Source organism: Serratia sarumanii, from assembly GCF_029962605.1.
GTDB lineage: Bacteria > Pseudomonadota > Gammaproteobacteria > Enterobacterales > Enterobacteriaceae > Serratia > Serratia sarumanii.
The window spans coordinates 4,032,776-4,090,446 of the sequence record NZ_CP124750.1; the positions used below are offsets into that span (position 1 = coordinate 4,032,776).

Annotated in this window: 51 protein-coding genes and 1 tRNA gene (2 of these 52 running past the window's edge); 14 read left to right on the forward strand and 38 right to left on the reverse strand. The window is 58.4% G+C overall.

The window, feature by feature from the left end; translation table 11 throughout:
• A protein-coding gene (locus SSARUM_RS19135) for a hypothetical protein (protein WP_033635780.1) crosses the window boundary here: on the reverse strand, window positions 1–258 show its 5' portion. 450 nt of this gene lie to the left of the window's left edge; only the first 258 of its 708 coding nucleotides appear in the window; it begins with the start codon at window positions 256–258; its stop codon lies beyond the left edge, outside the window.
• Between the two features lie 205 nt (window positions 259–463).
• Between SSARUM_RS19135 and SSARUM_RS19140 the strand changes: the two genes are divergently transcribed.
• On the forward strand, window positions 464–2,191 hold the full coding sequence (locus SSARUM_RS19140) for an ABC transporter ATP-binding protein/permease (protein WP_043147971.1): 1,728 nt from the start codon (window positions 464–466) through the stop codon (window positions 2,189–2,191).
• A 36-nt stretch (window positions 2,192–2,227) separates the two neighbouring features.
• On the opposite strand, the gene agaF is transcribed toward SSARUM_RS19140, so the two are convergent.
• Genes agaF through agaR form a run of 6 tightly spaced genes read right to left on the reverse strand, consistent with a single transcriptional unit; the run spans window position 2,228 to window position 6,908 of the window.
• On the reverse strand, window positions 2,228–2,662 hold the full coding sequence (gene agaF, locus SSARUM_RS19145; protein ID WP_039567342.1) for a PTS galactosamine/N-acetylgalactosamine transporter subunit IIA: 435 nt from the start codon (window positions 2,660–2,662) through the stop codon (window positions 2,228–2,230).
• A 10-nt stretch (window positions 2,663–2,672) separates the two neighbouring features.
• Window positions 2,673–3,566 (reverse strand): PTS system mannose/fructose/sorbose family transporter subunit IID, encoded by an 894-nt coding sequence (locus tag SSARUM_RS19150; RefSeq protein ID WP_039567339.1) that lies wholly within the window; start codon window positions 3,564–3,566, stop codon window positions 2,673–2,675.
• Window positions 3,556–4,335 carry a PTS N-acetylgalactosamine transporter subunit IIC gene (gene agaW / locus SSARUM_RS19155; RefSeq protein ID WP_039567924.1) on the reverse strand — a complete coding sequence of 260 codons (780 nt, stop codon included), beginning with the start codon at window positions 4,333–4,335 and terminating at the stop codon, window positions 3,556–3,558. Before agaW ends, SSARUM_RS19150 begins: the two co-directional genes overlap by 11 nt.
• Before the next feature lie 14 nt (window positions 4,336–4,349).
• The gene (agaV, locus tag SSARUM_RS19160; protein WP_019455696.1) at window positions 4,350–4,826 is read right to left on the reverse strand and encodes a PTS N-acetylgalactosamine transporter subunit IIB; all 477 of its coding nucleotides are present in this window, start codon (window positions 4,824–4,826) and stop codon (window positions 4,350–4,352) included.
• A gap of 1 nt (window position 4,827) precedes the next feature.
• Window positions 4,828–6,111, reverse strand: a complete 1,284-nt coding sequence (locus tag SSARUM_RS19165; protein WP_039567337.1) for a D-tagatose-bisphosphate aldolase, class II, non-catalytic subunit — start codon at window positions 6,109–6,111, stop codon at window positions 4,828–4,830.
• A 23-nt stretch (window positions 6,112–6,134) separates the two neighbouring features.
• The gene (gene agaR, locus SSARUM_RS19170; RefSeq protein WP_033649488.1) at window positions 6,135–6,908 is read right to left on the reverse strand and encodes a transcriptional repressor AgaR; all 774 of its coding nucleotides are present in this window, start codon (window positions 6,906–6,908) and stop codon (window positions 6,135–6,137) included.
• A 503-nt stretch (window positions 6,909–7,411) separates the two neighbouring features.
• On the opposite strand from agaR, the gene SSARUM_RS19175 reads away from it, so the two are divergent.
• Complete coding sequence (locus SSARUM_RS19175; protein WP_039567332.1) at window positions 7,412–8,632, forward strand: CynX/NimT family MFS transporter; 1,221 nt, start codon at window positions 7,412–7,414, stop codon at window positions 8,630–8,632.
• Window positions 8,633–8,815: 183 nt separating this feature from the next.
• On the opposite strand, the gene SSARUM_RS19180 is transcribed toward SSARUM_RS19175, so the two are convergent.
• A complete protein-coding gene (locus tag SSARUM_RS19180) occupies window positions 8,816–8,929 on the reverse strand; it encodes a YmiA family putative membrane protein (protein ID WP_049232362.1) in 114 nt (37 codons plus the stop codon).
• Between the two features lie 388 nt (window positions 8,930–9,317).
• Window positions 9,318–10,970, reverse strand: a complete 1,653-nt coding sequence (locus SSARUM_RS19185; RefSeq protein ID WP_060431033.1) for a multidrug ABC transporter permease/ATP-binding protein — start codon at window positions 10,968–10,970, stop codon at window positions 9,318–9,320.
• A 366-nt stretch (window positions 10,971–11,336) separates the two neighbouring features.
• Here SSARUM_RS19185 and SSARUM_RS19190 point away from each other — a divergent pair, with 366 nt between their 5' ends.
• Window positions 11,337–11,888, forward strand: a complete 552-nt coding sequence (locus tag SSARUM_RS19190) for a tyrosine-type DNA invertase (RefSeq protein WP_060431035.1) — start codon at window positions 11,337–11,339, stop codon at window positions 11,886–11,888.
• 227 nt (window positions 11,889–12,115) lie between these two features.
• Here the strand turns inward: SSARUM_RS19190 and SSARUM_RS19195 are convergent, their stop codons facing one another.
• From SSARUM_RS19195 to SSARUM_RS19275, 17 genes are all read right to left on the reverse strand, one after another.
• The gene (locus SSARUM_RS19195; RefSeq protein ID WP_060431038.1) at window positions 12,116–12,799 is read right to left on the reverse strand and encodes a LuxR C-terminal-related transcriptional regulator; all 684 of its coding nucleotides are present in this window, start codon (window positions 12,797–12,799) and stop codon (window positions 12,116–12,118) included.
• A gap of 45 nt (window positions 12,800–12,844) precedes the next feature.
• On the reverse strand, window positions 12,845–13,540 hold the full coding sequence (locus SSARUM_RS19200; RefSeq protein ID WP_089185423.1) for a LuxR C-terminal-related transcriptional regulator: 696 nt from the start codon (window positions 13,538–13,540) through the stop codon (window positions 12,845–12,847).
• A 50-nt stretch (window positions 13,541–13,590) separates the two neighbouring features.
• Complete coding sequence (locus SSARUM_RS19205; RefSeq protein WP_033649482.1) at window positions 13,591–14,118, reverse strand: fimbrial protein; 528 nt, start codon at window positions 14,116–14,118, stop codon at window positions 13,591–13,593.
• 57 nt (window positions 14,119–14,175) lie between these two features.
• A complete protein-coding gene (locus tag SSARUM_RS19210; protein ID WP_080430362.1) occupies window positions 14,176–15,237 on the reverse strand; it encodes a fimbrial protein in 1,062 nt (353 codons plus the stop codon).
• Between the two features lie 7 nt (window positions 15,238–15,244).
• Window positions 15,245–17,794, reverse strand: a complete 2,550-nt coding sequence (locus SSARUM_RS19215; RefSeq protein WP_060424015.1) for a fimbria/pilus outer membrane usher protein — start codon at window positions 17,792–17,794, stop codon at window positions 15,245–15,247.
• A 105-nt stretch (window positions 17,795–17,899) separates the two neighbouring features.
• On the reverse strand, window positions 17,900–18,577 hold the full coding sequence (locus SSARUM_RS19220; protein ID WP_060431040.1) for a fimbrial biogenesis chaperone: 678 nt from the start codon (window positions 18,575–18,577) through the stop codon (window positions 17,900–17,902).
• Between the two features lie 97 nt (window positions 18,578–18,674).
• Window positions 18,675–19,196, reverse strand: a complete 522-nt coding sequence (locus SSARUM_RS19225) for a fimbrial protein (RefSeq protein WP_060431041.1) — start codon at window positions 19,194–19,196, stop codon at window positions 18,675–18,677.
• 481 nt (window positions 19,197–19,677) lie between these two features.
• Window positions 19,678–20,226 (reverse strand): tyrosine-type DNA invertase, encoded by a 549-nt coding sequence (locus tag SSARUM_RS19230; protein ID WP_033635795.1) that lies wholly within the window; start codon window positions 20,224–20,226, stop codon window positions 19,678–19,680.
• 550 nt (window positions 20,227–20,776) lie between these two features.
• Entirely contained in the window at window positions 20,777–21,019 is a 243-nt protein-coding gene (locus SSARUM_RS19235; protein ID WP_033649480.1) for an acyl carrier protein, read from the reverse strand.
• An 11-nt stretch (window positions 21,020–21,030) separates the two neighbouring features.
• Entirely contained in the window at window positions 21,031–22,284 is a 1,254-nt protein-coding gene (locus tag SSARUM_RS19240; RefSeq protein ID WP_060431044.1) for a beta-ketoacyl-[acyl-carrier-protein] synthase family protein, read from the reverse strand.
• Between the two features lie 2 nt (window positions 22,285–22,286).
• Window positions 22,287–23,666 carry an efflux transporter outer membrane subunit gene (locus tag SSARUM_RS19245; protein ID WP_060431046.1) on the reverse strand — a complete coding sequence of 460 codons (1,380 nt, stop codon included), beginning with the start codon at window positions 23,664–23,666 and terminating at the stop codon, window positions 22,287–22,289.
• On the reverse strand, window positions 23,663–25,615 hold the full coding sequence (locus SSARUM_RS19250; RefSeq protein WP_060431048.1) for an ABC transporter permease: 1,953 nt from the start codon (window positions 25,613–25,615) through the stop codon (window positions 23,663–23,665). Before SSARUM_RS19250 ends, SSARUM_RS19245 begins: the two co-directional genes overlap by 4 nt.
• Window positions 25,605–26,732, reverse strand: a complete 1,128-nt coding sequence (locus SSARUM_RS19255; protein ID WP_060422148.1) for an efflux RND transporter periplasmic adaptor subunit — start codon at window positions 26,730–26,732, stop codon at window positions 25,605–25,607. The genes SSARUM_RS19250 and SSARUM_RS19255 overlap by 11 nt, the downstream gene beginning before the upstream one ends.
• 40 nt (window positions 26,733–26,772) lie before the next feature.
• Window positions 26,773–28,896, reverse strand: coding sequence for a peptidase domain-containing ABC transporter (locus tag SSARUM_RS19260; protein ID WP_060431049.1), 2,124 nt, complete (start codon window positions 28,894–28,896; stop codon window positions 26,773–26,775).
• Window positions 28,897–28,915: 19 nt separating this feature from the next.
• On the reverse strand, window positions 28,916–29,860 hold the full coding sequence (locus SSARUM_RS19265; protein WP_060431051.1) for a lysophospholipid acyltransferase family protein: 945 nt from the start codon (window positions 29,858–29,860) through the stop codon (window positions 28,916–28,918).
• Entirely contained in the window at window positions 29,860–30,525 is a 666-nt protein-coding gene (locus SSARUM_RS19270) for a DsbA family protein (RefSeq protein ID WP_060431053.1), read from the reverse strand. The genes SSARUM_RS19265 and SSARUM_RS19270 overlap by 1 nt, the downstream gene beginning before the upstream one ends.
• A 175-nt stretch (window positions 30,526–30,700) precedes the next feature.
• A complete protein-coding gene (locus tag SSARUM_RS19275) occupies window positions 30,701–30,904 on the reverse strand; it encodes a DUF4762 family protein (protein WP_033635804.1) in 204 nt (67 codons plus the stop codon).
• A 427-nt stretch (window positions 30,905–31,331) separates the two neighbouring features.
• On the opposite strand from SSARUM_RS19275, the gene SSARUM_RS19280 reads away from it, so the two are divergent.
• From SSARUM_RS19280 to lldD, 3 genes are all read left to right on the forward strand, one after another.
• Window positions 31,332–32,252 carry a LysR family transcriptional regulator gene (locus tag SSARUM_RS19280; RefSeq protein WP_060431054.1) on the forward strand — a complete coding sequence of 307 codons (921 nt, stop codon included), beginning with the start codon at window positions 31,332–31,334 and terminating at the stop codon, window positions 32,250–32,252.
• Window positions 32,253–32,575: 323 nt separating this feature from the next.
• Complete coding sequence (locus SSARUM_RS19285; RefSeq protein WP_060431057.1) at window positions 32,576–34,159, forward strand: L-lactate permease; 1,584 nt, start codon at window positions 32,576–32,578, stop codon at window positions 34,157–34,159.
• A 42-nt stretch (window positions 34,160–34,201) separates the two neighbouring features.
• On the forward strand, window positions 34,202–35,341 hold the full coding sequence (lldD, locus tag SSARUM_RS19290; protein ID WP_033649469.1) for an FMN-dependent L-lactate dehydrogenase LldD: 1,140 nt from the start codon (window positions 34,202–34,204) through the stop codon (window positions 35,339–35,341).
• 1 nt (window position 35,342) lies between these two features.
• Here lldD and SSARUM_RS19295 read toward each other — a convergent pair whose 3' ends face one another.
• Together SSARUM_RS19295 and SSARUM_RS19300 are read right to left on the reverse strand one after the other, a co-directional pair.
• Entirely contained in the window at window positions 35,343–36,152 is an 810-nt protein-coding gene (locus tag SSARUM_RS19295) for a MoaF C-terminal domain-containing protein (protein ID WP_033649468.1), read from the reverse strand.
• 36 nt (window positions 36,153–36,188) lie between these two features.
• Window positions 36,189–37,454: an MFS transporter gene (locus SSARUM_RS19300; RefSeq protein WP_033649467.1), complete on the reverse strand. Its 1,266-nt coding sequence runs from the start codon at window positions 37,452–37,454 to the stop codon at window positions 36,189–36,191.
• Between the two features lie 654 nt (window positions 37,455–38,108).
• On the opposite strand from SSARUM_RS19300, the gene SSARUM_RS19305 reads away from it, so the two are divergent.
• On the forward strand, window positions 38,109–38,540 hold the full coding sequence (locus SSARUM_RS19305; RefSeq protein ID WP_033649466.1) for a VOC family protein: 432 nt from the start codon (window positions 38,109–38,111) through the stop codon (window positions 38,538–38,540).
• 6 nt (window positions 38,541–38,546) lie between these two features.
• Here SSARUM_RS19305 and SSARUM_RS19310 read toward each other — a convergent pair whose 3' ends face one another.
• On the reverse strand, window positions 38,547–40,091 hold the full coding sequence (locus SSARUM_RS19310; RefSeq protein WP_033654079.1) for a BCCT family transporter: 1,545 nt from the start codon (window positions 40,089–40,091) through the stop codon (window positions 38,547–38,549).
• Between the two features lie 158 nt (window positions 40,092–40,249).
• Here SSARUM_RS19310 and betI point away from each other — a divergent pair, with 158 nt between their 5' ends.
• A complete protein-coding gene (gene betI / locus SSARUM_RS19315; protein WP_033649464.1) occupies window positions 40,250–40,846 on the forward strand; it encodes a transcriptional regulator BetI in 597 nt (198 codons plus the stop codon).
• A gap of 9 nt (window positions 40,847–40,855) precedes the next feature.
• On the opposite strand, the gene SSARUM_RS19320 is transcribed toward betI, so the two are convergent.
• Complete coding sequence (locus SSARUM_RS19320; RefSeq protein WP_060431110.1) at window positions 40,856–42,625, reverse strand: ABCB family ABC transporter ATP-binding protein/permease; 1,770 nt, start codon at window positions 42,623–42,625, stop codon at window positions 40,856–40,858.
• 181 nt (window positions 42,626–42,806) lie between these two features.
• Between SSARUM_RS19320 and SSARUM_RS19325 the strand changes: the two genes are divergently transcribed.
• Window positions 42,807–43,664 carry an AraC family transcriptional regulator gene (locus tag SSARUM_RS19325; protein ID WP_060431059.1) on the forward strand — a complete coding sequence of 286 codons (858 nt, stop codon included), beginning with the start codon at window positions 42,807–42,809 and terminating at the stop codon, window positions 43,662–43,664.
• Window positions 43,665–43,698: 34 nt separating this feature from the next.
• On the opposite strand, the gene actS is transcribed toward SSARUM_RS19325, so the two are convergent.
• Window positions 43,699–44,451 carry an amidase activator ActS gene (gene actS, locus SSARUM_RS19330; RefSeq protein WP_033635813.1) on the reverse strand — a complete coding sequence of 251 codons (753 nt, stop codon included), beginning with the start codon at window positions 44,449–44,451 and terminating at the stop codon, window positions 43,699–43,701.
• Window positions 44,452–44,600: 149 nt separating this feature from the next.
• Here actS and SSARUM_RS19335 point away from each other — a divergent pair, with 149 nt between their 5' ends.
• Complete coding sequence (locus tag SSARUM_RS19335) at window positions 44,601–45,170, forward strand: HdeD family acid-resistance protein (RefSeq protein WP_060431060.1); 570 nt, start codon at window positions 44,601–44,603, stop codon at window positions 45,168–45,170.
• 58 nt (window positions 45,171–45,228) lie between these two features.
• Here SSARUM_RS19335 and SSARUM_RS19340 read toward each other — a convergent pair whose 3' ends face one another.
• Both SSARUM_RS19340 and SSARUM_RS19345 read right to left on the reverse strand, forming a co-directional pair.
• Window positions 45,229–46,488 (reverse strand): glycoside hydrolase family 75 protein, encoded by a 1,260-nt coding sequence (locus SSARUM_RS19340; protein WP_060388410.1) that lies wholly within the window; start codon window positions 46,486–46,488, stop codon window positions 45,229–45,231.
• Window positions 46,489–46,561: 73 nt separating this feature from the next.
• Window positions 46,562–46,900, reverse strand: a complete 339-nt coding sequence (locus SSARUM_RS19345; RefSeq protein ID WP_039567316.1) for a hypothetical protein — start codon at window positions 46,898–46,900, stop codon at window positions 46,562–46,564.
• 993 nt (window positions 46,901–47,893) lie between these two features.
• Between SSARUM_RS19345 and SSARUM_RS19350 the strand changes: the two genes are divergently transcribed.
• The 4 genes from SSARUM_RS19350 to SSARUM_RS19365 all read left to right on the forward strand — a co-directional run bounded on the left by SSARUM_RS19350 (window position 47,894) and on the right by SSARUM_RS19365 (window position 52,398).
• Window positions 47,894–48,508 (forward strand): 2OG-Fe dioxygenase family protein, encoded by a 615-nt coding sequence (locus SSARUM_RS19350; protein WP_223182037.1) that lies wholly within the window; start codon window positions 47,894–47,896, stop codon window positions 48,506–48,508.
• A complete protein-coding gene (locus SSARUM_RS19355) occupies window positions 48,505–49,737 on the forward strand; it encodes a cysteine desulfurase-like protein (RefSeq protein WP_060431062.1) in 1,233 nt (410 codons plus the stop codon). The genes SSARUM_RS19350 and SSARUM_RS19355 overlap by 4 nt, the downstream gene beginning before the upstream one ends.
• A gap of 160 nt (window positions 49,738–49,897) precedes the next feature.
• Window positions 49,898–50,245 (forward strand): hypothetical protein, encoded by a 348-nt coding sequence (locus tag SSARUM_RS19360; protein ID WP_049194800.1) that lies wholly within the window; start codon window positions 49,898–49,900, stop codon window positions 50,243–50,245.
• Between the two features lie 155 nt (window positions 50,246–50,400).
• Window positions 50,401–52,398 (forward strand): BCCT family transporter, encoded by a 1,998-nt coding sequence (locus tag SSARUM_RS19365; protein WP_033635821.1) that lies wholly within the window; start codon window positions 50,401–50,403, stop codon window positions 52,396–52,398.
• A gap of 166 nt (window positions 52,399–52,564) precedes the next feature.
• Here the strand turns inward: SSARUM_RS19365 and SSARUM_RS19370 are convergent.
• The 5 genes from SSARUM_RS19370 to dsbC all read right to left on the reverse strand — a co-directional run.
• Window positions 52,565–52,638 (reverse strand) — tRNA-Gly (locus SSARUM_RS19370).
• A gap of 146 nt (window positions 52,639–52,784) precedes the next feature.
• Window positions 52,785–54,302, reverse strand: coding sequence for a lysine--tRNA ligase (gene lysS / locus SSARUM_RS19375; RefSeq protein WP_033649459.1), 1,518 nt, complete (start codon window positions 54,300–54,302; stop codon window positions 52,785–52,787).
• A 9-nt stretch (window positions 54,303–54,311) separates the two neighbouring features.
• Window positions 54,312–55,410, reverse strand: a protein-coding gene (prfB, locus tag SSARUM_RS19380) for a peptide chain release factor 2 (RefSeq protein ID WP_096242572.1) whose coding sequence is annotated in 2 segments (ribosomal slippage) — window positions 54,312–55,334 and window positions 55,336–55,410 — 1,098 coding nt in all. Because the reading frame shifts where the segments join, the coding sequence is not laid out codon by codon here.
• Window positions 55,411–55,576: 166 nt separating this feature from the next.
• Entirely contained in the window at window positions 55,577–57,310 is a 1,734-nt protein-coding gene (gene recJ, locus SSARUM_RS19385; RefSeq protein WP_033635823.1) for a single-stranded-DNA-specific exonuclease RecJ, read from the reverse strand.
• A gap of 6 nt (window positions 57,311–57,316) precedes the next feature.
• Window positions 57,317–57,671: the 3' end of a bifunctional protein-disulfide isomerase/oxidoreductase DsbC gene (gene dsbC, locus SSARUM_RS19390; protein ID WP_041036552.1), read on the reverse strand. Its footprint extends 362 nt past the window's final position; 355 of the gene's 717 nt are visible here — the last part of the coding sequence; its start codon lies off the right edge, out of view — the gene reads right to left on this strand; it ends in the stop codon at window positions 57,317–57,319.

Here is a 57,671-nt window from a genome sequence, read left to right on the forward strand (position 1 = left end):
CAGCGACAGCGCCACGTTGTTGTAGGCCGTGGCGATGGCCTGCTCGCTCAGGCCGCAAAACTCGCTCCAGGCCGCCTGATCGCGAAAGATGTCGGCAGCTTTGGCGTAATCCTGCCGCTGATAGGCCTTTTTTCCCAGTTCGGCGTAGCTCGCCACCTTTTGGCAGTCGGCGGCGATGTCCGGCTCGTCAATGTGCGCCCAGGCCCGGGCGCCGGCGAAGACGCCGCAGGTCAGCAACAGGGGAAACCAAGCCTTCATCGTTTATCCTTTCTGCAAAAATTCGGCGCCAGTATAACCGCCCGGCGGTGGAGTGTATGCCGCAATTGCGCCCGTCGGCGTGCCGCTGTCGATTCAGCCGCCTTATTTCAAACGGTTAGCGGAGTTAAAACTGCTTACAGTCGCGGTTTGTTTGTTACCGTCCCGCAGCCCATGCTGAACGAAATACCGCAATTATCGAGCCGTTATGAACGCAACCCCCTTGCAGAAACACGCCGTGTGGCAGCTGATCAAACCCTTTTGGGTGTCGGAGGAGCGATGGCGCGCCTGGATGATGCTGATCGCCATCGTCGTCCTGTCGCTCGGCCTGGTCTATATCAGCGTGCAGATCAACCAGTGGAATCAGGTGTTCTACGATGCGCTGCAGAACAAGAACTACCCGGTATTCAAGGCGCAGCTGTGGCGTTTTACCTATCTGGCGCTGATCTTCATCGTGCTGGCGGTCTACAAGATCTACCTGACTCAGGGGCTGCAGATGCGCTGGCGGCGCTGGATGACGGAAAAGTTCATGGAAAAATGGCTGGCGCACCAGGCGTATTACCACACCGAGCAGCAGCAGATCGTCGATAACCCCGATCAGCGTATTGCCGAAGATCTCAACGTATTGACCCAATATACCCTGTCGCTGTCGCTCGGGCTGCTCTCCAGCCTGGTGACGCTGTTTTCCTTTATCGACATCCTATGGCACGTCAGCGGGCCAATGACCTTCGCGCTCGGCCAGCATGCCATCACCTTGCCCGGTTATATGGTGTGGTTCGCGCTGCTGTATGCGGTGCTGGGATCGCTGCTGATCTGGTGGGTCGGCAAACCTCTGGTCATGCTGGGCTTCAACCAGGAACGGTATGAGGCAAACTTCCGTTTCGGCCTGATCCGCATCCGCGAAAACAACGACGCCATCGCGCTGTACCACGGCGAACCGCGCGAGGCGCAGCAGCTGGGCGATCGTTTTGACACCATTCGCAGCAACTGGTGGGCGATTATGCGCATCACCCGGCGGCTGAACATCGCCACCAACTTCTACGGCCAGTTCGCCATTGTATTTCCCCTGCTGGTGGCGGCGCCGCGCTACTTCTCCGGCGCCATTCAGATGGGCGGCCTGATGCAGATCGCCTCGGCCTTCGGCCAGGTACAGGGTGCGCTGTCGTGGTTCATCGACGCATTTAACGATTTGGCGACCTGGAAAGCCTGCGTCAACCGTCTGGCCGGCTTCAACGCCGCCGTCGATCAGGTGCATCATCAGCCGCGCGGCATTCAGCTGCGGGAAGAGACCGCCCATCCGTTGACGCTGAGCAACCTCAGCCTGCACTTGCCCGACGGCCAGCCGCTGCTGGCCGGCGCCGAGATGACGCTGCAACGCGGCGATCGCCTGCTGATCGTCGGCCCTTCCGGCTGCGGCAAGTCGACGCTGCTGCGGGCCATCGCCGGTATCTGGCCTTACGGCGCGGGCGCCATCGGGGTAGCGGCCAATGCCAACACGTTGTTCCTGCCGCAGCGCAGCTACATTCCGATCGGCACGCTGCGCGAAGCGTTGAGCTACCCGAGCCTGGCGTCGGAATACAGCGATCCGCAGCTGATGCGGGTGCTGGAAAACTGCCGCCTGAAACACCTGCAGCGCTGGCTGAATACCTCCGCCAACTGGAGCCACCGCCTGTCGCCGGGCGAGCAACAGCGGCTGGCGTTCGCCCGCGCCCTGTTGATTCGCCCGAACATCCTGTTCCTCGACGAAGCCACCAGCGCGCTGGACGACGAAACCGAACAGTTGATGTACTGCCTGCTGGTGGATGAACTGCCGGACGTGACGCTGATCAGCGTGGCGCACCGCAACAGCGTGGCGAAGTACCACCAGACCTGCTGGCGCTTCAGCCGCAGCGAAGATCAAGCGGCGCGCCTGATGCTAAGCCCGCTGCCGGCATAACCCGCAGAGCCGGGCGCGGCGGCGCCCGGCGTTCGTTCAGATGCCGTCGGCCGGCACGTTTTCACATTTCACCCGGCGGCGCTCATGCCACAGGCTGGTCAGGCCGCGTTTGCCGCACGCCAGCGCCATCTCGCGAAACTCATCCAGGCTCAACCCGTCGCGCTCCAGCATCATTTCCGCCGCCAGCTGCATGTTGACGCCGGTCAGCACTTCGCAATCGCCCTGCGCATCCGCCAGTTCGCAGGCGCTGCGAAACGGCGAGCCGCCGAGCATGTCGGTGAGAAACACCACGCCGTCCGGCTGCGCCACCGCCGCCAGCGCCGAGCGCAAGGCGTCGTTGAGCTGCGCGGTGCTCATCTGTTCGGGGAAATCGACCGCCGCGCAGTGCGGCTGCGGCCCCACCACCTGCTCCACCGCCTGCAACAGCCCGGTGGCGAAGCCGCCGTGGCCGGTAATCACAATGCCTGGCATAGCCCACTCCTCACAAAATGCCGATAAATTTGCCCGCCACGCCGATCGCTACGGTGACGCCAATCAGCTTCACCGGCGAGAAACCGCGCTTCATCAGGAAGAAAATGAGCAGCGTGAAGCACAGCGGCAACAAGTTGGGCATCAACTTGTCCAGCACGTCTGTCTGCAGCGCCACCCTGGCTTTGCCGGCATGCATCACCAACGGCGTGGACAGATGCACATACGAGGCCACCAGTGCGCCGATCACCGTCATGCCGACGATCGACGCGGCGTGAGAAATGCGCCGGGTGTGGGTCTTCAACAGCGCCAGCGCGCTGGTACCGGCCTGATAGCCGTAGTGCGCCAGCCCGAAGCGCAGGCCGAAGTGGAACAGGTTGAACAGCAGCAGGAAGACGATCGGCCCGAACAGGCTGCCCTCCAATGCCAGCGAAGCGCCTATCCCGGCGCAGATCGGCAGCAGCGTCAGCCAAAACAGCGCGTCGCCGATGCCGCCGAGCGGCCCCATCAGCGCCACTTTCACCGCGCGAATGGTGGAGATCTTCTCCTTGTTCTGCTCCATCGCCAGCACCAGACCGGACAGGAAGGTGACGTCGAACGGGTGCACGTTGATAAATTCCATGTGCATCTTCATCGAGTTGGCCAGATCCTGCGGGTTGCGGTGGATCTTGCGCAGCCCGGGGATCAGCTGATACAGCCAGCCACCGGCCTGCATGCGTTCATAGTTGAACGACGCCTGCAGCAGCAGCGAACGCCAGGCCATGCGGTTGATGTCGCCGCGCGTCAGCGCTTCGGCGGGTTGGTTATCCAGGTAGTCGTCCTGTTCCACCTGGCTGGTGGCCAGCGCCTGCGCCATGCGTTGCTCAGCCTTTTGCGCCAGCAGATCGTCGGAATCGTTAAATGCCATCTTCGGCGTCCTCCTGCGGAGCGGGCCGGGCCGTCGCCTCTGCCGCGCCGCGTTGCGTGTTGAAGAAATCGATCAGGGCGATCGCCAGGGCGCCCAGCGCCACCGCCAGGATCGGCAGCTTGAGGAACGTGACCGAGATAAAGCCGAGGATAAAATAGGCCACGTAGTTTTTTTTCATCATCACCTTCATCAGCAGCGAGAAGCCGATTGCCGGCATCATGCCGCCCGCCACCGCCAGCCCGTCCAGCAGCCAACCCGGCGCCTTCTGCACCATGGCGCTGGCCGCATCGGCGCCGAAGTAAATCGGCAGGAACGCCACCACGAAATAGAAGATGAACAGGATGCCGATGCCGAGATAGTTCACCCGTTCGACGCCGCGCCAGTTCAGCTCTTTCACCATGCGATCGCAGCGGTGCATCATCGGCGAGAACAGCGTAAACAGCAGCGTGATGCAGCCCTGCACCGCAATCGAGAATGGCACCGCCACGCCGATCGCCACTTTAGGGTCGGCCTTGGTCAGAATGGCAAACGCGGTGCCGATCACCCCGCCGATCACCACGTTCGGCGGTTGGGCGCCCGCCAGCGGCACCATCCCCATCCACACCAGCTCCAGCGTACCGCCCACCAGCAAGCCGGTGTAGACATCGCCCAAAATCAGCCCCACCAGCGGCCCCATCACCACCGGCCGATGGAAGTGGGTCAGGCCGTCGAACAGGTCCACCCCCGCCAGCCCGGCCAACAACGCAATCAATAACGCATCCGTCAACATGCTTTCCCCCTGGCTCAAAAGAGCAATTTGCCGATAGCCTCGCCCGCCTCATCCGGCACCCGGCGCACTTCGCACTCCACGCCCAGCGCCGCTAACGCGCGAAACGCGGCCACGTCGCCGTCGTCCAGCGACACCGTTTTGTGCACCTGCCGCTTCCCCTCGGCGAAGTGCATGTTGCCGACGTTGACGAAACGGATCGGCACCCCGCCGCGCACCAGCGTCAACACGTCCTGCGGCGTTTTGCACACCAGAAAAATCTTCTGCCGATCCGCCGCCTTGTGGATCACGTCGATGGTTTTCTGCAGCGTGAAGTAGCGGGTCTGCACCCCTTCCGCCACCACCATGTCCATCAGGTTCTGCTGCACCGGATCGGCGGCGGCCTCGTCGTTGGCCACCACCACCAGGTTGGCGCCGAGGGTGTTGGTCCAGGTCACGCCCACCTGGCCGTGCACCAGGCGATTGTCGATGCGGGTCATTAAAATGTTCGGCATGTCAGCGGCCCTCCGGGTAGCAGGCGGCGTGGTAATCGTCGAGCACCTGCGTCACTTTATGCAGCACCCACTCTTGCGGATCGGCGCTCAATTCGCCGGCGTTCAGCGCCCGCGCCTGATCCGGCAGGTACTGGCTGAGCAGCGCCAGCGGCGCCGGGCTGCGGCGCAGGTTGTCCAGCAGCCCGTCGACCGCCTGCTGCACCTGCGGCTGCGGCCAGTAGTAACGAACCCGATCGCTCAGGCTGTAGTGGCGATCGAGGTACTGTTGGTGCGGCGTGCCGTGGTAGTAGCGGCTCCACTGCTGCGGCTGCTCGCGCATCACCTGCTCCAGCGTGGCGCACAGCTGCGCCGACTGGCGCTCCCCCAGCCATTCACGCTCGATGCGATCGAGGGCGAACAGCGCTTCGCGCAGCGCGAAGGTCAGCGCCGGCCCCACCTTCAGGATGGCGAAGTGATCGCGCACCAGTTGGCGGTAGGCCTGCGGCGGCTGATAGTCCGTGGAGTGCGCTTCATAGATCATGCCCGGCTGGCGTTCGATGAAATGGCTCAATGCGTCGGCGCGCTGCGGCTGATAGCGTTCGACGCGGTGGTGATCGAACTCGACGCCCGGCTGCACCACCAGCGCGATGGTTCTCTGCCAGGCATCGTTCAGCTCGGCCTGTTGCCAGGCGATACGGTGCGTTTCCAGCGTTTGCGCCACCGCGTGCGGCGTGGTGACCTGCAGACTCGCCAGCGCCTCCTGCGCGCCGCCCGGCACCGGCACTTCGGTGCCAATCACATAGACCGGCGCTTCGCCGCCGCTCTGCATCCAGGCCCGCTCCGCCACCGCGCACAAGCGCGCCGCACGCTCGGCGACCGTGGCATCCCCCAGGGGCGAGGGATCGCCGGCGCACGACATGGAACAATCGAGGTGAATCTTGCGAAATCCGGCGCGAACGTAATCGTCGATCAAGGTTTCCGCCAGCGCCATCGCCTCCTGAGCCGGGCGATCTTGCCAGGCGTTGGGCCCCAGGTGATCGCCGCCCAGCCACACGCGATCGCGCGCCAGGCCAACCTCATCCGCCAGATGCCACAGCGCATCGCGGAACTGGGCCGCCGTTTGGCCGGTATAGCCGCCGAACTGATTGACCTGGTTGGACGTCGCCTCCACCAATACCGGCGTGCCGCGCGCTTTGGCCTGCCGCAGCGCGGCCTTCAGAACCCAGGGATGGGCGGAACAGACGGAAAAGATCCCGACCGGCATACCGGCCTTGTGCTGCTCGACAAGCTGTAACAACTGCTGCATGAAGCCCCCATGCAGGCGCCCTGCTACCGATCGGCGATGATGACCTCTACGCCCAGCTCGGTTAACGCCCGCTCGTAATCGTCCGGAAGACGGCTGTCGGTGATCAGCCGATGGATTTGTCCGGCTTCGCGAATCATGCAAAAGCTCTTGCGACCGAATTTGCTGGCATCCGCCACCGCGATAATCTCGCGCGCCACCTCGCACATCACGCGATTGAGGTGCGCCTCACCGGGGTGAGGCGTGGTAATGCCGGCGCTCAGATCGAACCCGTCGACGCCCAAAAACAGCTTGTCGAAGCGGTACTGACGCAATTGCTGCTCGGCGGCCGGACCGTAGAGCGAGTAAGAGTTGCGGCGCACGCTGCCCCCCAGCACCATGACCTCCACCCCGTCGTTTCCCGAAAGCTCGTAGGCAATGTTCAGCGCATTGGTCATCACCACCAGATCGCGCCGCCCCTTCAGGAACGGCACGATCTGCGTGGTGGTGGAGCCGGAATCGAGGATCAGCGCATCGCCGTCGCGCACATAGCCGGCCGCCGCGTTGGCGATCAGCGTTTTGACGTCGCGATTCAACCGCCCCTTGTCCCGCAGCGGCCGATCGAAAGCGAATTGCTGATTGAGCATCGCGCCGCCGTAAGCGCGCAGCGCACACCCTTTTCGTTCCAGAAAGCGCAGATCGTTGCGGATCGTCACCGTGGATACCGCAAACTGTTTGCTGAGCTGCTCCACGCGCACGCTGCCGTGCTCGCATAACAGATCGATAATGTGTTCACGTCGCTTTGCGGTATTCACTGGCATGAGCTGCGGTCCTCAGGTTTCCGGCATCGCCGGGGAGAAGATGGCTTTCGCTCTACTGCGCAGGCATTACAGCAAAGCGAAAGCAATGAAATTGTGATCGGGCTTACAGCCCGGTTTTAGCAAAAAAACCGTCAAAAAACCTTTCGAATCGAAACGGATCGAAAAGCCCAAAAGCGGAAGGGAGAAAAAGTGAAATGCCAGGATGGGCGAGAAGCCCGGAGCGCCGAGGTGCGGGCTGCGAGGAAAGCGAAAGCGGCGCCTGGCGCGCCCCGCGCCCTGACTTTTAGTTCACTCAGTGACCAGGATCACATAATGGCAATTATCCTGCGGCCGGTGGGGGTTAACCGCCGCCATCCCGCCGGGCCATCCCCTTGTCAGCGCGCGCCATCTTCCCTACACTTGCGATCGTATACCGTCGATTTGTCGGTACGTAAGCGTTAACGTCAATCAACGCATCATGCCATGCAGCACTGATTGACTGCATGCCCTGGTGCGAGGAACCCATGCCGCAACCCGCTTCACCCCCAGCGTCCACCGCGATCCCGCGTCGCCGATTGCACCGCCCCGTTCTGCTGATCGTCGGCATTATGCTGATCGCGGCCAACCTGCGCGCCGCCCTGACCAGCGTCGGCCCGCTGCTGGAACAGATCCAGCAGCAGCTGGCGTTGTCCGCCACCGCCGCCGGCCTGATCAACTCGCTGCCGCTGATCCTGTTCGCCATCCTCTCGCCATTGACTCCGGCGCTGGCGAAACGCATCGGCATCGAGCGCACCCTGGGTCTCGCCCTCGCGCTGCTGGTCTGCGGCATCGCGCTGCGTTCCCTGCCGCAAGACGCCATGCTCTGGCCGGGCAGCATCCTGATCGGCGCCGCCATCGCCTTCGCCAACGTGGTGCTGCCGACGCTGGTGAAAAGAGATTTCCCGCATCGCGCCGCCGCGATGATCGCCGCCTATGCGGCGGTGATGTCGCTGGTTGCCGCCATCGCCTCCGGCCTGGCGGTGCCGCTGGCTGCCCTGGCCGACCTCGGCTGGCGGTTCTCCTTACTGTGCTGGGGGTTGCCCGCGTTGCTGGCGCTGCTGGTGTGGCTGCCGCAGCTGCGACGCTCAGCCACTCCCGCCGCCAAAGCGCCGCAGCCGACAGAGCCACAGCGCTATCGCTCTCCCTGGGGCAGCGCGCTGGGTTGGCAAGTGGCGATGTTCATGGGGCTGCAATCGATCGCCTTCTACACCATCATCGGCTGGTTCAGCGCCTTTGCCGCCAGCTACGGCACCTCAGCTCAGCAGGCAGGTTTCGAGCTGTTCATTTACCAGGTGGTGGCCATCGTCGCCAACTTTGTCATGGTGGTGATTTTGCCGCGCGCACACGATCAACGGGCGATAGCGCTGGGCAGCTCGCTGCTGATCTTTATCGGCGTCGGGGGATTGTTGGTGCAACCCGCCAGTTCACTGGTGTGGCTGACGTTTGCCGGACTGGGGGCGGGGAGTTCGCTGGTGCTGGCGCTGTCGTTCTTTGGATTGCGCAGCCAGCATCATCATCAGGCGACGCTGCTGTCGGGTATGGCGCAATCCGTCGGTTATCTGTTGGCGGCGCTGGGGCCTACCCTATTCGGCCTGCTGCACGATCTGACGGCAGGTTGGCGTTTGCCGTTGATCGCCCTGCTGTGCCTGACCGTCTTGCAAATGCTGTTCGGCGCGCTGGCCGGCCGCCGCCGCGTGATCAGCTAACGCGGCTGCGCGATGGGGGCCGCGGCGGCTCAGAGTCGGTATCCTGCCATAAGTCTTCAATAAAGGCGCGCTGCTCATCGCTCAGCACCCATGACGGCGGAATTTTGGACTGTGCGCGACGCTCAGCGCCCTCACGGTTTTTAGCCTGCTTCTTGTTCACGAATCGCCTTCCTGCTTAACCTGCTAACTCAGTAACCAGTAAATCACGGCGGCGGTTAACAGCCAGAACAGCCCGCTACCGATAAATACACACAGCCATGCTCTACGTTTGATATCTGATCCATCCTTGCTCACCACAGCGCCCTCAACCAATAGATTAAACCATTCAAACCGTGATTATCGATCTATTTTAACGATCGATAAAGTGGCTTTTTCCTATGGAAATTTAAAAAACAGCTGCCAGCCATAGACCTGCATCACCGCCTCAGTAAGAACGACACCGTGGATATCACTGTTATCGGCAGGCGATAACTTGTATTGATAGGCGAACGAAGGTGCAGTGTGCCATACCTTGGAAGGTCGAAATTAAACCACTGGTAAATAATTCAACTATCAATTATTTGACTGGCCGTAAGCCAAATCGGCAACAGGCAGCGCTGGAGACGGGGGAGAAAATGAAGCGATGTACTGGGATCATGCGGAGAGAAGCACCGGCCCGTTTTGGTCTCACTCGGGCCGGCGTGAGTTAACCGATTCTGCTGACGGAATCCCGGCTGGCGTGTTCACGTTCGCTGCCGGTCAGCTCACGTAAATGGCCTGAGCGCATCTCAAGCAACCGATCGGCGTGTTCGAAATAGTGATCGTCATGGCTGATGGCAAACACCGTTTTGCCCATCGCGCGCAGCTCCGGCAATAGTTCACGATAGAAAGTGCGCCGAAATTGCGGATCCTGATCCGCGGCCCATTCATCCAACAGCAAGATATCGCGCTGTTCCGCCACCGCCAGCAGCAAAGCCAGACGTTTGCGTTGCCCCTGCGACAGTTGCGGATTGGTCACCCTGGTGCCGTCAAACTGCAGTTTGCTTTTCATATTCAACCGCTCGAGCCAGATGGCGACCAGATCCGCATCCGGTTCGCCGCCTTCCGGCCCTTGCAAGCGATCGAACTGATGAAAATCGGTGAAAATCGCCGAAAACAGCCGCCGGTAGTCCGGCATATCCGCTGCGCTCTGTGCGACGCCATCCAGAACGATATGGCCGCTCACCGGCCGGTACAAGCCGGTCAACAACATCGCCAGCGTTGACTTGCCGCTGCCGTTGCCGCCGATCAGAAAGACCAGCTCACCACGCCGCAGCGTCAGATTGAGCGGCCCGACGGCAAAACCGGGCTGCTGTTCCGTATCTGCATAGTGAAAAACCACGTCGCGCAGCTCCAGCGTCTGCCAGGAGCGACCAACGGCGGCAGGAAACGCCGGTTGATACTCGGCCAGGCGCAGCGTCTTCAGCTTGTTAAAGGCCACTTCGGCGCTGACCAACGTCGGAAACGCTCCGACCGCTTGCAGTAATGGCGTGCGCAAAAACAGCAGCGTCAGTGAATAGGTGGCGGCCACCGCCGAGTCCGCCCATCCCAGACTGTTGGCCATAAAGAACACCAGCCCAATCGCGCCCAACATCATGATGTTTGACCAGTTGAGCGCGCTCAAATGGAAGGTATCGGCGCGAATGATGTGGTGGCGATAAGCTTGCGCATCGGGCTGATAGGCCTGTTCGTACAGCGCCTGCGCCCGCTTGCGGTTCAACGTCAGCTCCTTACGACCGTCAATCACCGACTCATAACGATGATAGAGACGTTCTTCCGACTCACGCAAACTGGCCATATGACGATAAACCCGTGATACCAGGCAGCCGCTGCCCACGACGGTCACCGCCACCCAGACTGCCGTGACCGCCAGCATTTTCGGCGATAGCCACCCCAGATAGGCCGCTGCCCCCAGGGTTAAAATCACCCCTTGAACCAGTTCAGGCAAGCGCACGAAGGCAACGGTAATATTGCGGATATCGCTGGACAGGCTGGCCAACAATGAGGCGCTGCCCAATTGTTCAAGGCGTTCAATATCGGTATCCAAAATGCGCTTCACCAGCTGCCCACGCAGGCGATAGACGAAGTAATGGCCCAATGTCGTCAGCGCCAATTGCGAGCCCAGCGTGACCGCCATCAGCAATGCCAGCAGGGCGAGAAACATCGGCAGCACGGCCAATGCATTGCCGCCGGTCTCCATCAGGTATTGATTGATAAATGCAATGATACCGATGCCTAAACCGGCGCTGGCCAGGGTCAGCGCCATGACAGCCAGAAATGGCCAACGATACTGGTGATAAACCACCCGTAGCAGTTCCATGAAAAAACCTCTGAAGTCGCGATCTGGCAGGCATTGTAAGCGGCGTGAGAATGAGATCAAGACGAATTCTCAACACAGTTTATCAAGCACCGTTCTGAGAGAGGCGGTATCCCCGTGGTCATCTGACGGTGGCAAAATTTCCATACGGCTCTTACAGGACGCTCAATATTCGCTGATTAAATAGCTTCCCGAAATAAATTAAATAAACATATATGAATCAAAAAGCCATTCACTTGAAAAATAAAACAATAAAAACCATGCATTCACAAATGAAATTATTTATTTTCTTTGCCGCCTATTATGTTCCAATGCTTTAATAAAACATCATAATAGAAATCGCCAACATCTAAGACGCAGGAAGGGAAAATGAAAAAAAGGAAGTTTCTTAGTCAGGTTGAAATTGAGCAACTGATTGCCGCTGTGCATGAAGGAAAAAATAGCATTCGAGATCGTTGTTTACTATTAATGTGCTTTATTCACGGCTTGCGGGTTAGCGAACTGCGTGCATTGCGCCTTCAGGATATTGACCTTACCTCCAATAGGATCCATATATCCCGGTTGAAAAACGGGTTTTCCGTTCAGCATCCCATTCAACCGCGAGAACGGCTGGCGCTGTTAAACTGGCTGGCTCAACGGGCGAACTATCCTGACGCTGAAGCGCCATGGCTATTCCTGTCGCGCCACGGCGGGCAGATATCACGTCAGCAGCTCTATCGGTTGATGAGAATGTATGGCGAGATGGCCGGCATTAGCGTTCAGGTCCATCCTCACATGTTGCGACATTCCTGCGGTTACGCCCTTGCGGATAAAGGGATCGATACGCGTTTGATTCAGGATTATTTAGGGCACAAAAATATCCAGAATACGGTGATTTACACCGCGACCAACGTTGAGCGATTCCGCACGATCAACATTTAACCTCACGACGAGAATAATTACGCAGCCCCGTCCTCCGTTAAACAACACATCGAGCGCAATGCAATATTCAGATGGGAGAGGCAGCCCGGCACGTCATCAACGGCCTACTCAGCAATATTTTAACGCCGAGCTGCTTTTCATGCCTCAGCGCCCAGGGGCACGCCGCACTGGTTATGCTAGCGGTAAACCTGCCGATAAATCATAACGCCATACCCTTTCATTAAAGGCTAGGTCCCCTTTGACCATTTCCCCCCCAATTGCCGCGTAATATTGCCGTGCAAAGAAAACAGTTCGCTGTCATTCTTTACCTGCAGTTTACGCATGGCGCTGCATTTATGCGCGCTGATCGTCTTGATGCTGCGCCGTTGCAACTCGGCGATTTGCCGCAGGCTCATACCGTTAAACAAAAAGGCCAAAACGTCGCTCTCACAGCGGGTCAACTTTCGCGTGCTAACCTCCTCTCCACTCACGGAAGGCGCCAGAAAAGCCCCAATCTGCGGACTCAACACACGTTCCCCCAGCAACACGCGATTAAAAAACTCCGCCACCAGCGGCAAAGCGTCATCTCTGGCAACGATGCTGACATTAGGCTGGTTCAACAGGCGCCCTAACTCTTCTGCATTCTGGCAGCGGGTATAGACGATTACCCGCAAGTCGGGCAACTGCGTGCACAAGGCAAGCAACGTTTCCCTGCCCTGAGCAACCGTTTCATCTTCACCATCCATCTCGCTAATCAGCACGTCAGCCTGCTGATAGACCACGCTATCCGCCACCGCACGGACGCTGGTTTCCTTTACGATGACTTTTGCCTGGGTTGGCAGCGTTTTTAAAAAACTCGCCAACCCCTCCAGCGTTAATGGGCATCTGTCCATTAATGCTATGTTCAGCGGCTGCTGACGCCATGAATGCATAATCTGCTCCTATGCTTGCTTACCCCAGAGGCATCGCACGCTTGCCTAGCGAACAAAAGACGAACCTTGTGCAGCCATCCATTTCCCCTGAAGATACAATTCCCCATCGCTGTGAAATCCCAACTTCAACATCGCATTGCGTTTATGCGTGCTGACGGTGCGAATATCTCGGCACATCGTTAACGCCACGCTGGTCACGCTTTTGCCGGAAAACAACTGGGTCAGCACATCCAGTTCCTTCGCCGTCAGAGGCTTGTCGGCTGTCGCCTCATGCAATTGACGCTGACGCACCCGATGGCTGAAACTGCTGCAGCCCGCCAAGACCTGTTGGACGCAATGAGTCAACGCAATGGCCGGCTCTTGCTTCAACATCAGGCCGCGGATGCCGGATGCGATCAGTTGCCGCAGCAGCCTAGGCTCATCCAATGCCGTACAAATAATTATCGCGGTGTCCGGCGAGCTTTCACGCACATCGGCAATCAGCCTGAAGCCGTCCAATACCAATTCTGATTTGCCGCACAAATCCATCACCAATAAACGATGCGCGTGCTGAGTGAATAAGGCTCTCAGCGCCACCAGGTTCGTCACCTGTCGAACCTTGTCGGGCGGTAGACCGCAGGACTCAATCAATCGGTTTCTCATCCCCAACGCCGTGAGGGGGCAAGGTTCCATGATAGCCACGGCCCCCGTCGCCACATTGCCGGCCGCCAAGGTTGTTCCATAGGGATAATTAATATTCATATCATCACCTTAAATCTGTCGTTAACCTTCCATCTAGGGCAGCCCTTTGTCTACTGATAGACGAAAGTGACCTGCAGAGCCCCTTCTATCGAACCGGGTGTTGAACCGCCATTGACGCTGAATGCCCGCGCCCGCAAATTGAATTTGGCTTCATTCGTCGCCCGATTAACTAACTGGGCCATACTCTTGCCATTGCCCAGGTTTGCCCCCTGGCTATTTTGCAATTCAATTTGCACTCGGCGAGAACTGCCGGTGCTTTTGTACAAGCTGGCACCTTCATCCGCAGCCGTTCCGCTGAAGGTCGCGACGACCGACGTGGTGGTGCTTGGGCAGTTTTTTAGCGTCAAAGGGAACTCCACCCACGGGCTAAAGGCACCGGAGGTCGCCAGTACGGCGGCAGAAATATCGTCCCCCAGATTGACCGAAACCGTGCCGTTCGCGCCGTCGATTTCACAGGGTGCCGCTTTGATGTTGCCGGTAATCACTATTTTTGATACGGCATGCGCCGACGGCATCGCCAGGAGAAACAGGCCCGCCAGCGCCAATTTGCAGCCAATACCGCTAAAAACCTTCCCCATAATCTGCTCCTTCTTGTTAAACGCCGGGCCACCGACGTGCTACCGTTGAAATATCCGTTATTGAATTTCTGCCTGAATGGTCGCTGTTGCATTGAACTGCCCCACGGCAGGAGGTCGGCCGGTGGTGTTGATCGGATATACGCTGATCCGTGAGCTGCCACTCTGGTTAGGGTATTGGAAGTTATCGATTGGCAAGCGCCCGCTCTGAGGCCGAATAACATTGCCCTGCATATCCTTAATCATCACGCCAATGTCGCGATTGCTGGTCTTCAGAGCCTCGGGCATGCTGCCGTCCGCCTCACCGCGAAATGACAGGCTGACCTTGACGCCGGCGGAAATATTGCGGCAAGCCAGCGTCAGCGTTCTCTCTTCTGGCGTGACGCCGGACGCCATCGCCCCCTTGGTTTGAATATTCGACGTCAAGATATCGCCAAAATCGATCGTGACCGTTTGCGGACTGATTTCACAGCTCTGCGGCACGGTGACGGTGCCGCTCATGGAGATAGTGGAGACCGGCACATCGCTTTTCACCCCGCTCACCACGGAGACGTAGGTGTCTACCAGGCGGGTGCTGGGGATTGTGGTCACGCCAACGAAAGGGCGGCGGAAATACAGATGAATTCGCCCGCGAGCACCGCTGTTGTAGGGCGTGCTGGCACAGGATTCGTCATCACCATCCATATCGGTCTTAAAGTTAGACTCATTGGTGAACGGTGCGGCAATAAACACGTTGCGATACCCCGCAACGAAAACTTCGCTGGCCACGCCCAGGTATTCATTCAACGCGTAATACGTTAATCCCCCGCTGCTGAATACCGGCTCGCTCAGCAGCATTTTGGCGGTGACATAAGACGCTGTACGCGTCTGACATTCGCACTTCACCCGATAAGAACCGGGCAAATTCCAGTTGCCGCCGTCAGCATTCTTAATAATCCGCCCCACCACGTTTTGCGACGGGTCGGTTAAAACCGGGGAAAAAAGGAATGAAAACCCATGGGTCCCCGAAATAGGAACACACTGCCCGAAAGCCGCCTGCACCTGTGGTGCGCCCAACGTTGCGCACGCCAATAGCCCACCGACGATGATCCCTCGTTGAATCGATATTCCTGTCGCCATCATATGCACCTTATAAACACTGCCCGTTAACGAGGCGAATCCCACCGCTCTCGGGCTGATTAGCCAATTGATAGTTGGCCTGACATTGCTGAGCCGCGTCATTGCCCCACTTAACCCGCAACCGCCCGCTATCCGCCAGGCCAGCCAGATAAACCTGGCCGCCATCACCGACGATGGCTGCATTGTCAGAGGGGCTGTTGAGAGTGCTGACGGTCGCGCCGAACGGCACCGGAGCGCCGCTGCGCGTCAGCAAGGTCAACAACACGCGGGCACCGACGTCCGGATTAAAGCGGGCGCGCACCACGGCGCCGCGAGTTGGGATTACCGTTTGGCTACTCAGCGTCATGTCGACGTCCTCTGCGAAAGATTCACCGTCCAATCCGACGATGTTGCGCCGGTAAGGCGTCAGGTAAGGCACAACCGCATAGCCGCGCCAGTCGGTGCTGACTCCGGTCTGGTTCAGGACATTCACCCCTGAAGCACCAGGCGCTTGCACCAACGCCACCGTATCGCCCAGCGGTTGGGAAAGCGTGACGCCATTTTGGTGCACCAGAACGCCGCCCTGCACGCCGTAGTTCACCTGCCGGCGATGGCGATCGTAGCCGTACCCCAGGTTCCACTCGGCGAGAGAGCCTTTATAATCCGCCTGAATATTGCCGTTCGCCCCCACATCCCTGCCGGTATAGCCCTGGCTGATGCTGTAGTTCAGGTTGTTTCCCGGCAACGCCGTACCGCTCAACCCAAGGTTGTTGCTGGTGGCACCATTGCGACTGGCGTTCATACTGTAGGTGGCGTAGCTGCCCGGCAGCCATTTGCTGAGCGGTACGCTGACGTTGAAAGCCACGATATGGTCACGAATGCTGCTGCGATTGCCGTTACTGTCGTAACCGTTCTGGTTGAACGTGTAATTCAGCCCGTAACTGACCGCTTCCCAGCTGTTGTTGTAGCTGAGGCTGACAGACTGCGAACGGCGATTGTTATCCCAGTAGTCTTCGTTAAACAGGCTGAGCGACAGCGTTCCTCCCCGCTCCCACAGGCTTTGGCTCATCGTCAGCTCGGCGCGGCTCTTCTTGTGATCGCTATAGACGGCGCTGTTGCCGCCATAGCTCTCCAGCGCCTCCTGCAGGCTATAAAAACCGCGCGTGGAGTAGCGGTAACTGGCCAAACTAAAGTTGGTGCCGGTTTCAATGAAGTTTTTACCGTAACGCAGACGCCATGATTGCCCCTGTTCCTTCGGCCGGGTTTCCTGTTTGGTCCAGGCCTGGGTGACATCGGCAGACAGCGCGCCTACCGCCCCCATGTTCTGCCCCCATCCCAGCGCTAAAGATTGATATTTACTGGCCGCCTGCACGCCGCCATACAACGTGGCCCCCCAAGGCAAACCGTAGATCCCGGTTGCCTGGCTGAACGGGCGTTCATCAACGCCGCCGCTGTATGACCGGTATTTCCCGCTGGTCAGGCTGTATTTAAACCGCCCTTCGCGCTGCAATACCGGCACCACGGCGTACGGCACCACAAAATGCTGCTCCTGGCCGTCTGCCTCACGCACGTTTACATTCAGGTCGCCGCTGCCGCCCGTGGGATACAGATCGGAAATTTCAAACGCCCCCGGCGGCACATAGCTTTGATAAATCACGTAGCCGTTTTGCCGGATTATGATTTGCGCATTCGTGCGTGCGATCCCTCGCACTACCGGCGAGTACCCTTTCATGCTGTCCGGCAGGATATCGTCCTCAGAGGCCAACTGCCCGCCGCGGAACTGCACGCTATCGAACACATCGCTGGATGTTGTGCTGTCACCCAGGGTTAGGCGGCTTTGCAACGCAACGATATCGCGCTGCAGGTAGGTATTGATTGAGCGCCAGGAAGAAGAACCACCGGAGTAATGATTCCAGATCGAATAGTTACGCAGGCGCCAGGCGCCCCAGTTGATGCCCGAGCGCAGATTGAGGTAATAGTTATTGTTGTTTTGCCGTTCGCTGGCGCGCATCTGGCTATTGGCGCCGCTGAAATTGTAATTGACCAACAGCGCCGGTATGCCGGAATCCCATTTATCCGGGGAAACGTAGTCGCGCGCATTCAAGCGCAGCGCCGCCTGCGGGATGCTCAAATTCAGCCTCAACTGATTGAACAGGAATGTCGAAGAGGCTTGTGGAATGGCCTGCGCCAAATTGACGCAACTCTCCCCAGGCACCATCGCCGGAAACATGGCCACCCTCACGCCCAATTCAGCCAATTTTTCAGTGCTGAAACAAGGTTGCAGCGTTTGTTTACCGCCGGCTCCCGGCATAAGCCGGAACTCGACGTCAAGGCTGTCTATCTGTTCGCCGTTCAGGTAAAGATCGACCCGATAGTTCCCGGGTGCCTGGCTGCTGTTCTCCTCAAATACGGAGAGATCGGCGCCGCGCAGCGCCGGATTATCGATTTCCAGCAACGCCGGGTTGAAATAATCGCGTGCATAAGCCGTGCCGATCGGGCTCAGCAGCGCCACCTGGCAAGATATCAGGCCGGCAAGAACCGATCGCGCCCCTGGTAAACCAATACAATTCGGGTTATTCATCCTTTTAACTCCCTGTCCCGATTGGCTCGGCCCGACGAAAAGCCAGGTAAGCCGAACACCTGCTCCAGCGTTATTCCGGAGCAAAAAACACGTACCGCAGCCCGGTTATAATGTGCTGGTGAAGGTCTGGCCGGTGCCGCCATAGTCATTGATGATTTGCCAGCTCAAACCGCCTCCTGCGCCATTCGCCGTCGGCAACGAGAAACTGGCGCTTGCCTGCGGTGCTACCATGGTGTTGCCGGTAATGGCGCGGCCATTCAGCTTCAAATTGAAAAAGGTGAGGTAGTAGGGTGAAGGGTTGGTCACCTGCAGACGATCGCCACTGCGCCGCCACGTCACTTTACCGGCCGCCTCCTCCAGATTGCCGGTGAGCCCCTGCGGGCGGTAAATCAACTTGATACGGGTCTTGATGGCGATTTGCAGGGTGTTCTCTTTCTTTTCTACCGAGGGGATCGCCTTCACATTCAGCCAATACAGCGACTCTCTGTCCGTCGGTAAATTGCCGCCCGCACGTACCACGCGCAGCAGGTTATTTTGGCCGCCATCCAAGCGAAATAGCGGCGGTGTAATGATAAAAGGCGCTTTCGCGCTATCGCCCTCTTGCGCATCGACCCAGGATTGGATCAGATAAGGCATCGCATCCGGATTACTGATATTCAGAGCAGACTCTTTTTTGCCGCCGTCGTAGATCAGGCGCGTTCCCCCCACTACGACACCGGCCCGTACCGGAGTCCAAAGCGTCATCAACAACGCCGCCGTCAGCACAAAGTATCCCGCTTTCATTCTCTTTCTTCCCGTTTCCATCACCGATGAATAAGAGCCAGAGAACACGCTCTCTGGCTCATTTTTCTAACTGCTCTGCCGCCGTAACGGCATGGCCTTACTGATAAACGATGGTGAAGTTGGCCGTAGCGTTGGCGCTACCGACGGAAACGTTGTCATAAGCGAAATAGCGCGCGACAAAGCCCAGAACGTTGTCTTTGTTCTCGGCCAGGGTATAAACGCGGGAATCGTTGCCGATATTTAACACGTTGCTGCCGTCGTCCAGCAGCTGCACACCAATGCCGCCCGCGACCCCAGCGGTGCCGGCGCCGGTCAGTTGCAGCAGCCCGGACTGCCCCTGCACCTGAGTGCCGTCAAAACGCACGGTGGCGCCAGTGACGGTGGCCGGGCAATTTTTCAGCACCAGATTGAACGCCTTGGCGCCAGCGGTTTTGGACAGGGTGAACGCATCTTTGGCGATCTTGCCCAGAGCGACCTGCTTGTTTTGGGAATCCGGATCGACGGTGCAAGACTGATCGGTGATGGTGCCAGTGATATTCAGCGCGCCGTCGGCGGCAAATGCAGAAGTGGTAAATGCGGACGCGGTCAATATAGCTACAGCCAACAGATTCTTTTTCATCCTACTTTCCTTAAAATTATGCAAAATGTGCATGGGTTTATTTCCGACATATCCTTAATGTCATTCCTTTTATTTAGTTCCATGAATGGGAAACGTCTTAAGCCAAGTTGATTGATGGATTCTGGCTTATTCACCCAAACGATTCATTTTGAACTAAAGTGACTCCTTTGGATTTTTAAACCAATAAACAGACATTTGTCGGAATTTAAAACCAACCAATTGATGAATAACTGATAAATCAGACTAAAAAACCGAGGTGATAACGCAGTGATTTAAACTCGTGGGGTTTTGAGTAGGATTTTACTTAGATTTGCAGGGATGATACAGCACACACAAAAATCACAACACATTGTTTTTAAATGATATTTATCTTTATCCTGGAAAGAAGGCATGGGAATATTGACATTGTTTTTACGCGTCCTTACAGTATGTTTCAGTTTAGTTCAAAGTGACTCCTTAACGTTATTAACTTAAATCACACTTACCAAATTTCCTTGAAGCGCTGCGCATTGCTGGCGGTATATATCACCGTATTCTGGATATTTCGGTGCCCGAGGTAATCCTGAATTAAACGGGTGTCGACACCGCGATCCGCCAATGCAAATCCGCAGCCATGCCGCAGCATGTGCGGGTGCGCATTGACCTCCAATTTAGCCACCTTGCTGTAATGGCGAATCAACCCGTAAATACGTTGACGCGACAGGCGGCCGCCGCGATTGGAAAGAAACAGCCACTCCTGATCGGCCCAGCGGTGCCGCTGACGTTTATCCAACCAGCGCCGCAAACATTGTCTTTCGCGCAGATAAAGCGGATGCACGGTGGAAAAACCATTTTTCAACCGATGCACATAGATATTACCGCCTTCCAGATCGATATCCGACAAACGCCATCCCCCTATTTCACTGGCGCGGCACCCATGAATAAAACACATATAAATCAAACAATAATCGCGTTCTGGATTCTTTCCATGCAGCGTGACCTCAAGCAGTCTCTCCACTTCGGAAGGCGTCAGATGTTTACGATTAGACATACAACCTCATAACTTTGATAGGAAAAATGTGGCTGTCATTTTCCTTTTACATCACCACAATGGACACTCAGGGCTGCCCCTGACATATGGATAGGTTCCTGCATCCAGCGCGGAGTATAGCGGATTTGCCGAATGCGAACAGCGCGATAACCGTTATTCTCGCGGCCATCAATCGCCCCTGAGAATCGCTATCGTGAATAATCTGCGCAGTTTTCCGGCCGTATCATAAAAATGAGGCCGCACGGCCCCTATTTTCTTTAGCTTGCATTATCACTTACAAGCGCGATGTAGAGTGAGATTGATAAATTAACCGGCAAAACAAAGAATATTCCTAAAAAATATCGCCACGTCATTAACGCTCGTCATTCATAACGCCGCCAAAAATCGAATAAAAAAACACCACCACTGGCCATATTAACCTGACGGATAAGCATTAATATTTATGGATATCGATAACAGAGTGAAGCAGGAAGCGGGAAGGATGAAATGGAAGTCACAACAGAAAAAAACCCAGGCCTGACCCTAGCAAGCGATCGCCTGGGGGATGAAATTATTGACGGGTTATCAGGTGGCACAATTCGCCGAGGGTCAATTCAGGATGCTCGATAAGCATTTCCGCAGTGAGCGTAATGCCGAATTCTCGCCGAACCAACAACATCAGCTCCATATAATCCAGGCTGTCCAGCCCAAGCTGCTGTAGCGGCATATCCGCCGACAGCAGCGTTCTCTCCAGCCCTCGGGCTTCATGCAACATGCCGCAAATCGTCTCATATAACCGATGATATTTTTCCATGCGTTCTACCGTTATTCATAGTGATTGCCAAATACCAGCGCCGCATTGGCGCCGCCGAAACCGAAACTGAGGCTCATGACATTACGCAGACGACCATGCCGATGTCCTTCGCGAATATAATCGAGATCGCATGCGGGATCGGTTTCGTGCAAATGGCAGGTTGCCGGCATCATTTGCTGCTGTAATGCTTGCAGGCAGACGATCGCCTCAAAGCTGCCGGATGCGCCAAGCAGGTGCCCGGTATAAGATTTCGTGCTGGAAATCGGTGTGCGATAGGCATCGCGCCCCAGCGCCGCCTTGATCGCCTCGGTTTCGTTCACGTCGTTTTGCAACGTAGACGTGCCATGCGCATTGATATAGTCGATTTTATGACTGTCGAGCTGCGCCTGCTCTAAAGCCCGTCGTATGGTTTTCACTTTCGCCTGCTGATCCTTCGACGGGGCGGTAAGATCGAAAGCGTCTGAAAAATTGCCGTATCCTTTGATTTCGCCCAAAATCGTCGCACCGCGCGCTAAAGCCGCTTCCCGTTCCTCAAGGCATAATACGGCGGCCCCTTCCGCCAGGACGAAACCGTTGCGTTCCCGGCTAAACGGGCAACTGGCTTTGGTAATATCCTTTTGCTCCCGGCTCAACAAACGCAACGCATCCATATTCCAGATCGCGCCGTTGCCGCGCAGCGACTCCGAGGCGCCGGCCAGCATCATTGAAGCGCGGCCGCTGCGTATCACCTCAAACGCATCGCCAATCGCAATGCCGCCGGTCGCGCAGGCCGCCGCCGGCGAGCCTTGATAGCCCCGTAGCAACCAATGCTGGCCGCATATGGCGGTCGCGATATTCGGCATCGCGTGAAAACAGCCAAACAGCTGCCCCAGCCCGGATTGCAGATAGTCCGCATTGTTTTGCATGATCTCATCCTGGCCGCCCCAGCCGCTGCCGATAATCGCTCCGCACTCCAACGACGAATAAAAGTGCGCGGGCCCCACAAAACTGGATGAAAACGCCATTTCGATCGCCTCCGCGGCGGCGGCAAGCGCCAGTCTGGCGAATCTGGGCAAGCGGCGGCTTACCCGCGCGGCAACGCCCTCCAGCGACGGTTCGGCCTCCAGCAAAGCAAAAAAGCGCGCGTGGATCCCCGCCGCCGATTTATCGTGATAACGATAGGCCAGACGGCTGGCCATGATAGCCTGCCAGCTTTGCTGCGCGCTGCCCCCCAGCGCGGTGACGGCACCGTAACCGGTAACCACTACGCGTCTTGTTTTCTCCATGCTTATTCTCCTTGCCCGGATGCGAAAGCCACGTTGCCGCCCAGCGCCAGCCAGAGTTGCATCGTGGCGTTCAGATAGCGGAATTGCAGTGCCGACAGCGAATTTTCGCTGGTCAACACCGCCTCTTGCGCATCCAGCAGCGTTTGCAGCGCAACGGAACCAGCCTGATATTGATGTCGCGCCAACGCCACGGCTTGTCGGCTCATCGCCAGATGCCACCGCTGGTTGCCGATTTGCCGCTGTGCTTCCAGGCGTTGTCGCATGGCGTTGTCCACATCGGCCAGCGCGCGGTAGACCGCATCGCGAAATTGAATCTCCGCCCGCTGCGCCTGCAACGCCGCTTTGTCGCTGGACAAGCGCATCTTGCGCCATTCGATAAACGGCAGCGTCAACGTGGCGCCCAGCGAGCGCGAAGGTTCACTGAACCACTGGCGGAAAAGTCCGCTGCCGGCATCCAACCCGGCCTCCAGGCTCAGCGCCGGATAAAAACTCAATCTTGCCGCCTCGGCACCGGCCAGCGCCGCTCTCAGACGGCGTTCTGCCGCCTGAACATCCGGCCGGCGCGCAATCACCCACGCCGGCTGACGCTGCGCGACAGCCACCTCTTCAAGCGGCAACGAACGCCGTTCGCTATAGCGCAGCAGCGGCGATCGCCCGAACAGCAGTGCCAACGAGTTACGCGCATCTTCCCGCTGCCGCTCCAGCTCATGCAGCTGATTCTCTCGCGCCAACAAGCTTTGCTCCGCCTGCAACAGCTCGAATCGTCCAACGTCGCCGGCGGTGTGACGTGCCGCCACCAGCCGCAAAGTTTCACGCGCGATCGCCAGCGCCTGTTGCTGATGGAGGACTTGCTGATTCAAGTCTGCAATCTGCCAGTACCCGCGCGCGGTAGCACCGATCAAGGTCAACGCGGTATTGCGCCGGTCCAACTCCGAGGCGACAGCCAGCCATTCGGCCTGTTCGCGAATGCGCGCCAGCTTGCCCCATAAATCCAGTTCATAGCTCAGAGAAAGCCCTGCACGGTAGCTTTCCTGCGGCGTAGACGCGCCCCGCAACGCTCGGGTATTGCGGCCACTCAGGCTGGCGGTGAAATCCGGCGTCAAGTTGCCCTCCGTTAATCCGGCCTCCAACATGGCCTCGCGCCACTGCAATCCGGCCAGCGCCAAATCCTGATTCGCGATCAGCACGCCATCGATCAGCGAGGAGAGTTGCGGATCATTGAAGTTTTCCCACCAGGCGACGCCTGCCCGCAGCGAACCGGAACGCTCATCGACCACGCGCCACTGCGGCGGCAACGACGGTGGCGCCGTGGCGTCGATCGGCCGCCCTCCGCAGGCGCTCAACGACAGCATCACCAGCCCGTAAACCCAAAATCGGCTCATTCTCGCGCCAGCGCCTCCACCGGCTGCAGGCGCGCGGCGGTGCGAGCCGGAAAGAACCCGAACCCGACACCGATCAACGCCGAAAATCCACAGGCCAGCAGCAACGGCGGCCAGGTAAAGATCATCGTCACCTGCGGCGCCAATCCGCTCAGAACCCCTTTGACCAGCGCGGCGCAGGCGATCCCCAACACGCCTCCCAGGCTGCAGATCACCACCGCCTCAATCAAAAATTGCCGCATAATGTCCTTCTCAGCGGCGCCCACCGCCAATCGAATACCGATCTCATGGGTCCGTTCCGTCACCGAGACCAGCATGATGTTCATCACCCCCACACCGCCCACCAGCAGCGAGATGGCGGCAATCGCGGTAATTAGCAGTTGCATGGAGCCTGAGGCGCGCTGAATGGATTGCGTCAGCTGATCGTCGGTAAACGTGAAGAAATCACGCCGCCCGTGTTCTACGATCAAATGCCTGGTCGCATCCCGCCCAGCCTCTTCCAGCGTCAGTTTTTCATTCACTCGCATCACAATGGATTCCAGCGGCATATCGCCGGCGATGCGGCCGGTCAGGGAGGTATAGGGCAGCCAGGCAAGCGGTTGAGAGCCGGCGTATTGAGCGCCGCGGCGCTGCGCGACGCCGATCACCCGATAAGGCACGCCCGCGATCAGCACTACCGCGCCCAACGGATCTTGCCGGGAAGCAAACAGCGCCTGTTTCAGCAAGGGATCAATCACCGCTACCGGTGCGCGCTCACTCAGATCCTGCGCGGTAAACAGGCCGCCGGAAAGCAGGCGAATGCCCTGCGTGCGGAAATACCCTTCGCCGACGCCCATCACGGCAAGCGGCACCTGTTTGCCTTCGCGAACGGCCAGCAGTTGGGTGCCGATCACCGGCGAAACGCTGTCGACGTAAGGCAGCGCCGCCAATAATGCGGCATCCCGCTCGCTCAGCGAGCGCGCAAGGTCGGGCCGCGGTTTCTCCCACCCGAGGCCAGGGCGAATCTCCAGCGTGCTGGTGCCAAGCTGGCTGATTTCCTTGAGAATATTACGCCGCGTGCCTTCTCCGATGGCGATTGCGGAGACCACCGCCGCAATGCCGATAATGATGCCGAGCATCGATAGCAGTGCCCGGACCCGGTGCCCCAGCAATGCCCGCCAGGCCATGCCGACGGCCTCTTTCAACGCCGCGCCCGGCGCCATGCGTTTCAGCGGCGCCGCCAGCGGTCGCTCGAACGTAGAAAGATGTCGGGAGGCTTCATGGCGACGATCCGCCACGATCTCGCCGTCGCCGATCTCAATGATCCGCCGCGCCTGTTCGGCGATCCGCCGATCGTGTGTCACGATGACGACGGTATGCCCGATAGCGTTCAGCTCGTGCAAAATGGTCATCAACGCCTGACCGCTGGCGCTATCCAGCGCACCTGTCGGTTCGTCGGCCAAAATAATTTCCGCGCCGTTCATCAGGGCGCGAGCAATACTGACCCGCTGCTGTTGCCCACCGGAAAGCTGCGCCGGGCGATGACCGCCGCGCTGCGCCAACCCGAGCCGGGCCAGCAAATGCGCTGCCCGCAGGCGGCGTTCGGCGGCCGGCATGGCGGTATACAACGCCGGGATCGCCACATTCTCACCGGCGGTCAGATAGGGCATCAGGTGATAGCGCTGGAAGATAAAGCCGATATGCCGGCTGCGAAGCTGCGCCAGGCGATCGGCGTCGGCTTGCCCAATAGCCACCCCGTTGATGTGCACGTCGCCCTGAGAAGGTTTGTCCAGACAGCCGATGATGTTCATCAACGTCGATTTCCCGGAACCGGAGGCGCCGACGATAGCGACCATTTCCCCCCGTTGAATGCTCAGGGAAATGCGCTTGAGGACCGCAATTTTCTGCTCCCCCGCCTGAAACTCGCGCGAGACGTTATCCAACGCAATGATGGGAGCGGTGTTAACTGACATCAGCGCCCTCCTCCACATCAGGCTGTTGCTCCAGCAGCACCTGCTCTCCTGCGTTCAGCCCTTCCAACACTTCGGCATAGCGGCGATCGCGGGTACCGATACGCACGCGGCGCACCACCGTTTGCCCGCCTTCCAGCACCTTGACCTGATAGCTTCCTTCATCCAATGCCGCGCCCAGCGCAGCCATCGGTACCCGCACCACCCCCTGTGCGCGTTCGGTCATGATGAATACCTGCGCCGTCATCGAGGTGCGCAATCGACGCTCGCCGTTGGCGACGGCAAACACGCCGTTGTAATACACCGCCGCCGTTTGCTGGCTTGAATTCCTGCCCAGCGGGTCGGTTTCCAGCGCCTCCGCCGGCGCCTGCTGTATCGCGCCCATCGCTCCCTCATATCGGCGGCGGGGATCGGCGGCGACGTAAAACCACAGCGGCTGCCCCGTCTTCACCTGCAAGATGTCATTTTCCGATATGCGGGTGTGCACCATCATCGTATCCACGTCTGCCATCACCAAAATGGTCGGCGCGCTTTGCGACGAGACGATGGTTTGCCCTTCCTGGGTGACGATGCCCAGCACCTCGCCGTCGATAGGGGCGGTAATACGGGTAAAAGCCAGATTGGCCCTGGCGGTTTCCTGCGCCACTTCGGCCTGGACGATCTGCGACTCGTTCACTTTCAACTGCGCCAGTTGCGCGTCGTGCTGCGCCTGCGCTTTTTCCAAATCGCTGGCCACGCCGGCGCGGTCTCGCGCCAGCGCTCTTTGCCGCTTCAGCTCCAGCTGGTACTGCTTCAGCTGTGCCTGGCTCGCCAGTTTCTGCGCCTGTGCGCTGCGTAATTCAGCCTGTGACTTGCGCAGTTCGTTAAGCTGCAGCGTCGGATCGATCTCAGCCAACAGCTGCCCCTGGATCACCCTGTCACCCTGTTTGACATACAGTTTTTTCAACTGCCCGTTGACCTGCGCGCCCACGTTCACCTGCCGAAGCGGTTTCAGAATCCCGGTCGCCAACACGCTTTTTTCGATGTCCCCGCGCTCGACGCGCGCCGTTTGCGGTGGTTGCGTGTCAGGGGGCCGATTCAGCAACGACAGCCCGCCAAGCAACGCCGCCAAAACGACCATCGCCAACGCCACTCGCCGCCAGCGTCTCTTTCCGGGCACCTCACTCCACCTCTGCACAATCATTCATCCTGGCGTCGTCGGTGGATTCAGGCACCAGCCGCCCCTGCGACATGCGCAAGACCCGATCGAATAACGGCAACAACCGCGGATTATGGGTGACCGTCACCAGGGTTTTACGGTTTTCACGGCAATGCGCCACCAGAGCCGACATCACCGCCGCCGCGGTCTTTTCATCCAGATTCGCCGTCGGTTCGTCCAGCACCAACACCGGGCAACGGCTGTACATGGCGCGCGCCAGCAACAGACGCTGCCGCTGCCCCAGAGACAGCCCGGCATGGCTCTCCCGCACCAGGGCATTCACGCCCCCCGGCAGCTGCGCCACCGCGTCCGTCAGCCCCAAACTGCACAACGCCTGTTCCACCTGCCGTTGCTGGCCCGGCGCCGACGGCGCGAACAGCGTGATGTTCTGCAACACCGAGGCGTTGAACAGAATGTCCTCCTGGCTTTGCAGGAAGAACAGCCGCTGCGCGGCGGCACTTGCCAGTACGCGCCCATCCAGCGTCAGCTCCCCCTGCTGCGGCGTCAGCAGGCAGGCGAGCACCTTCAGCAACGTGCTCTTGCCCGCGCCGGAACCGCCGCAAATGGCGATGCACTCGCCACGCTCCAGCGTCAGCGACAAATCGCGCAACACCGGTTGACCGGCGTCGTAAGCGAAGGCCACACTCCGATACGCCAACCGCGCGTCAAAATGGCTCACGCTTTCGTCCGCAGACTGGGCCCGAGCGGATACCGCAGGAAACAGATCCCGCGCGCGTTCATCGATGACGTGCAGCTGGTTTTTCTGCAAAACGGCAAAAAAGATCTTGCTGCTGTACGAAGTAAAGATTTCGCGCAAAAAGCTGTAGGCGAAGAATGCCCCCAGACTGAGCTCGCCCTCCTTGAGCAGCGGCAACGCCAGCAGCATGAACAACACCATCTCCAGACTGCCGATCAGCTGGTAAATGCTGCCTTTTATCTGTTCATAGATCTTTTGCTGCTGCAGGCAGTTGAACAGCGAGCGGGCATGTTCGGCGAACCCTTCCTGCCGCTGGCCAGCCAGGCCGGCGGACTTGATAGTCGAAAACCCCTGGATGGTTTCCAGGATGAAGTCATTTTGCACCGCGCCTCGCACCTGCAGCTGCTGGGTGTAATGCCGATCGCGGTAGATGGCCCACACGCTGACCGCCCCCATCAGCAGCACGCCGACAACCGGCACCAGCGCCAGCATCGGGCTCAGGTAGCACATCACCGCCAGCGCGATGGCGCCGATGATCCAGTCGGTGCGCAGGCCGTTGTCCAGTTCGATTTTCTGGCCGGCGGCCATCTGCCAACTGGTGAAACGGCTGAAGATCTCGCCGGGGGCGCGCTTGCTGAAGAAATTGAGCGAGTTTTCCAGCAGGCGAGAAAACCCGGCGGCGCCGTGCAACAACACGAAATTTTTGATGAAGCGTTCGGTAAAGGTGCGTGCAATCAGCGCCAACGCCGTGGACGCCACGAACGCCAGCAGATAGTAGGCGTAAGGGAATGCGACCTCGCCGGCCATGGCGAACACCTGATTGATCGCGCTGGCGACCATCATCGGCATGATGAACAGCGTCAGCGAGATAAAAAACGTCATCGCCGCCAGGCGATAAATGCCGGCGATGCCGGCGGTATCCTTCAGGCTTAAGCTGGCGAAAGCGCGCCGGCGGCCGCTGCGCGGGGCCGGTGCCCCAGCCGGTATATCATCGCGATCCAGCACCAACGCATAACCGCTGATTTCCGCTTTCAGGGCAGCGTACGGCAGCAGTTGCTGCCCCAATGCCGGATTCATTACGCATACGTACCCCCCTTGGCGATACGCCAGCAACACATAGTGGCCCGCGCCGTAATGCAAAATGGCCGGTAACGGCAGCGCCGCCAGATCCTGATGCTCAAATGCCACCGGATAAGCCGGTAGCGCCAGCTCTCCCAAAATGGCGCACAGCGTCGCCAGCGAAGTGCCGTGCTGCGAAGCGGGATAACGCTCCCGCAGCTCCGTCAACGGTGCGCGAATGCCCTGAGTTTCCGCCAGCATGGCGATGCAGGCCAGCCCGCACTCATTGATTTCGCTCTGCAAGACCGGCGTAGGAAGGGTGTTTTCCATACGTAGTGATATCCCTGACTTATTCGTTGATGAAAAATAGAGAGTGCGAATGCCATAACAACCAATCATCCGCATGCCGCCGGAGGGTGCGCTCGACGATCGCCGGCATGGCGCGGCCGACCCGGTCTGCAGCGACCGGCTCTTCGATGTGAATGCGGATGCCGCGATCGAAATAAAGCGAATAGAACACCACCTGAGCCCGTAGCGCCCGGGACAGCCGAACGAGGCCGCTGTGCAAATGCGCCGGCCGGCCGAACAGATGGCAGGCCAATTTAGCCGCCACATCCTGATTGCTGTGCAGGGTGTAATCCGGCGTGATATCGGGGAAGAGGATGATGTTGCGCCGATGTTCCGCCGCTTCCAGCATCGCCTGCGACAAGGTGCCGGCGATGTGCCGCGGATCGTCGTGAATCGAGCAATAGTCGAGCCGCTGCCGCCATTCGTCTTCCGGCGATCGCCGCGCAAACGCCTGCGCATCGCCGGAAACGATCACCGTGGCCCGCCCGGGATAAACGCCCGCGCCGACCAGCGTCGCCAACACGTCGGAGACCGTATGCATCGGCGCCAGCAGCACCGGCACGCCCGCGCGATGCAGCGGTTCCACGACCTGATCAAGCTGTGCGGAACAGTGCGCCAAATGGCTCATCAACGCCGCATTGCGGGCAGAGACCGCCGCCATGTCCAGCCACTGCCGCCGCTGCATCAGCCAGGCGAAGTCCAGCTTGCCTTCACCCAACAGGCTTTGGCGGTTCGCCAGCGCTACCGCATGCCGGTGGCGAAAGCGGCGCTGCGGCCTGCTTCCCCTCAACCGCCGGCGCACCGCCAGCCACAGGCGATAGTCCACGCGCCGCAGCAGGGCACACGTCAGGCGGTTGCCCATCCCGGCACCGGCAGCCGATAAGCGGGCCATCGCGTCCAGGCCGTTGCGCCAGGCCAAATATCCCCGAACCGCGAGCAGGCGCATCAGGGGGCCAGCGGTTTATCGTGTTGCAACAGCGACAGCAGCTGCCGGCTGAAAGCGGAAAACTCGCGATCTTGCAGCGCCAGCCATTTGCGATTGACGATAAAACTGGGGGTCGCGTTGATCTGGTAATAGCGGCTTACCGCCGTCATATGCGCCAACAACGCCTTGACCCGCTCTGACTCTCTGGCCTGCCGATAGGCAGCCTCATCGATACCGTTGGCCGTCAGCCAGGCGCTGAGCTGCTTGTCGTCCGCCAGGTTGAGGTTTTCTTTGATAATGGCGCGATAAGCGGCGGGGCGATGCTGTGCTTCGATCCCCATGATCGTCAGCGTGGCGAACAGGGGCGCAAAGGCCGCCATGCCGGCTTGACTGTCGTCGCTGAGGTGCAAGCGCACCAATTTGGCGCCCGCCGGCAAACGTTTTTCCAGCTCTGCCACGCCGCTTTCGTTGACTTCACAATAGTGGCAGGCGTAAGAGAAGACTTCGACAATGGTATTATCGTCTTGCAACGGGCTTTGTTCGATTTTTTCCGGGGCGATAAAACTCAGGCTTTCCGCCTCCGCCGGTTGCATGACGTAATGTTGAAAATAAAATGCGGTCAAAAAAGAAGAGGCAAAAATAATAACGAGCGTGTAGCCGATAAAAAGCAAGGGACGTTTATACATAACGGACGCATCCTGCGCATATATTAATATTCACCCGGCAGAGTGAATACATGAAAAAGAGTTAATGCCGTAAATAATGAGAACGTAAGACGACTTTTTCGCCGGTATCAGGCGGGACAGCGCGAACGCTGCCCGCCTGCCCACCGCTAATCTAAATGCAGGGGGTCAACCCGCATCAGCTTGGCGTGGTTGGGTTAGACGGGCAGCTTGCTACCGGCGCCGGGTAATAAGACTTCTGTACGCCACCGAATTTGTTCGCACAGGTTTTCACCAACTGGCAGGTGCGGTTGTTGCCGCTGCCCACCCAGGCAAATTCCTTGGTACAAACAAAAGTACCGCCGACGATGTTTTCCGCTTCTGACAGATTGATTTTTTTCATTACAATATCCTTATTTATATTAAAACATAAACACACTACCCATTACCCTATCGGCAGACAGAGCAATCCTTCAATACGTTTCAAAACTATTTAACCAATAACAATGAGAGCGCTTCGGGAAAAAGCATAGCCATCCCAAACGAGCAGATCAATACAATTATTTACACTGCAAGTTAAAGTTAATCGAATAAGTAACCCTCGATTACGGGACTATTCCAATTTAAATAAGACTAAAAACAAGAAAAGTAGACTAAAACCGGTTACAGCAAGAAAAATAAAAAAGGATAATTCTCAGTAAAATGAAAAAACAAATAAGAAAAATTCAGATCCGACCAGTTGGTGGCGACGTGCGACACGCTGAAAAGATTGCTTCCTGCCGCGCCGGATTTACACTGGGACAAAAGGACTCTCACTCTACAGGATGCCCATGCTCGCCACCCACGAATACGCCAACGACCTGATTCTGTTCGCCCTGATCGTCGACTGCGGCTCGTTCAGCAAGGCCGCGGAGAGCGCCGGCATCACCAGCTCGGTGGTCAGTAAACGCATCGGGCGGCTGGAAAAATCGCTGGGCGCCCGTCTGCTGTACCGCACCACGCGCAGCCTGACGCTGACCGAAAGCGGCCAGGCGCTCTACCAGCAGGCCAAAGATATTGGCGCCAAAGTGCAGGAGGCGCTGTACGCCGTCAGCGAAAAGAGCGAAGAGTTGACCGGCACCATTCGCATGTCGGTGCCGACCATTTCGGGCGAGCTGCTGCTGAGCGAGAGCGTGGCGGAATTTTGCGCTCTGCATCCCAGCCTGAAAGTCGAGATGCGGCTGGAAAACCGCTTTGCCGATCTGGTGGAAGAAGGCATCGATCTGGCGATCCGCACCGGCACCATGCCGGATTCAAGCCTGATTGCCCGGCCGATCTTCGATTCCCGCTGGGTGATCGTCTGCTCGCCGGGGTATCTGGAAAGCCACCCGGAACCGCGTTGCGCCGAAGACCTGCTCGGCCACAACTGTCTGACCTACACCTATCAGGAGAGCGGCACCGCCAACTGGCTGATGAAGCGGCCGGGGCGCAACGACATCTACGAGCTGCAGGTTAACGGCAACCTGTCGGCCAACAATGCGCGGGCGATCCGCAAAGCGGTGATCGGCGGCCACGGCATCGCCATGGTGCCACGCTGCATGGTGTATGAAGATTTGCAGGACGGCAAACTGACGGAGATCCTGGCCGGCCACTGCGGCAAGGTATTGGGCATTTACGCCGTCTATCCTTACACCCGCAATCTGCCGTTAAAAACCCGTCTGCTGATCGAGCATATCATCGGTTCCTACCAAAATATCAGCCACTATTTTTGAATTTTCCTCGCTGATTATTTCCCCGCGGCCGCAAAAGGCCGCGGGTATTACGGCATTTTTGGACATAATCTATTGAACATTACCGCTTAATTAATGTGAGCCTGCGCATTCATCACACAATAATACTTTCTATCAATCTGATTTTTAAGCAGTTAATCCACCCCCTTCTACCGGCCAATTTTCCACCGCCGGCGCCGTTCGCCGATGTTAAAAAAATACCGCATGGCATCGTCGTCGACGTTGTGATTAGAATGAAAATGTTGCGGTAATTAACCTTTCAGCTACATATCTCTGCCCATAAAAATAATAACCCTGAGGATCTTATGCCCCTGTTTTTCAGTATTGCGCCCATCGTCCTGCTGATTTGGATGATGACCAAAAGGAATGGCGTGCCCTCTTACCTCGCCCTGCCGCTGACGGCCGCCGTGGTGTATGCCGTACAGCTCCTGTGGTTCGATGCCTCGCTGCGGCTGCTGCATGCCAATATCATCACCGCGCTGGTGTCGACGCTGACGCCGATCACCATCATCGCCGGCGCCATCCTGCTCAACAAACTGATGCAGATAAGCGGCGCGGAAAACGTGGTGCGGCGCTGGCTGGAAACCATCAGCCCCAATCCCGTGGCCCAGCTGATGATTATCGGCTGGGCCTTCGCCTTTATGATTGAGGGCGCCAGCGGCTTTGGCACACCGGCCGCCATCGCCGCGCCGATTCTGGTCGGGCTGGGCTTCAACCCGCTGCGCGTCGCCCTGTTGACGCTGGTGATGAACTCGGTACCGGTTTCCTTCGGCGCCGTGGGCACCCCCACCTGGTTCGGCTTTGCCAACCTCGGCCTGTCGGACGCCAGCCTGCTGGAAATTGGCCGGCAAACCGCGCTGATCCACTTTGTCGCCGGCTTCGTCATTCCTCTGCTGGCGCTGCGCTTTATCGTTTCCTGGCAGGATATCCGCCGCAACCTACCGTTTATCCTGCTCAGCGTGCTGAGTTGCACCGTGCCCTATCTGCTGCTGGCTCAGGTGAACTATGAATTCCCGGCGCTGGTCGGCGGCGCGATCGGCCTGGCGCTCTCGGTACTGTTGGCACGCTGCGGCATCGGCCTCACCCGCAGCGACAAATCGCAGAGCGCCGGGCAGGCGGTGCCGTTCTTACAGGTGGTCAAGGCCATGACCCCGACCCTGCTGCTGATTGCTATTCTGATAGTGACGCGCATCCATCAGCTGGGCCTGAAGGCGCTGCTCAACAACACCGCGCTGCTGTGGCAGGAAAACCTCGGCTGGCTCGGGGAGCTGCGCATCAGCCGGGCGCTGATCGTCGAACTGCAGCAGGTGCTGGGTACCTCCGCCGCTGCCGGCTACAAAACGCTGTATGTCCCGGCGCTGATCCCGTTCCTGCTGGTGGTGCTACTGTGTATTCCGCTGTTCCGCCTGAATGGCGACCAGGTGCGGCAAATGTTCAGCGAAACCGGCGGGCGCGTCGCACGGCCCTTTATCGCCCTGTTCGGCGCGCTGGTGATGGTCAACCTGATGATGCAGGGCGGCGACAACGCGCCGGTGATCCTGATCGGCAAAGCGTTGGCGGCGCTGACCGGCGAGAGCTGGCTGCTGTTCTCGTCGTTCCTCGGCGCGCTGGGCTCGTTCTTCTCCGGTTCCAATACCGTTTCGAACCTGACGTTCGGCGGCATTCAGCAATCGATCGCCCAGAGCAGCGGCCTTGACGTCAATCTGACGCTGGCCTTGCAGTCCGTCGGTGGCGCCATGGGCAACATGGTGTGCCTGAACAACATTATCGCCGTCTGTTCGATCCTCGGGATCGGCAACGCCGAAGGCAAAATCATCAGAAAGACCGTGCTGCCGATGCTGGCGTACGGCGGGATTGCGGCCGGTATGGCAGCGATCCTCACGCTCTGACTGAACACTCGTTATCGCAAGCAAGACAAGAAGGTAAACACTATGATCATCTCCGCGTCAACCGACTACCGGGCCGCCGCCCAGGCCAAACTGCCACCGTTTCTGTTTCACTACATCGACGGCGGGGCCTACGCGGAGCATACGCTGAAGCGCAATACCGCAGATCTGGCCGATATTGCCCTGCGCCAGCGCGTGCTGCGCAATATGTCCGAACTCAGCCTGCAGACCACGCTGTTCGGCGAGCAGCTGGCGATGCCGGTGGCGCTGGGGCCGGTGGGGCTGACCGGCATGTACGCCCGCCGCGGCGAAGTACAGGCCGCGCGCGCCGCGGCTAAAAAAGGCATTCCGTTCACGCTGTCCACCGTGTCGGTCTGCCCGATCGAAGAGGTGGCGCCGGCGATCGATCGGCCGATGTGGTTCCAGCTCTACGTGCTGAAAGATCGCGGCTTTATGCGCAATGCGCTGGAGCGCGCCAAGGCCGCCGGCGTGAAAACGCTGGTGTTCACCGTCGACATGCCGGTGCCCGGCGCCCGTTACCGCGACGCCCACTCGGGGATGAGCGGCCCTAATGCCGCCCTGCGCCGCGTGCTGCAGGCGTTTGCGCATCCGCAGTGGGCCTGGGATGTCGGCCTGCTCGGCAAGCCGCACGATCTGGGCAACGTCTCGGCCTACCGCGGTAAACCGACCAGCCTGGAAGACTACATCGGCTGGCTGGGTGCCAACTTCGATCCGTCGATTTCCTGGAAAGATCTGGAGTGGATCCGTGAATTCTGGGACGGCCCGATGATCATCAAAGGCATTCTCGATCCGGAAGACGCCAAAGACGCGGTGCGCTTCGGCGCCGACGGCATCATCGTCTCCAACCACGGTGGCCGCCAGCTGGACGGCGTGCTGTCGACCGCGCGCGCCATGCCGGCGATCGCCGACGCGGTGAAAGGCGACATTACCCTGCTGGCCGACTCCGGCATCCGCAGCGGCCTGGACGTGGTGCGCATGATCGCGCTGGGCGCCGACAGCGTGCTGCTGGGCCGCGCCTTCGTCTATGCGCTGGCGGCGGCCGGCGAAGCCGGGGTGGCTAACTTGCTGGATCTGATCGACAAGGAAATGCGCGTCGCCATGACGCTCACCGGCGCGAAAACCATCGCGGAAATCAACGCCGGATCGCTGGTCAGAAACGCCTGAATCAAAGCGGCTGCACGCCTTCCGGGTAGGCGTTATAGCTCATCTTGCTGATGAAGGCCCCGGCCGGTGACACCAACACCCGGCCGGCGGCGTCCAGCCCGAGGAAGGTGCCGGTGCAGCGCCCGGAAATAAAGTCGAAGAAGAACACCGAGCACACCGGGATGATCTTTTCCCGGAAGGTGAACAGGAACATCTCGTCCTCAAACTTGTAGTAGGTGGCGTAGTCCATGTCGCCGTGGCCGAATTGTTCGCCGCGCAGATTTTGCCAGGCGTAGCGCTCGGTGTTGACATAGAAATGTTCGTAATAGTGGTTGGGGCTGTAGACATTCAGCGTGCGATAGCCGATAAGCTCGCGGGTCAGATGCGGCGCGACGCCACCCGGCGTGGCGCCGACAATCCGGCCGACGTGGAAGCTTTGCTTGAGGCGGGATCCCTTTTCCACCGCCTGTTCCGGCAACAGCGTGCTGCGCACCAGCAGCGCCCGGCCGCTGTCACGATTGAGTACCAGCGTCAGGCACTCGTTGCCCGGCGACTGCAGCGGAATATTGAAGAAATAGCGCGCGGCGGAGGTTTGCACCTCTTCGTAAGCGTCCTCGCCGCTCTCCCCGCCCCAGGCCCACAGCACCCGCTGCCGATCGGCGCTGAAGCGCAACGTGATTTCCCCGCTGCTTTCAAAAGCGATCTGCAGCGTTTTGCCGCGCCAATCCTGAGTGCCCGGCAGCCGGTTAGTGTCGATACCGCGCGCAAAATCGTCGTAATTCTTCCAGTCCGGTTCGGCATTCTGATTCAGTACGGATTGTTCTGCTGACATCTTCGCTCTCCTTGATTGAATGGGATGAAAACCGCCTCAAACGTCGGCGACGCCCGCCGGTTTCACCGCTCTGCGGCTCACCACCGCAGGTGCAGTTTCATCGAGAAAACAACTCAGTACGCCGGCGCACACGGCGCCGGTAGCCGCCAGCCACATCACGCTGACCAGCCCATAGCGATCGGCGATCAGCCCGGCGATAAACGGCGCCAGACAGCCGCCAATCACCTCGCCAATCCCCATCACCAGCCCCAACGCGGTCGCGATGCGGGCCGGCGACACCGTTTCAGACGGGATGGTGGCCATAAACAGCGTGAAGCAGCCAAGGCCGGTATAAGACAGGAACACCAGCACGCCCAGCAGCCACGGGTTATCGACGTAGCTGAGGAACAGCGGGCAGCACACCGCCAGCAGCGAAAAGAAGATCAGCGTCGGCTTGCGGCCAAGGCGATCGGAAATCGCCGGCACCGCCACGCCCCAAAACACCCAGGCGGCGCCGATGGCGCTCATGATGCCGCCCATCGTGCCCTCGCTGAAGCCACGGTCGGTCACCAAAAAGTTGGGGGTGAAGGTAATGATGATCATGAACCAGGTGACGAACACGCAGGAGATCAGAATGCACAGCGCTACGTTCTTGATTTTAAACAGCTCGCCGTAAGCGCCTTTGTTCGCCGCCTTGTCGGCCGCCGGCGCGGCGCTGAAAGCGGGATCCTTCTTGCCGTTCACATAACGATAGATCAGCCACGCCAGAATGATGCCCGGCACGGCGGTCAGGTGAAACGCCATGCTCCAGCCCCACTTCTGCGCCAGATAGATGATCAGCGGCGGCGCGATAATACCGCCCAACAATCCCGGCGCCGCCCCCTGGATCAGCCCCATATTGAAGCCGCGGCGCTGCGGCTGCGATTTTTCCACCATCAGCGATTGCGCGATCGGCAGCACCGGCCCTTCGGCGATCCCCATCAGCCCGCGGAAGATCAATAACATGGCAAAGCCGCTGACCAGCCCCGACAGCGCGGAGAACAGCGAAAACACCAGGATCGACAGGATCAGCATCGGTTTGCGGATATTAAAGCGATCGGCAATCGCCCCCAGCCCCGCGCCAGATAGCGCCCAGGTCAATGCCAGCACCGCCGACAGCGTGCCAAGATGCACGTTGCTCAGCTTCAAATCGGCGGCAATCATCGGAAACAGAAAAGAGATGGTCAGACGATCGACGAACACGCAGCCGAAAACGAAAAACAAAATGATCAGCAATCGGTTCTCTTCGCTCAATCGCGAGCGCTGTCCTGGCGAATTATTCATAGCGTCATTGGTCCATAAGTTAACTTATAAATGGCGAGCGGCCATGGCATAAGTCGGTTAAGCGCTCGGCCAAGAGAGATATTGGCCATCGGTCACGATAACAACTCATTAACATGTTAATGATATAAACTTATCTCAAGCTACGGGCATGTCAAACAGCCGTTGAAAACGGCGACGGAGAGGCAATTCAGGTATTTTTCACAGAACGCGAATGACATGAAAATAAATCAACATCATGTTTTTAATGATTTAAATAAAATTAAACGGCACTTTTTACTTTTATCGAAAAAGCCAAAACGCGCTGATTTATAAACAGGTTAATAAATAAAACTTAACTCCTGCTTATAAATGGACGGTATTTCCCTTTTCATCAGCCGCATTACCCCGTCCTCTTTATTATTTGAATCCGTTTGCTTTATAGCGGCTATAACGAGAACTATTAACTCCATTGTGTTAATCAATAATCACGCAATGACATTATCAATGCTGAATGATAATAAAAGCGCAGGCCGTGACAGGAATCACAAACAGACCGCCCCTTAACGCCCTGGTAGCGGGTTATTACCGGCGCGGCTAGCTTATGCCAACTCGATCCAACCCCGGATGGGAAAACAACGGCATGATAAGCGGCAGGCAACCAGCAAGGAGATGAATATGACGACAGCATTGACAAAAGCCGGTTTCTGGCGCAAAACCGCCGACTCTTCATCGCTGCGTGAGCCGCGCGTGCTGATTCGGGTCTACGTTGGCGAAGGCGAAATCGACCGCGCCATCGCGTTTTACGAGCAGCTGCACGGCGTAACGGCGGACATGCGCTTCGATTTTCCCGAACATCGGCTGGTATTGGCGGCGGTGGGGCCGTTTCTGATCCTGGAAGGGGCGGAAGAGCAGTTGCGCCCTTTCCGCAGCACCGTCGGCACGCTGCTGGTCGATGACATTTATCCCTACCACCAGCGGCTGCTGGCCGCCGGCGCCGAGATTTTCTTCGGCCCGGTGGAGGTGCCCACCGGCGCCTGTTTCAATGCGCGCCTGCCGGACGGCACGATTGTCGAGTACGTGCATCACCGGCCGCGCGCGGGCGAATAAACCGCCTCAGGGCAGCGCCGGCTTCATGGCGTAACGGCGCAGATCCTTGCGCAGGCTGATCATGTACAGCACGATCACCGCCGAGAAAGGCAGGCCGCACAGCACCACCGCGGTCTGCATCGCGCTGAAACTGCCGGCGTACAGCAAGCCGGCGCATACCAACGTGGTGACCGCTGCCCAGAACACGCGCAGCCAGGCCGGCGCGTCATCATGGGCGGAGCCGCCCTGGCAGGAGAGGTTGGCTATCATCAGCGTGCCGGAATCGACCGGCGTCAAGAACAGCACGAAGCTGATCACCACCACAAAGCCGGCGGTCAGTTGGGTATAGGGCAAGTATTCGAACAGCTTGAACACCGCCATCGGCGGATCGCTTTGCGCCACCTGCCCCAGGATCGCCTGCCCGCCTTCCAGCACCAGACTGATGGCGGTATTGCCGAAGATCGACAGCCACGCCAGCGTGAAGCCCAGCGGGATCAGCAGCACGCCGAAAATCAGTTCGCGAATGGTGCGCCCTTTGGAGATGCGCGCGATGAACAGCCCGACGAACGGCGCCCACGCCACCCACCAGGCCCAGTAGAACAGCGTCCAGGCGCCCTGCCACTGGCGCGCCTTGCCGTACAGATACATATCGAAGCTGCGGCTGACCAGCGAGGTGAGATAATCGCCGAGGTTCTGCAACATGCCGTTCAGCAGGTTCAGCGTCGGCCCGGCCAGAAACACGAACAGCAGCAGCAGGCACAGGAAGCCGACGTTGATGTTCGACAGCATGGCGATGCCCTTCTCGACGCCGGTGACCGCCGCCAGCGTGGCCACCACCATCATCACCACGATCAGCGCCAGCAGCACGCCGGTGCTTTGCGGGATGTCGAACAGATAAAACAGCCCGGAGTTCACCAGCAGCGCGCCGATCCCCAGGTTGGTCACCATCGAAATCACCGTCACCAGAATGCCGAAGCTATCCACCAGATGACCGACACAACCGTGGGTGCGCTCGCCGAAGATCGGGTATAGCGCAGAGCGCAGCGCCAGCGGCAGGCCGCGACAATAGGCGAAATAGGCCAGCGCGGTGGCGATCAGCGCATACAGCGCCCAGCCGTGCAGCCCCCAGTGCAAAAAGGTCAGCGCCATCGCCTGTCGCGCCGCCTGCACGGTGCCGCCGCTGCCTTCCGGTGGCGACAGAAAGTGATCCAGCGGCTCATAGGCGCCGTAGTACACCAGCGCAATGCCGATGCCCGACGAGAACAGCATCGCCACCCACGAGGGATAGCTGAACTGCGGCGGCTCGTCATCCTGGCTGAGGCGAATATGGCCGAAGCGCGACAGCGCCAGCCAGAACACGAATGCCATGCAGGCGACCATCAATAACATGTAGTACCAGCCGAATACGTCGGCGACCCAGCTTTGCGCGGCGTTCAGCCACAGTTTGCTGGCGGAGGGGAACAGAACGACCAGCGTTCCCAGCAGCAGGATCACCGCCGCCGAGCCGAAAAATACCGGAACATTCAATCTGACAGGTTCTTCGTCAAGCGATGGGGGAGTTTTTGTTGTCATTGGCAGGCTTCCATGATGCGAAAGACAGACGATTTCAATGCAACTTTTAGTTAACATATTATCGCCATTTATTTGACATTTTCGCAGCATATAGAGTATTGATTGACCGTTCAATCAATCAAATCCAAAGTGTGATTGGCCTATCAGTTGAGGAAAATATGTACCGAAGAGACATTCCGGAACAGCGTAAGGAGCAGTTGATTAACGCCGCCTTCGAGACCATTAATGTCGTCGGGCTGGCCGGCGTCACCCTGTCTCAGGTGGCGAAAGAAGCCGGGCTGTCGACCGGCATCGTCAGCCACTATTTTGGCGATAAAGAGGGGCTGCTGAGCGCCACCATGCGCAAAATCCTGCGCGACCTGCGCGATGCGGTGGCCGAGTGCCGCGCGCAGGCGGCAAGCGACAGCCAGTCACAGCTGTTCGCCATTATCCAGGGCAACTTCCACCCCAGCCAAACCAATGCCGTGTCCATGCGCGCCTGGCTCGACTTCTGGGCCGCCAGCATGCATCAGCCGGTGCTGCGCCGCCTGCAGCGCGCCAACGATCGGCGGCTCTATTCCAATATTTGCAGCCAGTTCCGCCGCGAGCTGCCGCTGCCGCAGGCGCGCGACGCGGCGCGCGGGCTGGCGGCGATGATCGATGGGCTCTGGCTGCGCGGCAGCCTGGCCGGCGACGAGACTGACCTGAAGCAAGACTGCCGCATCGCCTGCGACTACGTGATACAACGGCTCAAGGCCGCGCCATCGGCGGCGTGATCGCCTCCGTCAGTGTGGCTCCTGCTCTTCGCTGTACTGGGTTTGCCACATCGCGGCGTAGCGGCCGTTAGCCGCCAGCAGCGCCTCGTGCCCCCCGCGCTCGACGATCTCCCCCGCCTCCAGCACGATGATTTCATCGGCGTCCACCACGGTGGAGAGCCGGTGGGCGATCACCAGCGTGGTGTGGTTGCGGCTTACCTCGCGCAGGTGCCCCTGGATTTCGCGCTCGGTCTGGGTATCCAGCGCGCTGGTCGCCTCGTCGAACACCAGGATGGCCGGATTTTTCAGAATGGTGCGCGCGATCGCCACCCGCTGCTTTTCACCGCCCGACAGCTTCAGCCCGCGCTCGCCCACCCGGGTGTCGTAACCGTCGGGCAAACCGACGATAAAATCATGGATATGCGCCAGCCGCGCCGCCCGCTCGATTTCTTCATCGCTGGAGCCGGTTTTGCCGTAGCCGATGTTGTAGCGCAGCGTATCGTTGAACAGCACCGTATCCTGCGGCACGATGCCGATCGCCTGCCGCAGGCTGGCCTGGGTCAGTTGGCGAATGTCCTGGCCGTCGAGGGTAATGGCGCCGCCCTGCACGTCGTAGAAACGGAACAGCAGGCGCGACAGCGTGGACTTGCCCGCGCCGGAGGCGCCAACCACCGCCACCGTGTGGCCCGCCGGAATGGTAAAACTCACCTGCTTGAGGATCGGCCGCCGCGTGTCGTAACCGAAGCTGACCGCGTCGAACCGCACTTCGCCGCGATCGAGACGCAGCGGCTGCGCATCCGGGCTATCGACGATCTCACGCTTTTCTTGCAGCAGATCGAACATGTTCTCCATGTCGATCAGCGCCTGGCGCACCTCGGAATAAATAAAGCCGAAGAAGTTCAGCGGCTGATACAGCTGCAGCAGATAGGCGTTGACCAGCACGAAGTCGCCGACCGTCATCGTTCCCTGCGTAATGCCCTGCGCCGCCATGGCCATCATCACGATCAGCCCGATCGAAATAATGGCGGTTTGCCCCAGGTTGATCGCCGTAAAACTGAATTGGTTCTTGATGGCGGCGTATTCGTACAGCCGGCGCGACAGGTCGAAGCGCTCGGCTTCGAATTCTTCATTGCCGAAGTACTTCACGGTCTCATAGTTCAGCAGGCTGTCGATGGATTTGCTGTTGGCGTCGGCGTTGGCCTTGTTGAGCTCGCGGCGAAAGCGGGTGCGCCAGCTGACCGCCAGCACGGTAAACAGGATGTAGCAGCCGACCGTCGTCAGGATCGCCAGCGCGAACCAGCCGTTCAGCATGTGCCACATGATCGCCGTGACCAGCGAGAGCTCGAACAGGATCGGCACGATGGAGAACAGCAGCCGCGACAGCACCGTGGACACCGCCTGGGTGCCGCGCTCGATGGACAACGACAGCCCGCCGGTCTGGCGCTCCAGATGGAAGCGCAGGCTCAGCGCATGCAGCTGGCGAAACACCCGCACGCCCAGCAGGCGCGTGGCGTTCTGGCTGACGTGAATGAACATCACGTTGCGCAGCTCCTCAAACAGCGCGCCGCCCACCCGCGCCACGCCGTAGGCGACGATCAGCCCCAGCGGCACCGCCAGCATTTTCGCCGTCTCACCGCTCAGCGCATCGACCACCGCTTTGTAGGCCAGCGGCACCAGCGTGGTGCTGACCTTGGCCGCCACCATGAACACGAAGGCCACCACCAGATACGCGCGCAGCCGCGGGTTGTCTTTCGGCCACAGGTAGGGCAACAGGAATTTCAGCAAACGGGAACGATCCATCATGTAATATTCATCTTCTCGGTCGGGATCGCGGCGCACGGCCGCGCGGGGGTTATGAGTTTGGCCTGGCCGGCGGCGAACGCCGCAGCCATCCCATTCTCCTGCGGCGGCAACTCAGCATCATCCGTCAGGAGAAGCGGCGGCGGCTCGGGCAAAGTTCAGGCATGGAGGAGACAATCACATGACCCAGACGTATGCAAAGCGCTTTGCGCAGGTCTTTGACTATATCGACCGCCACCTGGACGAGGCGCTCACCGTCGAAAAACTGAGCGAAGTGGCCCACTTTTCGCGCTTTCACTTTCAACGCCAGTTTAGCGCGTATTGCGGCATCTCGGTGTGGCGTTATATCCAGTGGATGAGGCTCAAACGCGCCTCGTACCGCCTGGCGTATAACCCACTGGAGCCGGTGATTGACATCGCGCTGGACGCCGGTTTTCAAAACCCGGAGTCCTTCAGCCGCGCCTTCAAACAGGCGTTCAGCCAAACGCCAAGCCAGTTTCGCAAACGGCCGGCCTGGATCGATTGGCAGCAGCGCTTTCCCGAGCCGAAACACACAAGGAAACAACCCATGAAGGTAGACATTGTCGACTTCCCGGCCACGCCGGTGGCGATGATCGAACATCGCGGCCCGTCCGCGCTGGTCAACGAAACCGCCGCACGCTTTATCGAGTGGCGCAAAACCAGCGGCCTGTCGCCGGTCAGAAGCAGCCGCACTTACGGCATCGCACCGCACGATCCGGCCACCACCGAAGCGCAGGACTTCCGCTTCTTCATTTGCGGCGAGGTCACTGCGCCGATCCCCGAAGACAACGCCTTCGGCGTGCTGAACAGCACGCTGCCGGCCGGGCGCTGCGCGGTGCTGCGCCATCACGGCTCGCTGGATGGGCTGTCTGAAAGCGCTCGTTATCTCTACAGCGAGTGGTTGCCGAACAGCGGCGAGGAACCGCGCGATTTTCCGCTCTATTTCCACTACCACAACTTTGTGCACGAGGTGGCGGAATATGAACTGGTGACCGATCTTTACCTGCCGCTGAAGTAACAAAAGTCAGGCTCCTCACGGAGCCTGACTGACGTCAACAAGACGGCGACGAACCCTGCGGCGGCAGATAACGCTGCGGATCGAGCGCAGTGGCGCGGTAGCGGATCTGGAAGTGCAGGAATACCGAATCGGTGCCGGTGCTGCCCATGGTGCCGATCTTCTGCCCCGCTTTCACATCCTGACCGTTGCGCACCAGCGTGGTGTCGTTGTGCGCATAGGCGGTAATGAAGTCCTCGCCGTGCTTAATCATGATCAGATTGCCGTAGCCGCGCAGCTGATTGCCGACGTACACCACTTTGCCCTTGGCGGAAGCGTAGATCGGCTGGCCGCGCTTGCCGGCGATATCGATGCCCTTGTTGCCGCCGTCGGAATTGGAGTACGCCTGCACGATCCGACCGCTGGTCGGCCAGCGCCAGCAGCGGGAAGCGCCCGGCGGCGGCGTTTGTTTGACGATTGCGGCGGAAGACGACTTTTTACGGCGCGTAGCGGCGGTTTTGGCCGGCGCGCTGCCGCTCAGCCGCAGTTTCTGCCCCACCTCGAGGCTATAAGGCGGACGAATTTTGTTGATTCTGGCCAGCTCGCTGACTTCGCTGTCGGTGATCCAGGCGATGTAGTACAGCGTATCGCCCCGTTTGACGGTATAGGTTTTGCCAGAATAACTGCCCTTCGGCAGTTTGTCATAGTCGCGGTTATAGGTGTTTTTGCCCGAACACCCGGCCAACAGCAGCCCCAATGCCAAACACACCGCCACACGGCGCCACCCTGCCAGTTTGCTTCCTGTGCTCAAATCCTGTCCCCAGTCGTCGTTTCGGTTCTGATACGCGTCAGCCGCACAGTGTAACATTTGCGCCGGGTCAGTCAAAAACCCCCGGACGGTCTATGCTAAACAGGTAAGGATGACTGATTAATTACCCAACGACGAAATGGAGTACTGTCATGTTGAACCTCGACCGCAATAATCTGCCCCTCCTGAGCGAAGAGCTGCTCAAAAAGCAACGCACCACCCTTTTGATCATCGCCTTCCTGCTGCTGGCGGGCGGCATACTGTGCCTGGTCAATCCTTTCGCCTCCGGCGCGGCGCTGAGCATCGTGGTCGGCATCCTGCTGCTGTTGAGCGGCGCCGGGCTGATTATCGCCATGATCGCCAACCGGGCGCAGAATACCTGGCCGATGATCGGCGGCATTTTGCTGGGCGTGGCCTACCTGATTATCGGCTATGTGTTCATCACCAGCCCGCTGGCGGGCATTCTGGCGCTGGCGGTGTACCTCGCCGTGCTGTTCGCGCTCGGCGGCATCGCGCGCCTGGCGGCGGGCTACATGCGCCGCGGGCTGCCGGGCAACTGGCTGCAGTTCGTTATCGGCGTGCTCGATTTGATCATCGCCTGGATACTGATCGGCTCAGGCCCGGCGGCGTCGGTCACGCTGGTGACGGCGATCGTCGGCATCGAGATGCTGGTCAGCTCCTTTGCGCTGTTCCAGGCGGCGAATCTGTTTAAAAAAAGCTAACTCAGTAGCCGCCGCTCTCTTGAGCGGCGGCTTTGGATATCACGCCAATAAAAATTCCCTAGGGCATTCTTATTGCGTAACGCCATTCCCCTATCTTTGAACCTATACCGTCGAGAGAACGTGTATGGATGCCAAAGTATTGATTATCAAAAATAACTGCATAACCAACCTGCTCGGTAGAAAACGAGACAAAGCAATAAACGTGGTCAAATTCCTTGGGGTGGCCAATCGGCCCGGAGACACAAATATCTCCCGGCGCCAGACTCGCACGGTGGGTTATCTTCTGCCATCCCTGCTCTAGAGCCCATTCAACGAAGTAATCAACATTGATAGACTGCATGCTGCCAAGTTTCGGATAAGGCAAGCCACAGAGCTTAAGGCAACTAACCTGGTGTGCAACGCAGGCATTGCTTGTCGCGGTAGGGCTGTATTCCGGCACAAACCAGTCTTCTACCGCTTCCCGGATTGAACGGTAATCTTCTTTAAACATCCCGACAAACCGCTCAGCGCTGCTGTAAAAATGATCATCCCACACCACGGCATCAGCCAGTTGCGCGACAAACGGTGCATCTATCGTGACCTTTGTTTTGGGCAGCAGTTGCAATATCAGAGCAAGTTCCTGAGTATCACTATATTCTTTAACATGACTTTCTCCCGATTTCGACGAGATAACTACCGTCGGCGTTCCCTTTCCATTACTACCTAACATAACACCTGAGATATCTTCGATTTTCATCGGCAAACTAAAAGGCAAATTTTCCTTGAACAACTCTCGACCATATGCCTGGATCGTTTCAAAACTCACCGTGGCCCCCAAGCTTGCAGAGCCTGCAATGATCTCATAGGTCACTCCATACCCGATCCCTCTGATTATTTTTTCCTTATTTTTACTCCATGGGTTAACGCCAAGCGCTTCAACTGCGGCAATGGAAGCCTCTCCGATAGACTCTTTTCCACCGACGTCTGCACAGATTGCATAGATATGACTATCTCTATAATTTATTTTAGCCATATCCCCCATATTTACAGCGACTCCGGTGATCTTCTTCCAATTACCTGGAATAACAAAATAAGGAATAATTCGCGCATTGACATAATCTCCCTCACCTCGCCAACCATTTCCTCTTCTTAAGCTGGTTTCCTTTTGACCTGTCGGATCGATTTCCTCCGCATCAGGACTACCATCGGCATCCGTATCTGCATCGGCAATAATTAAAATATGGCCATCATCTTTAATCATAACAACAGGATCTGGCATGACCGGCTCACCTGGAGAAGTCCGGCTATTTTTCCATGAGTGGGTGATGACATTTGACATAATGTTACCCTCGGTGAAAGCATGGAGCCAAATGATATATATTACCGACAAGCATAAAGACATACATAATAAATTATGACGGTTTGTCGGCCATATTAATTCGGCAGATTTTTATTTTCAACTTCACAGAATCGATAGCTAACTCTTTGTCTTCTTTACTGTAAAACTTATACCCCTGAATCGTTGCGACACCCAACAACCTTGCTTTGTTTTGTTGTTCTTTTTTAATGGCCTCCGCCAGTGCATCAAGATTAGGCGTGATTAATTCAACACCCGCCAGCCTGATTTCCAATTCATATACCACCCCCCCCAGATTTTGGTAAAGATAATTTCCCACATCAGTATAGTATGCCTTATTATTATCAATAATTAACGCAACATCCTGGTCTAAAAGGTTGATAACTTCATACATGTAATTAGCCGATGCCGCAGCCGTCTTGTAATTATAGATTTGCGCCGCATAATTATAATGACCAGAAAAATATTATCGCCAACAGCAATGCCGCCACTGTACATCGCAGTCGTCACTGAACCACTTGCGGCAGAAATTACAGCGACGAGAGTACCCAAAAAACCCACTTCATTATACCCATAGGTTTGTTGATAAAGACTTATGTATTTCCCTCGCCATAATTCTCGATAAACCAAAGCGATTTTTTTAATGTTATCAATCTTAGGTTTTTTTTCTGCCGCGACCGACCATGGTGCGGGCCGAGGTTGTTCTACCGGGATCGGATAAGGGCTGGTACAGCCAGAAAGCATCCACGCTAATGATAATGAGGCTAATGGATTATTCATATTCCAAGCTCACAATACAGACACTTATTTATAAAAATAGCTCAGCACTTTTTTTCCTCCACTTTTCTAGTTATAGACTTTTACTTTGAAGTTTAAATCTAAAAAATCAACGCCCGCCTGATATTTTGTTCTTCACAATGGTTTACCTATGCATAAAAATCTTGGATAAAATATCTTTGACCACCGTTCCTTTTCACTAAAGTTAAAAAATTCAATATAATAAAGCAGACCTCTGCCCTGACGGAAAATCGCCAATAGATATGATAGTCTTGTGCACACCATTCGATAATTTGTCCTCTTATCCCTCCCCCCTCATCTGACGGGCAGTGTTCTATCATGCCCCCACTCCTTAGCCAGGTGTAAAACAAGCTTGATTGGGATGCTCTTGTAAGAATGACGTTTACCTCTCATTACCACCGAAAAACGCGTTGATGCAACCGTTCCCTCTCCGCGTTCACCCCACTTTACGACCGCCGTCACACCTCGCCACCGCCAAATTGCGTTGGTTATAGAGTCGTCTACAATTCAATCGAATTACCCCCTACAACATCAGAAATTATTATTATTAGAGGTGATTATGTTACAGAAACACGAAAACGTAATAAGTATGACTGTACTAAGCCCGCAAGCCACCCAACAACTGATGCCTTCGTTTTCCTCCTTGCCCCACACGCAACACGCCGACGGCAAATATCGCCTGCGCCGTTATTCGGTCGTTAAATACCTCAACCCCAACGTCGCCGAAGTGGGGCCACGCACCTTCATGCAGTCCGATCAGATCAACCACTTCCAGGGCAACGTGGTGCGCCGCTTCGAGCCTATCGACAGCGCCGTACTGCAGAGCGCCGGCATGGCGGAGATGTGCAACCTGTTTGCAGAAAGCAACGAGCTGCCGGAAGGCGCCGAGATTGAGATCCATCAGATGCGCGTGGTCGCCATCGAGAAAGACACCCAGGTGGCGCCGGAAGGCATTCACCAGGACGGTTTCGACCATATCGCGATGATCGCCATTCACCGGCATAACATCGTCGGCGGTGAAATCATGCTGTACGACGACAGCCACCACGATCCCTTCTTTAAAAAAGCTCTGGCGGACGGTGAGGCCGTGCTGCTGGCGGACAGCAAACTGTGGCACAACGCCACGCCGATCAACGCCGTGAACCCAACTGAGGAAGGCCATTTGGATCTCTTCGTCCTCACCGCGCGGGGAGAGAAAGCATGACCTTTACGCCCGAGCTCGCCCGACGCCAGTTCAGCGCCCTGTCTCAGCAAATCGACGGCAAACCGGCGATCTTTTTCGACGGCCCCGGTGGAGCGCAGGTTTCACGGGGCGTGCTGGAAAAAATGACGGACTACCTGGGGAAATACAACGCCAACCTGGGCGGCCACTACTTCTCCAGCCGGGTCACCGGCGAGGTGATGGGCCAGGCGCGAGAATCGGTGCGCGCCTTGTTAAATGCGCCGTCGCCCGACAACATTGTCTTCGGCATGAACATGACCACGCTGACTTTCCATCTCAGCCGCATCATCAGCCGCGACTGGCAGGCCGGCGATGAGGTCATCGTCACCGCGCTCGATCACTACGCCAACGTCTCCAGCTGGCAGCAGGCCGCCGCCGACAAAGGAGCCGTGGTGCATCAGATACCGCTGGAGAGCGCAGACTGTTCTCTCGACGCCGCAAAGGTGTGTGAACGCATCAACGCCAACACTCGCCTGGTGGCGGTCAGCTACGCCTCCAACGTCACCGGCAGCATCGTCGATATCAAAACCATCGTCGAAGCCGCGCATCGGGTCGGCGCGCAGGTGTATGTCGACGCCGTGCACTATGCGCCGCACAACCTGATCGACGTGCAGGCGCTGGGCTGTGATTTCCTGGTGTGCTCCGCCTACAAGTTCTTTGGCCCGCACGTCGGCATGGCCTATATCGCGCCGCAGTGGTTGCAACGCCTGCGGCCATATAAAGTCGAGCCGGCCACCGATGTCGGCCCCGGCCGTTTCGAGACCGGCACGCAAAGCTTCGAGGCGCTGGCCGGCGTCGCGGCGGCGATCGACTATCTGGCGCAGTGGGGCACGCCCGGCGCGCCGTTAAGGCAGCGCTTGCAGGAGAGTTTCGCCGCCTACCACCAGCATGAAGAGGCGCTGTGCCGCCACTTTTTGCAACGGCTGCAGCAACTCGACGGCGTGCGGCTCTACGGCCATTCACAGGCGGACAGCGCGCGCCGCACGCCAACCTTCGCCCTGACCTTCAACGGCCAGACGCCTGACGCAATCGCCCGTCATCTCGGGCAGCACAACATCTGCGCCGGCAGCGGGCATTTCTATGCGCTGGGCCTGATCCAGCAGTTGGGGTTACAGGACGGCGGCGTGCTGCGCATCGGCATGATGCACTACAACACCCAGGGCGAAATAGACACGCTGTTTAAGGTGATCGCCGAAGATATCCTCAGTTAACTCGCCACATCGGCCCGCTCACCTTATTGAGCGGGCCGCACAGTGCCACATCTTTCGCAGGCCATATCGGTCAAACAACAGACGCCTTCACCAACGCTGCCCATCGCGCAACGCCGGGGGTAGAATACAGAGGATTTTATTTTAGAAATGGATTTTTACTTTGCGAAAATATGCAGTTATCGCCGCCGCGTTGATGATGTCTTCCTGCGCCACGCCGGAGAAATGGGAAGCGCAAACGGCAACCCCGACGCCCCTGGAAGCGGCCAGAGCCAGCTGCCGGCAAGCAGCTGAACAGCGCTATCCCGTCAGCCTGTCTTTGCACGCCAGCTCACCGGCCTTCTCCTCCATGACTATCAACGGCACGGAGATCCCCAACGCCGGTGGCGGCGCCTTTCCCTCGGACAGCAATGCAATGCGCAGAACAGAACACGTTAATGCCTGCATGAAATTGGAAGGATGGGAAAATAAAAATAAGGTGACGGGGTTATTGGCATTTTTATTTAACTAACGGCAACACGGAATAACTCGGAATTACCGCACTCAGGCAGCGGTAATTCCGCCCTATTGACCGACACCGACAGCCTGACTATTTTGCTACGATATAACAGGTTACACCTCTCCTCCATTCAGGGCGATAATCAAACAAATGGAATAAATCAATTTATGAGTGAGAAAGACACCCCCCTAAAAAATCCGCAAAGCCATATCAACAAAGCGGTATTCTTCACCTCTGCAGTCCTCATTTTTCTTCTGGTCGCATTCGCCGCCTTTTTCCCCGACGTCGCTGACAAGAACTTCAAACTTCTGCAGCAACAAATCTTCACCAACGCCAGCTGGTTTTATATTTTGGCCGTGGCGCTGATTTTGCTCAGCGTGACGTTTCTGGGGCTTTCCCGCTACGGCGACATCAAACTCGGCCCCGATCATGCGCAACCCGATTTTCGCTACCACTCATGGTTTGCCATGCTGTTTTCAGCGGGGATGGGCATCGGCCTGATGTTCTTCGGCGTGGCAGAACCGGTAATGCACTATCTTTCGCCGCCGGTCGGCACGCCCGAGAGCGTCGAGGCGGCCAAACAGGCCATGCGCCTGACCTTTTTCCACTGGGGGCTGCACGCCTGGGCGATCTACGCCATCGTGGCGTTGATTCTGGCCTTCTTCAGCTATCGGCATGGCCTGCCGTTGACCCTGCGCTCTGCGCTTTATCCGATCATCGGCGACCGCATTTATGGCCCTATCGGCCACGCCGTCGATATCTTCGCGGTCATCGGCACCGTATTCGGGGTCGCGACCTCGCTGGGTTATGGCGTGTTGCAGGTCAACGCCGGGCTTAACCACCTGTTTGGCGTGCCGATCAACGAAACCGTTCAGGTGATATTAATCGTGGTGATTACCGGGCTGGCCACCATTTCCGTGGTTTCAGGGCTGGAGAAAGGCATACGCTTTCTGTCGGAGCTGAACCTTGGCCTGGCGCTGTTGCTCCTGGCCTTGGTCTTGCTGTTGGGGCCAACCGTTCTGCTGTTGAAATCCTTTGTGGAAAATACCGGCGGCTATCTGTCCGAGCTGGTCAGCAAGACGTTCAACCTGTATGCCTATGAGCCGAAATCCAGCAACTGGTTAGGCGGATGGACGCTGCTCTATTGGGGGTGGTGGCTCTCCTGGTCGCCTTTCGTCGGTATGTTCATCGCACGAGTTTCCCGCGGCCGAACCATCCGCGAATTTGTCACGGGCGTGCTGTTCGTCCCGGCCGGCTTCACCCTCATGTGGATGACGGTGTTCGGCAACAGCGCCATTTACCTCATCATGGAAAAGGGCGCGACAGACCTCGCCGCTACGGTACAACAAGACGTGGCGCTGGCGTTGTTTAACTTCCTGGAGCATTTCCCGTTCTCCAGCGTGCTTTCGTTTATCGCCATGGCGATGGTTATCGTCTTTTTCGTCACCTCCGCCGATTCCGGCGCCATGGTCGTGGATACGCTGGCTTCGGGCGGCTCCAGCAACACGCCGGTTTGGCAACGCATTTTCTGGGCGTCGCTGATGGGCATCGTCGCCATCGCCTTGCTGATCGCCGGGGGGCTCAGCGCGCTGCAAACCGTCACCATCGCCAGCGCATTGCCTTTCTCGGCCATCTTGCTGGTCTCCATCTACGGCTTGCTTAAGGCACTGCGTCGCGATCTGACCAAACGCGACAGCCAAAATATGGCCACCATCGCCCCCACCGCCGCCCGCAACCCCATTCCCTGGCAGCGCAGGCTGCGCAATATCGCCTATCTGCCAAAACGCTCGCTGGTTAAGCGCTTTATGGATGAGGTCATCCAGCCTGCCATGACGCTGGTGCAGGAAGAGCTGAGTAAACAAAACACGCTCAGCAGCATCAACGCCACTGCGGAAGACCGCATTCGTTTCGAGGTCGATTTGGGCGATGAGCTTAACTTTATCTATGAAGTCAGACTGCGCGGCTACAGTTCGCCGACGTTCGCCCTCGCCGGGCTGGATAACGATGAACAGCAAGCCGAGCAGCACAAGTATTATCGCGCGGAGATCTACCTGAAAGAAGGCGGCCAGAACTACGATGTCATGGGCTGGAATCAGGAGCAGTTGATCAACGATATTCTTGACCAGTACGAGAAACACCTGCATTTCTTGCATCTGGTTCGCTGAATGCCGACATGCCGTCCCCAGGGGCGGCATTTTTTTGCCCCGCTTTCTTCACCACAGTGCTGATGATGCGGTTGGAATGGCGGACAAACAGAAACAGCGCTTTATGAGCAAAGGATTGGTTCGGGATAACGTTTCGAAGAATCAGGATGTTTTCAAGAGGGAGTGCTGGAGCGGGTGAAGGGAATCGAACCCTCGTATGCAGCTTGGGAAGCTGCCGTTCTACCATTGAACTACACCCGCATCGGTGTGCGACAGGCATTATAACCGGTTATCGGCGGCGGGCAAGCGGAGATGGCGCGTAACTGTCGATGTTTTAAGCGGTTAAGTCCGGTGGGCGAAAAAAACCGGCGCAGTTGCCTGCACCGGTGGTTTCACGCTAAACGGAATTATTTCTGCGGGCGCATCGCCGGGAACAGAATCACGTCGCGGATGGTGTGGCTGTTGGTGAACAGCATCACCATGCGGTCGATACCGATGCCCAGACCGGCGGTCGGCGGCAGGCCGTGCTCCAGCGCGGTGACGTAGTCTTCGTCGTAGAACATCGCTTCGTCGTCGCCGGCGTCTTTGGCGTTCACCTGATCGGCGAAGCGCTGCGCCTGGTCTTCGGCGTCGTTCAGCTCGGAGAAGCCGTTGCCGATTTCACGGCCGCCGATGAAGAACTCGAAGCGGTCGGTGATTTCCGGGTTAACGTCGTTGCGGCGCGCCAGCGGCGATACTTCAGCCGGGTACTCGGTGATGAAGGTCGGCTGAATCAGATGGCTTTCCGCCACTTCTTCGAAGATCTCGGTCACGACGCGGCCCAGACCCCAGCTCTTCTCAACCTTGATGCCGATGGATTCGGCGATGGCCACCGCTTTACCCATGTCGGCCAGGTCAGCCAGATCGGTTTCCGGGCGGTATTTCTTGATCGCCTCGGTCATGGTCAGCTTCTCGAACGGCTTGCCGAAGTCGAACACTTCGTCGCCGTACTGCACCTGAGAGGTGCCCAGCACTTTCTCGGTCAGGGTGCGGAACAGCGTCTCGGTCAGCTCGATCAGGTCTTTGTAATCCGCGTAAGCCATGTAGAGTTCCATCATGGTGAACTCTGGGTTGTGACGCGGAGAAACGCCTTCGTTACGGAAGTTACGGTTGATTTCGAACACGCGCTCAAAGCCACCAACTACCAGACGCTTCAGATACAGTTCCGGCGCGATGCGCAGGTACATATCGATATCCAGCGCGTTGTGGTGCGTGATGAACGGACGCGCGGACGCACCGCCCGGGATCACCTGCATCATCGGGGTTTCGACTTCCATGAAGCCGCGTTCCACCATGAAGTTGCGGATAGCCGACATCACCTGCGAACGCACCTTGAAGGTGTTGCGCGATTCTTCGTTGGCGATCAGGTCCAGGTAACGCTGGCGGTAACGGGTTTCCTGATCCGCCAGGCCGTGGAATTTGTCCGGCAGCGGGCGCAGCGCTTTGGTCAGCAGACGCAGCTCGGTGCAGTGGATCGACAGTTCGCCGGTCTTGGTTTTGAACAGCTTGCCGCGTGCGCCGAGAATATCGCCCAGGTCCCACTTCTTGAACTGGTCGTTGTACACGCCTTCAGCCAGATCGTCGCGCGCGACGTACAGCTGAATGCGGCCGCCCACGTCCTGCAGCGTGACGAAGGATGCCTTGCCCATAATACGGCGGGTCATCATGCGGCCGGCGACGGTCACTTCTACGCCCAGCGCTTCCAGCTCTTCGTTGTCTTTATCGCCGTACGCGGCATGCAGTTTGTCGGAGGTGGAGTCACGACGGAAGTCGTTCGGGAACGCAATGCCGTTCTCGCGCAGGCCGGCCAGTTTCTCGCGGCGGGACTGCAGTTCGTTATTGAGATCCAGCGCCTGATCGGCGCCCTGTACTTGTTGTTCAGACATTTCTATTCCTCATAACCCGGCTTTCAAACTTGCCTCAATGAATTTATCCAGGTCGCCATCCAGTACGGCCTGCGTGTTACGCGTTTCGACGTTGGTGCGCAAATCCTTGATGCGGGAGTCATCCAGCACGTAAGAACGGATTTGGCTGCCCCAGCCGATGTCGGACTTGTTGTCTTCCATCGTCTGCTTATCAGCATTTTTCTTTTGCATCTCAAACTCGTACAGCTTGGCTCGCAGCTGTTTAAACGCTTGATCCTTGTTCTTATGCTGAGAACGATCGTTCTGGCACTGCACCACGATGTTGGTTGGCAGGTGAGTAATACGTACGGCGGATTCGGTTTTGTTGACGTGCTGACCGCCCGCACCGGAGGCGCGGTACACGTCGATACGCAGATCCGCCGGGTTGATTTCGATATCGATATCGTCGTCGACTTCCGGGTAGATGAACACCGAGCTGAACGAGGTGTGGCGACGGCCGCCGGAGTCGAACGGGCTCTTGCGCACCAGGCGGTGAACGCCGGTTTCAGTGCGCAACCAGCCGAACGCGTAATCGCCGATGATCTTGATGGTGGCAGATTTCAGGCCCGCGACGTCGCCGTCGGACTCTTCGATCACTTCGGTCTTGAAGCCCTTGGCTTCGGCCCAGCGCAGGTACATGCGCAGCAGCATGCTGGCCCAGTCCTGCGCTTCGGTGCCGCCGGAGCCGGCCTGGATATCCAGATAGCAGTCGGCGCTGTCGTATTCGCCGGAGAACATGCGGCGGAATTCCAACTGATCCAGCTTGCTCATCAGCTGATCCAGCTCGGCGACCGCTTCGTTGAAGGTCTCTTCATCGTCGGCTTCCACCGCCAGTTCCAGCAGCCCGCCGACGTCTTCGCCGCCCTGCTCCAGCTGATCGATGGTTTCAACGATGGCTTCCAGCGCGGCGCGCTCTTTGCCGAGCGCCTGTGCGCGCTCCGGCTCGTTCCACACGTCCGGCTGTTCCAGCTCGGCGTTGACTTCTTCTAGGCGTTCCTTCTTGGCATCATAGTCAAAGATACCCCCTAAGAACCGCAGTCCGCTCGGACAGGTCCTGAATTCGGTTTTTTACCGGGTTAATTTCAAACATGGTTTCGTTCTTTTACGTTGATGTCGTCGATGGCGGAATGCCATTGGAACCGCTAATTCTAACGGATCCGGGCGGCAGTTTATAGCGAGTTGGTCAGTTTTTGTGGCGATCGGAAAGGATGCAGGGGATTGGAGAGCCCAATCCCCGAATTGTGTTCAATTTCGCCTCAGCGCGGCCAAAGATGCTGGATCAGCAGCTGCACGTTACGATTGCCGCGGAACTCGTTGACGTCGAGCTTGTAGGCCAGTTCGACCTCGCGCACGCTGCTGTCCGGCCACAGCGTGGTGTCCACGTTGAATGCGATGCCGTCGAGCAGCGGGCCGCCGCCGAGCGGCTCCACCATCAGCTTCAGGTGTTTCTCGCCCACCAGCCGCTGCTGCAGGATGCGGAACTTACCGTCGAAGGTCGGTTCCGGGAACGCCTGGCCCCACGGGCCGCCCTCGCGCAGCAGCTCCGCCGTCGTCAGCGACAGCTCCTGCATCGCCAGCTCGCCGTCAGACCAGATAACCCCTTCCAGCATCGCCGGATCGAGCCATTCCCCCACCAGCTCGCCGAAGCGCTGGCGGAACTCGTCGAACCTGGCCTCTTCCAGCGACAGCCCGGCCGCCATCGCGTGGCCGCCGAACTTCATCATCAGCCCGGGGTTCAGCATATCCAGCCGCTCCAGCGCGTCGCGCATGTGCAGGCCAGGCACCGAACGGCCGGAGCCTTTCAGGATGCCGTCGCCCGCAGGCGCGAACGCGATCACCGGGCGGTGGAAACGCTCTTTGATACGTGAGGCGAGGATACCCACCACGCCCTGGTGCCATTCCGGGTGATACATCGCCAGCCCGTAAGGCAGCTCGGTACTGGTGCGCTCCAACTGGTCGCACAGCTGCAGGGCTTCCACCTGCATGCCCTGCTCTATCTCGCGTCGCGTCTGGTTCAGCGCGTCGAGATCGTTGGCCAGCATACGCGCCTGCGCGATGTCATCGCTCAGCAGCAGCGCCACGCCGATCGACATGTCGTCCAGCCTGCCGGCGGCGTTAAGACGCGGGCCGAGAGCGAAACCGAGATCGTTGGCCGCCAGCTGGCGGGCATCGCGGTTGGCCACCTCAAGCAGCGCGCGGATGCCCGGACGGCATTTGCCGGCACGGATGCGGTTTAACCCCTGATACACCAGAATGCGGTTGTTGGCGTCCAGCGGCACCACGTCGGCCACGGTGCCGAGCGCCACCAGATCCAACAGTTCCGCCAGATTGGGCATCGCCAGCGCGCGCTGTTCGAACCAGCCGCTGTCCCGCAGCCGGGCGCGCAGCGCCAGCATCAGGTAGAACGCGACGCCCACCCCGGCCAGCGATTTGGACGGGAAGGCGCAGCCGCGCAGGTTGGGATTGACGATCGCTTCGGCCGCCGGCAGGGTCTCGCCCGGCAGGTGGTGATCGGTCACCAGCACCTGCATGCCCTTGGCGTGCGCCACGTCGACGCCGGCGTGGGAGGAGATGCCGTTATCGACGGTGACGATCAGCTCCGCACCGCGCGCCGCCGCCTGCTCCACCACTTCGGGGCTCAGGCCGTAGCCGTCTTCAAAGCGGTTCGGCACCAGGTAGTCGACGCTGGCGCCGCCCATGCTGCGCAGCGCCAGCACCGTCAGTGCGGTGCTGGTGGCGCCGTCGGCGTCGAAATCGCCCACCACCATGATGCGGCGGCCGTCGGCCAGCGCCTGTTGCAGCAGGCTGACGGCGGCGTCGATGCCGTCCAGCTGTTGCCAGGGCAGCATGCCCTTGACGCCGCGTTCCAGCTCCTGCTCAGCCTGCACGCCGCGCAGGGCGTAAAGCCGGCGCAGCAGCGGCGGCAAACTGGCGGGCAGATGCGTGTCGTCCGCCGCCGGGCGGCGACGTAGTTGCGTTTTGATACTCACCGGCGATTAACCACCGGCTTTGGTGGCGGCCTGGTGCGCATCCAGCATGGCGGCCATCTCTTTCGGCCCCTGATAGCCCGGGATCATCATGCCGTTTTCCAGGATGATCGCCGGCGTGCCCTGAATGCCGAACTGCACGCCCAGCTCGTAATGCTTGCTGATGTCGGTTTTGCAGGTCGCCGGGGAGATGGCGTCGCCCTTCATGGCGGCGTCGAACGCCTTGGCCTTGTCTGCGGTGCACCAGATCGACTGCATGTCTTTCTCAGCCTGAGAGGCCAGCCCCTGGCGCGGGAACGCCAGGTAGCGCACGGTGATGCCCAGATCGTTGTACTCTTTCATCTGCTGGTGCAGCTTGTGGCAG

Bases quoted from the DNA above. Each gene is read 5' to 3' on its own strand.
- SSARUM_RS19350 (WP_223182037.1), top strand. From the start codon at position 47,894: ATGACTGTACTAAGCCCGCAAGCCACCCAACAACTGATGCCTTCGTTT.
- betI (WP_033649464.1), top strand. From the start codon at position 40,250: ATGTACCGAAGAGACATTCCGGAACAGCGTAAGGAGCAGTTGATTAAC.
- SSARUM_RS19345 (WP_039567316.1), bottom strand. From the start codon at position 46,900: ATGTATGAAGTTATCAACCTTTTAGACCAGGATGTTGCGTTAATTATT.
- SSARUM_RS19270 (WP_060431053.1), bottom strand. From the start codon at position 30,525: ATGTATAAACGTCCCTTGCTTTTTATCGGCTACACGCTCGTTATTATT.
- agaW (WP_039567924.1), bottom strand. From the start codon at position 4,335: ATGTTGACGGATGCGTTATTGATTGCGTTGTTGGCCGGGCTGGCGGGG.
- SSARUM_RS19255 (WP_060422148.1), bottom strand. From the start codon at position 26,732: ATGGTCGTTTTGGCGGCGTTGCTTGGCGGGCTGTCGTTGCTGAATCGG.
- SSARUM_RS19190 (WP_060431035.1), top strand. From the start codon at position 11,337: ATGAAAAAAAGGAAGTTTCTTAGTCAGGTTGAAATTGAGCAACTGATT.
- SSARUM_RS19325 (WP_060431059.1), top strand. From the start codon at position 42,807: ATGACCCAGACGTATGCAAAGCGCTTTGCGCAGGTCTTTGACTATATC.
- SSARUM_RS19275 (WP_033635804.1), bottom strand. From the start codon at position 30,904: ATGAAAAAAATCAATCTGTCAGAAGCGGAAAACATCGTCGGCGGTACT.
- SSARUM_RS19205 (WP_033649482.1), bottom strand. From the start codon at position 14,118: ATGGGGAAGGTTTTTAGCGGTATTGGCTGCAAATTGGCGCTGGCGGGC.
- SSARUM_RS19260 (WP_060431049.1), bottom strand. From the start codon at position 28,896: ATGGAAAACACCCTTCCTACGCCGGTCTTGCAGAGCGAAATCAATGAG.
- SSARUM_RS19210 (WP_080430362.1), bottom strand. From the start codon at position 15,237: ATGATGGCGACAGGAATATCGATTCAACGAGGGATCATCGTCGGTGGG.
- SSARUM_RS19230 (WP_033635795.1), bottom strand. From the start codon at position 20,226: ATGTCTAATCGTAAACATCTGACGCCTTCCGAAGTGGAGAGACTGCTT.
- SSARUM_RS19185 (WP_060431033.1), bottom strand. From the start codon at position 10,970: ATGGAACTGCTACGGGTGGTTTATCACCAGTATCGTTGGCCATTTCTG.
- SSARUM_RS19320 (WP_060431110.1), bottom strand. From the start codon at position 42,625: ATGGATCGTTCCCGTTTGCTGAAATTCCTGTTGCCCTACCTGTGGCCG.
- SSARUM_RS19355 (WP_060431062.1), top strand. From the start codon at position 48,505: ATGACCTTTACGCCCGAGCTCGCCCGACGCCAGTTCAGCGCCCTGTCT.
- SSARUM_RS19300 (WP_033649467.1), bottom strand. From the start codon at position 37,454: ATGAATAATTCGCCAGGACAGCGCTCGCGATTGAGCGAAGAGAACCGA.
- agaR (WP_033649488.1), bottom strand. From the start codon at position 6,908: ATGCCAGTGAATACCGCAAAGCGACGTGAACACATTATCGATCTGTTA.
- SSARUM_RS19250 (WP_060431048.1), bottom strand. From the start codon at position 25,615: ATGTCAGTTAACACCGCTCCCATCATTGCGTTGGATAACGTCTCGCGC.
- lysS (WP_033649459.1), bottom strand. From the start codon at position 54,302: ATGTCTGAACAACAAGTACAGGGCGCCGATCAGGCGCTGGATCTCAAT.
- SSARUM_RS19220 (WP_060431040.1), bottom strand. From the start codon at position 18,577: ATGAAAGCGGGATACTTTGTGCTGACGGCGGCGTTGTTGATGACGCTT.
- SSARUM_RS19200 (WP_089185423.1), bottom strand. From the start codon at position 13,540: ATGAATATTAATTATCCCTATGGAACAACCTTGGCGGCCGGCAATGTG.
- SSARUM_RS19195 (WP_060431038.1), bottom strand. From the start codon at position 12,799: ATGCATTCATGGCGTCAGCAGCCGCTGAACATAGCATTAATGGACAGA.
- agaF (WP_039567342.1), bottom strand. From the start codon at position 2,662: ATGCCAGGCATTGTGATTACCGGCCACGGCGGCTTCGCCACCGGGCTG.
- SSARUM_RS19285 (WP_060431057.1), top strand. From the start codon at position 32,576: ATGCCCCTGTTTTTCAGTATTGCGCCCATCGTCCTGCTGATTTGGATG.
- SSARUM_RS19245 (WP_060431046.1), bottom strand. From the start codon at position 23,666: ATGAGCCGATTTTGGGTTTACGGGCTGGTGATGCTGTCGTTGAGCGCC.
- SSARUM_RS19215 (WP_060424015.1), bottom strand. From the start codon at position 17,794: ATGAATAACCCGAATTGTATTGGTTTACCAGGGGCGCGATCGGTTCTT.
- SSARUM_RS19240 (WP_060431044.1), bottom strand. From the start codon at position 22,284: ATGGAGAAAACAAGACGCGTAGTGGTTACCGGTTACGGTGCCGTCACC.
- SSARUM_RS19310 (WP_033654079.1), bottom strand. From the start codon at position 40,091: ATGACAACAAAAACTCCCCCATCGCTTGACGAAGAACCTGTCAGATTG.
- lldD (WP_033649469.1), top strand. From the start codon at position 34,202: ATGATCATCTCCGCGTCAACCGACTACCGGGCCGCCGCCCAGGCCAAA.
- SSARUM_RS19305 (WP_033649466.1), top strand. From the start codon at position 38,109: ATGACGACAGCATTGACAAAAGCCGGTTTCTGGCGCAAAACCGCCGAC.
- SSARUM_RS19175 (WP_039567332.1), top strand. From the start codon at position 7,412: ATGCCGCAACCCGCTTCACCCCCAGCGTCCACCGCGATCCCGCGTCGC.
- SSARUM_RS19265 (WP_060431051.1), bottom strand. From the start codon at position 29,860: ATGCGCCTGCTCGCGGTTCGGGGATATTTGGCCTGGCGCAACGGCCTG.
- SSARUM_RS19280 (WP_060431054.1), top strand. From the start codon at position 31,332: ATGCTCGCCACCCACGAATACGCCAACGACCTGATTCTGTTCGCCCTG.
- SSARUM_RS19235 (WP_033649480.1), bottom strand. From the start codon at position 21,019: ATGGAAAAATATCATCGGTTATATGAGACGATTTGCGGCATGTTGCAT.
- SSARUM_RS19150 (WP_039567339.1), bottom strand. From the start codon at position 3,566: ATGGCATTTAACGATTCCGACGATCTGCTGGCGCAAAAGGCTGAGCAA.
- SSARUM_RS19295 (WP_033649468.1), bottom strand. From the start codon at position 36,152: ATGTCAGCAGAACAATCCGTACTGAATCAGAATGCCGAACCGGACTGG.
- SSARUM_RS19225 (WP_060431041.1), bottom strand. From the start codon at position 19,196: ATGAAAAAGAATCTGTTGGCTGTAGCTATATTGACCGCGTCCGCATTT.
- SSARUM_RS19140 (WP_043147971.1), top strand. From the start codon at position 464: ATGAACGCAACCCCCTTGCAGAAACACGCCGTGTGGCAGCTGATCAAA.
- agaV (WP_019455696.1), bottom strand. From the start codon at position 4,826: ATGCCGAACATTTTAATGACCCGCATCGACAATCGCCTGGTGCACGGC.
- SSARUM_RS19340 (WP_060388410.1), bottom strand. From the start codon at position 46,488: ATGTCAAATGTCATCACCCACTCATGGAAAAATAGCCGGACTTCTCCA.
- SSARUM_RS19365 (WP_033635821.1), top strand. From the start codon at position 50,401: ATGAGTGAGAAAGACACCCCCCTAAAAAATCCGCAAAGCCATATCAAC.
- SSARUM_RS19165 (WP_039567337.1), bottom strand. From the start codon at position 6,111: ATGCAGCAGTTGTTACAGCTTGTCGAGCAGCACAAGGCCGGTATGCCG.
- SSARUM_RS19335 (WP_060431060.1), top strand. From the start codon at position 44,601: ATGTTGAACCTCGACCGCAATAATCTGCCCCTCCTGAGCGAAGAGCTG.